Annotated in this window: 46 protein-coding genes and 1 tRNA gene (2 of these 47 cut by a window edge); 31 read left to right on the top strand and 16 right to left on the bottom strand. The window is 73.3% G+C overall.

Annotated elements, in window-relative coordinates:
- The 7 genes from tsaD to Srubr_RS27710 form a co-directional block, all read left to right on the top strand.
- Positions 1-154 carry the end of a tRNA (adenosine(37)-N6)-threonylcarbamoyltransferase complex transferase subunit TsaD gene (gene tsaD, locus Srubr_RS27740; RefSeq protein ID WP_189994073.1) on the top strand. 938 nt of this gene lie to the left of the window's left edge, so only the last 154 of its 1,092 coding nucleotides appear in the window; its start codon lies off the left edge, out of view; it ends in the stop codon at positions 152-154.
- Positions 151-408 carry a hypothetical protein gene (locus tag Srubr_RS27735; RefSeq protein ID WP_189994071.1) on the top strand — a complete coding sequence of 86 codons (258 nt, stop codon included), beginning with the start codon at positions 151-153 and terminating at the stop codon, positions 406-408. The genes tsaD and Srubr_RS27735 overlap by 4 nt, the downstream gene beginning before the upstream one ends.
- 125 nt (positions 409-533) lie before the next feature.
- Positions 534-606: transfer RNA gene (locus Srubr_RS27730), tRNA-Gly, on the top strand.
- 156 nt (positions 607-762) lie between these two features.
- Positions 763-1,800 carry a LacI family DNA-binding transcriptional regulator gene (locus Srubr_RS27725; RefSeq protein WP_189994069.1) on the top strand — a complete coding sequence of 346 codons (1,038 nt, stop codon included), beginning with the start codon at positions 763-765 and terminating at the stop codon, positions 1,798-1,800.
- Between the two features lie 152 nt (positions 1,801-1,952).
- Positions 1,953-3,008, top strand: a complete 1,056-nt coding sequence (locus tag Srubr_RS27720; protein WP_189994067.1) for an LCP family protein — start codon at positions 1,953-1,955, stop codon at positions 3,006-3,008.
- 155 nt (positions 3,009-3,163) lie between these two features.
- A complete protein-coding gene (locus Srubr_RS27715) occupies positions 3,164-3,520 on the top strand; it encodes a YciI family protein (protein ID WP_189994066.1) in 357 nt (118 codons plus the stop codon).
- A gap of 39 nt (positions 3,521-3,559) precedes the next feature.
- Positions 3,560-4,840: an RNA polymerase sigma factor gene (locus tag Srubr_RS27710; protein WP_189994063.1), complete on the top strand. Its 1,281-nt coding sequence runs from the start codon at positions 3,560-3,562 to the stop codon at positions 4,838-4,840.
- Here Srubr_RS27710 and Srubr_RS27705 read toward each other — a convergent pair.
- Entirely contained in the window at positions 4,825-5,991 is a 1,167-nt protein-coding gene (locus tag Srubr_RS27705) for a THUMP-like domain-containing protein (RefSeq protein WP_229926628.1), read from the bottom strand. The genes Srubr_RS27710 and Srubr_RS27705 overlap by 16 nt on opposite strands.
- Positions 5,992-6,081: 90 nt before the next feature.
- On the opposite strand from Srubr_RS27705, the gene Srubr_RS27700 reads away from it, so the two are divergent.
- The 3 genes from Srubr_RS27700 to groL all read left to right on the top strand — a co-directional run bounded on the left by Srubr_RS27700 (position 6,082) and on the right by groL (position 9,794).
- Positions 6,082-7,080: a polysaccharide deacetylase family protein gene (locus tag Srubr_RS27700; RefSeq protein WP_373313468.1), complete on the top strand. Its 999-nt coding sequence runs from the start codon at positions 6,082-6,084 to the stop codon at positions 7,078-7,080.
- A 662-nt stretch (positions 7,081-7,742) separates the two neighbouring features.
- Entirely contained in the window at positions 7,743-8,051 is a 309-nt protein-coding gene (gene groES / locus Srubr_RS27695) for a co-chaperone GroES (protein ID WP_004955293.1), read from the top strand.
- Positions 8,052-8,168: 117 nt separating this feature from the next.
- Positions 8,169-9,794: a chaperonin GroEL gene (gene groL, locus Srubr_RS27690; RefSeq protein WP_189994060.1), complete on the top strand. Its 1,626-nt coding sequence runs from the start codon at positions 8,169-8,171 to the stop codon at positions 9,792-9,794.
- Between the two features lie 63 nt (positions 9,795-9,857).
- Here groL and Srubr_RS27685 read toward each other — a convergent pair whose 3' ends face one another.
- The 3 genes from Srubr_RS27685 to Srubr_RS27675 form a co-directional block, all read right to left on the bottom strand.
- The gene (locus Srubr_RS27685) at positions 9,858-10,565 is read right to left on the bottom strand and encodes an ester cyclase (protein ID WP_189994058.1); all 708 of its coding nucleotides are present in this window, start codon (positions 10,563-10,565) and stop codon (positions 9,858-9,860) included.
- An 85-nt stretch (positions 10,566-10,650) separates the two neighbouring features.
- Positions 10,651-11,424 carry an SDR family NAD(P)-dependent oxidoreductase gene (locus tag Srubr_RS27680; protein WP_189994056.1) on the bottom strand — a complete coding sequence of 258 codons (774 nt, stop codon included), beginning with the start codon at positions 11,422-11,424 and terminating at the stop codon, positions 10,651-10,653.
- Between the two features lie 73 nt (positions 11,425-11,497).
- A complete protein-coding gene (locus tag Srubr_RS27675; protein WP_189994054.1) occupies positions 11,498-12,166 on the bottom strand; it encodes an MOSC domain-containing protein in 669 nt (222 codons plus the stop codon).
- Positions 12,167-12,248: 82 nt separating this feature from the next.
- On the opposite strand from Srubr_RS27675, the gene Srubr_RS27670 reads away from it, so the two are divergent.
- Positions 12,249-13,148: a LysR family transcriptional regulator gene (locus Srubr_RS27670; RefSeq protein WP_189994052.1), complete on the top strand. Its 900-nt coding sequence runs from the start codon at positions 12,249-12,251 to the stop codon at positions 13,146-13,148.
- A gap of 217 nt (positions 13,149-13,365) precedes the next feature.
- Here Srubr_RS27670 and Srubr_RS27665 read toward each other — a convergent pair whose 3' ends face one another.
- Complete coding sequence (locus Srubr_RS27665; protein WP_030794380.1) at positions 13,366-13,695, bottom strand: WhiB family transcriptional regulator; 330 nt, start codon at positions 13,693-13,695, stop codon at positions 13,366-13,368.
- Positions 13,696-14,076: 381 nt separating this feature from the next.
- Between Srubr_RS27665 and Srubr_RS27660 the strand changes: the two genes are divergently transcribed.
- From Srubr_RS27660 to Srubr_RS27645, 4 genes are all read left to right on the top strand, one after another.
- Complete coding sequence (locus Srubr_RS27660; RefSeq protein ID WP_003948568.1) at positions 14,077-14,688, top strand: response regulator transcription factor; 612 nt, start codon at positions 14,077-14,079, stop codon at positions 14,686-14,688.
- Positions 14,689-15,256: 568 nt separating this feature from the next.
- Positions 15,257-15,844 (top strand): sigma-70 family RNA polymerase sigma factor, encoded by a 588-nt coding sequence (locus tag Srubr_RS27655; RefSeq protein ID WP_030601058.1) that lies wholly within the window; start codon positions 15,257-15,259, stop codon positions 15,842-15,844.
- A 163-nt stretch (positions 15,845-16,007) separates the two neighbouring features.
- Positions 16,008-17,516 (top strand): IMP dehydrogenase, encoded by a 1,509-nt coding sequence (gene guaB, locus Srubr_RS27650; RefSeq protein ID WP_030601055.1) that lies wholly within the window; start codon positions 16,008-16,010, stop codon positions 17,514-17,516.
- Positions 17,517-17,653: 137 nt separating this feature from the next.
- A complete protein-coding gene (locus Srubr_RS27645; RefSeq protein ID WP_030601053.1) occupies positions 17,654-18,778 on the top strand; it encodes a GuaB3 family IMP dehydrogenase-related protein in 1,125 nt (374 codons plus the stop codon).
- 654 nt (positions 18,779-19,432) lie between these two features.
- Here the strand turns inward: Srubr_RS27645 and Srubr_RS27640 are convergent.
- Positions 19,433-20,641: a nucleotide sugar dehydrogenase gene (locus Srubr_RS27640; RefSeq protein ID WP_189994050.1), complete on the bottom strand. Its 1,209-nt coding sequence runs from the start codon at positions 20,639-20,641 to the stop codon at positions 19,433-19,435.
- A 279-nt stretch (positions 20,642-20,920) separates the two neighbouring features.
- Here Srubr_RS27640 and Srubr_RS27635 point away from each other — a divergent pair, with 279 nt between their 5' ends.
- From Srubr_RS27635 to Srubr_RS27605, 7 genes are all read left to right on the top strand, one after another.
- Positions 20,921-22,627, top strand: coding sequence for a glycerol-3-phosphate dehydrogenase/oxidase (locus tag Srubr_RS27635; RefSeq protein WP_189994041.1), 1,707 nt, complete (start codon positions 20,921-20,923; stop codon positions 22,625-22,627).
- Positions 22,628-22,931: 304 nt separating this feature from the next.
- Positions 22,932-25,016, top strand: coding sequence for a serine/threonine-protein kinase (locus Srubr_RS27630; RefSeq protein ID WP_189994039.1), 2,085 nt, complete (start codon positions 22,932-22,934; stop codon positions 25,014-25,016).
- A gap of 184 nt (positions 25,017-25,200) precedes the next feature.
- On the top strand, positions 25,201-28,311 hold the full coding sequence (locus tag Srubr_RS27625) for a protein kinase (protein ID WP_229926627.1): 3,111 nt from the start codon (positions 25,201-25,203) through the stop codon (positions 28,309-28,311).
- Positions 28,312-28,523: 212 nt separating this feature from the next.
- Positions 28,524-30,173 (top strand): serine/threonine-protein kinase, encoded by a 1,650-nt coding sequence (locus Srubr_RS27620; protein ID WP_229926649.1) that lies wholly within the window; start codon positions 28,524-28,526, stop codon positions 30,171-30,173.
- Between the two features lie 121 nt (positions 30,174-30,294).
- On the top strand, positions 30,295-32,010 hold the full coding sequence (locus Srubr_RS27615; protein ID WP_189994033.1) for a protein kinase domain-containing protein: 1,716 nt from the start codon (positions 30,295-30,297) through the stop codon (positions 32,008-32,010).
- A gap of 232 nt (positions 32,011-32,242) precedes the next feature.
- Positions 32,243-33,856 (top strand): succinic semialdehyde dehydrogenase, encoded by a 1,614-nt coding sequence (locus Srubr_RS27610; protein ID WP_189994031.1) that lies wholly within the window; start codon positions 32,243-32,245, stop codon positions 33,854-33,856.
- 71 nt (positions 33,857-33,927) lie between these two features.
- Positions 33,928-35,706, top strand: a complete 1,779-nt coding sequence (locus Srubr_RS27605; RefSeq protein WP_189994030.1) for a GMC family oxidoreductase N-terminal domain-containing protein — start codon at positions 33,928-33,930, stop codon at positions 35,704-35,706.
- 570 nt (positions 35,707-36,276) lie between these two features.
- Here the strand turns inward: Srubr_RS27605 and Srubr_RS27600 are convergent.
- Positions 36,277-36,534, bottom strand: coding sequence for a chorismate mutase (locus Srubr_RS27600; RefSeq protein ID WP_189994028.1), 258 nt, complete (start codon positions 36,532-36,534; stop codon positions 36,277-36,279).
- Between the two features lie 282 nt (positions 36,535-36,816).
- On the opposite strand from Srubr_RS27600, the gene guaA reads away from it, so the two are divergent.
- Positions 36,817-38,397: a glutamine-hydrolyzing GMP synthase gene (gene guaA / locus Srubr_RS27595; RefSeq protein ID WP_189994026.1), complete on the top strand. Its 1,581-nt coding sequence runs from the start codon at positions 36,817-36,819 to the stop codon at positions 38,395-38,397.
- 3 nt (positions 38,398-38,400) lie between these two features.
- On the opposite strand, the gene Srubr_RS27590 is transcribed toward guaA, so the two are convergent.
- Complete coding sequence (locus Srubr_RS27590; RefSeq protein ID WP_189994024.1) at positions 38,401-38,868, bottom strand: pyridoxamine 5'-phosphate oxidase family protein; 468 nt, start codon at positions 38,866-38,868, stop codon at positions 38,401-38,403.
- A 139-nt stretch (positions 38,869-39,007) separates the two neighbouring features.
- Here Srubr_RS27590 and Srubr_RS27585 point away from each other — a divergent pair, with 139 nt between their 5' ends.
- From Srubr_RS27585 to Srubr_RS27575, 3 genes are all read left to right on the top strand, one after another.
- Positions 39,008-39,802 carry a class II aldolase/adducin family protein gene (locus tag Srubr_RS27585; protein WP_189994023.1) on the top strand — a complete coding sequence of 265 codons (795 nt, stop codon included), beginning with the start codon at positions 39,008-39,010 and terminating at the stop codon, positions 39,800-39,802.
- A gap of 217 nt (positions 39,803-40,019) precedes the next feature.
- The gene (locus Srubr_RS27580) at positions 40,020-41,300 is read left to right on the top strand and encodes a hypothetical protein (RefSeq protein ID WP_189994021.1); all 1,281 of its coding nucleotides are present in this window, start codon (positions 40,020-40,022) and stop codon (positions 41,298-41,300) included.
- Between the two features lie 123 nt (positions 41,301-41,423).
- Positions 41,424-41,948, top strand: a complete 525-nt coding sequence (locus Srubr_RS27575; RefSeq protein WP_189994019.1) for a DoxX family membrane protein — start codon at positions 41,424-41,426, stop codon at positions 41,946-41,948.
- On the opposite strand, the gene Srubr_RS27570 is transcribed toward Srubr_RS27575, so the two are convergent.
- Positions 41,939-42,154 (bottom strand): hypothetical protein, encoded by a 216-nt coding sequence (locus Srubr_RS27570; protein WP_189994017.1) that lies wholly within the window; start codon positions 42,152-42,154, stop codon positions 41,939-41,941. The genes Srubr_RS27575 and Srubr_RS27570 overlap by 10 nt on opposite strands.
- Positions 42,141-43,637 carry a PspC domain-containing protein gene (locus Srubr_RS27565; RefSeq protein ID WP_189994015.1) on the bottom strand — a complete coding sequence of 499 codons (1,497 nt, stop codon included), beginning with the start codon at positions 43,635-43,637 and terminating at the stop codon, positions 42,141-42,143. Before Srubr_RS27565 ends, Srubr_RS27570 begins: the two co-directional genes overlap by 14 nt.
- 220 nt (positions 43,638-43,857) lie before the next feature.
- On the opposite strand from Srubr_RS27565, the gene Srubr_RS27560 reads away from it, so the two are divergent.
- A complete protein-coding gene (locus Srubr_RS27560) occupies positions 43,858-45,147 on the top strand; it encodes an ATP-binding protein (protein ID WP_189994013.1) in 1,290 nt (429 codons plus the stop codon).
- Positions 45,144-45,875: a LuxR C-terminal-related transcriptional regulator gene (locus Srubr_RS27555; protein ID WP_189994011.1), complete on the top strand. Its 732-nt coding sequence runs from the start codon at positions 45,144-45,146 to the stop codon at positions 45,873-45,875. The genes Srubr_RS27560 and Srubr_RS27555 overlap by 4 nt, the downstream gene beginning before the upstream one ends.
- 28 nt (positions 45,876-45,903) lie before the next feature.
- On the opposite strand, the gene Srubr_RS27550 is transcribed toward Srubr_RS27555, so the two are convergent.
- Complete coding sequence (locus Srubr_RS27550; RefSeq protein WP_189994009.1) at positions 45,904-46,968, bottom strand: C40 family peptidase; 1,065 nt, start codon at positions 46,966-46,968, stop codon at positions 45,904-45,906.
- Between the two features lie 442 nt (positions 46,969-47,410).
- On the opposite strand from Srubr_RS27550, the gene Srubr_RS27545 reads away from it, so the two are divergent.
- Positions 47,411-47,764, top strand: a complete 354-nt coding sequence (locus Srubr_RS27545) for a hypothetical protein (protein WP_189994007.1) — start codon at positions 47,411-47,413, stop codon at positions 47,762-47,764.
- 49 nt (positions 47,765-47,813) lie between these two features.
- On the opposite strand, the gene Srubr_RS41035 is transcribed toward Srubr_RS27545, so the two are convergent.
- Positions 47,814-48,782, bottom strand: coding sequence for a C40 family peptidase (locus Srubr_RS41035; RefSeq protein WP_229926626.1), 969 nt, complete (start codon positions 48,780-48,782; stop codon positions 47,814-47,816).
- A 1,089-nt stretch (positions 48,783-49,871) separates the two neighbouring features.
- On the opposite strand from Srubr_RS41035, the gene pcrA reads away from it, so the two are divergent.
- Positions 49,872-52,343 (top strand): DNA helicase PcrA, encoded by a 2,472-nt coding sequence (pcrA, locus tag Srubr_RS27535; protein WP_189994005.1) that lies wholly within the window; start codon positions 49,872-49,874, stop codon positions 52,341-52,343.
- A gap of 39 nt (positions 52,344-52,382) precedes the next feature.
- Here pcrA and Srubr_RS27530 read toward each other — a convergent pair whose 3' ends face one another.
- Together Srubr_RS27530 and Srubr_RS27525 are read right to left on the bottom strand one after the other, a co-directional pair.
- Positions 52,383-53,894, bottom strand: coding sequence for a M23 family metallopeptidase (locus tag Srubr_RS27530; RefSeq protein ID WP_229926625.1), 1,512 nt, complete (start codon positions 53,892-53,894; stop codon positions 52,383-52,385).
- Between the two features lie 266 nt (positions 53,895-54,160).
- The gene (locus Srubr_RS27525) at positions 54,161-55,015 is read right to left on the bottom strand and encodes an esterase/lipase family protein (RefSeq protein WP_189994002.1); all 855 of its coding nucleotides are present in this window, start codon (positions 55,013-55,015) and stop codon (positions 54,161-54,163) included.
- Positions 55,016-55,235: 220 nt separating this feature from the next.
- On the opposite strand from Srubr_RS27525, the gene Srubr_RS27520 reads away from it, so the two are divergent.
- Positions 55,236-55,658 (top strand): cobalamin B12-binding domain-containing protein, encoded by a 423-nt coding sequence (locus Srubr_RS27520; RefSeq protein WP_189994000.1) that lies wholly within the window; start codon positions 55,236-55,238, stop codon positions 55,656-55,658.
- On the opposite strand, the gene Srubr_RS27515 is transcribed toward Srubr_RS27520, so the two are convergent.
- Together Srubr_RS27515 and Srubr_RS27510 are read right to left on the bottom strand one after the other, a co-directional pair.
- Complete coding sequence (locus Srubr_RS27515; RefSeq protein ID WP_189993998.1) at positions 55,634-57,304, bottom strand: DUF5691 domain-containing protein; 1,671 nt, start codon at positions 57,302-57,304, stop codon at positions 55,634-55,636. The two genes, Srubr_RS27520 and Srubr_RS27515, sit on opposite strands and share 25 nt — an antisense overlap.
- Positions 57,305-57,353: 49 nt before the next feature.
- A protein-coding gene (locus Srubr_RS27510) for an SWIM zinc finger family protein (RefSeq protein ID WP_189993996.1) crosses the window boundary here: on the bottom strand, positions 57,354-57,671 show its end. It continues 1,038 nt past the right edge of the window; the window shows 318 of its 1,356 coding nt (coding positions 1,039-1,356); its start codon lies beyond the right edge, outside the window; it ends in the stop codon at positions 57,354-57,356.

Raw genomic sequence — 57,671 nt, 5'->3', positions numbered from 1 at the left:
GGCCGCGCTGGGCGCCGAGATGGTCGCCCGCAACCGGGCCGCCTCCAGCTGGGACCTGTCGGCCGACTCCTCCCTGCCGGTGACCGACCCGCACGTCCCCGGACACGGCCACGACCACGTGCACGAGGTCAGCAAGGAGAACCTGTACTCGTGACCGTCGCACTGATGTGGGAGGCGCGGGCCGCCGAGGGCCGGGGCGCCGACCTGCTCGCCTGGGTCCGCGCCCAGCGCCTGGCCGGGGAGCCGCTGCGCCGCGAGACCTTCCGCGCGCCGCAGGACCGGGTGCTGGTCGTCACCTGGTGGGACGCCCCGTACGACGCCCCGCTGCCGGAGCTGCCCGAGCCGGACCCGGAGCTGGTGACGCGGGCCGTGCACCGGTGGCGGTTCGAGTCGGTGGCGGACGGCTGACGCAGGGGAGCGCGGTGGGGCGCCTGAGGCCGGCGAGACTCCTGTGACTGGAGTTGCGGAGGGGCCCCCTTCCTGCGCTATGATCATCACACAGCGAACGGCCGGAACACCGGCCCGGAGCCAGTGCGTTGGTGGTCCAAGGAAAGACGCCCCGCTTCCTGCGGGGAGATGCAGGTGCAAGGCCTGCCCGGCGCTCCACTCGACACCCCGCCCCCGGGACACCGGAGGCGGGGTGTCGGCGTTGTGGCGGGCCCGAAAGTTTCGGCCAGATTTCGGACCCCAGTCCGAAAGTTTCGAGGGCTTTGCGGTGCACAGTTCTTCGTCGCACGCTTCCGCGCCGCTACGATCGCCGGTATGAAGCCGCCGAAGCCCGCAGCAACCCAGACGGCGACCCTCGCCGAGATCGCCCGGGAGGCCGGGGTCTCCGCCCCGACTGTTTCGAAGGTCCTCAACGGCCGCGCCGATGTCGCCCCGGCGACGCGCACCCGGGTCGAGGAGCTGCTGCGCGCCCACGGCTACCGGCGCCGGCGCGCCGAGGCGTCCCGCTCGCCGCTGATCGACCTCGTCTTCCACGAACTGGAGAGCGCCTGGGCGCTGGAGGTCATCCGGGGCGTGGAGAACGTGGCCAGGGACGCCGGGCTGAGCGTGGTGCTGTCCGAGTCGGCCGGCCGGCTCACCCCCGGCCGCACCTGGGCCGACCAGGTCGCCGCCCGCCGCCCGCACGGCGTGGTGCTGGTGCTGTCCGACCTCGACGAGTCCCAGCGGGCCCTGTTGACCAGCCGCTCCGTCCCGTTCGTGGTGATGGACCCGGCCGGCGACCCGGGCCCGGACGTGCCCTCCATCGGCGCCACCAACTGGCAGGGCGGGCTCGCCGCCACCCGGCACCTGGTGGAGCTCGGCCACACCCGGATCGGCGCCATCAGCGGCCCGTCCCGGATGATGGGCAGCCGCGCCCGGATGGACGGCTACCGGGCGGCGCTGGAGACGGCCGGGCTGCCCGTGGACCCCTCGCTGGTGCTGACCGGCGACTTCCACCACGACGCCGGGTACCGCCTGGGACTGGAGCTGCTGCGCCGCCCGGACCGGCCCACCGCCGTCTTCGCGGGCAACGACCTCCAGGCCCTCGGCCTGTACGAGGCCGCCCGGGAACTGGGCCTGCGCATCCCGGAGGACCTCAGCGTGGTCGGCTTCGACGACCTGCCGGTGGCCCGCTGGGTGGGCCCCCCGCTGACCACCGTACGGCAGCCGCTGACCGAGATGGCCGAGGCCGCGGCCCGGCTGGTGCTGGAGCTGGGGCGGGCCGAGGACGAGCGGGCGACGACCCGGGTCGAGCTGGCGACGAGCCTGGTGGTGCGCTCCAGCACCGCCGCTCCCGCGCCGGCCGGGAGCTGACGTGCCGAGAGTCCCGGCCCGCGCGGCCGTCTGTCGCGCCGGCGCCTCGTCCAACGGCCCGGCGTGGACCGCTGAATGAGAATTTCACAAGAAAACCGGATTGCGCCGAAAGCGCTAACAGCGCGTTCATCATTCGGACTTATGTTCCTCTCGTGACGCGACACGAGGAGCAAGGCGACACGGGCAGACGGACGGGCCGGCGGTCCACGGCGCTCCGGATCGCCGGCCTGACCCTGACGGGCACCCTGGCGCTGGCCGTGGCGGCGGCGGGCTGGGCGTACTGGCACCTGAACCACAACATCACCAGCGTCGACATCGACAGCGCGCTCGGCGACGACCGGCCCGCCCGCGCGATGCTCACCCCCGCCCCGGCCGCCTCCGCCGACGGCCCCCCGGTGCCCACCGGCTCGCTGAACGTCCTGGTCCTCGGCTCGGACTCGCGCAGCGGCGAGGCCAACCGGGAACTGGGCGGCGGGGACAGCGAGGGCGCCCGGTCCGACACGGCGATGGTCGTGCACCTCGACGCGGGCCGGACGACGGCGACCGTGGTCAGCATCCCGCGCGACACGCTCGTCACCCGCCCGTCCTGCCCGCTCGACTCGGGCGGCGCCTCGGCACCGGCGTACGGCGTGATGTTCAACAGCGCCTACGCGGTGGGCGGTCCGGTGTGCGCGGTGAAGACCGTGGAGACCCTCACCGGCGTCCGCATGGACCACTACCTCGAAATCGACTTCTCCGGCTTCGCCCGGCTGGTCGACGCGCTCGGCGGGGTGGACGTCACCACCGGCCAGGACATCGACGACGACCAGAGCCACCTGCACCTCGCGGCCGGCACCCACCACCTCGACGGCGCACAAGCCCTGGCCCTCGCCCGCACCCGGCACGGCATAGGCGACGGCAGCGACCTGGGCCGCATAGGGCTCCAGCAGACGCTGGTGAAGGCCCTGCTGGAGCAGGTCGCCGACGCCGGACTGCTCACCGACCCGGCCCGGCTGTACCGGGTCGCCGACGCCGCCACCGCCGGCCTGACCACCGACACCGGACTGGACTCCCTGGGCGAGCTGATGAGCCTCGGCCGGAGCCTGGAGGGCCTCACCGCCGACCGGGTGACCACGGTGACGATGCCGGTCGTCACGGCCCCCTCCGACCCCAACCGCGTGATCCCCGAGGAACCCCGGGCGAGCGAACTCTGGGCGTCCCTGCGCTGAACTTCGAGGTGTTTGGGGGCTTTTGGGGTGTGCGGAACGGGCGGCGGAAAAATCTCCCCGGATTTTTTCGGTGCCCGTGTCGATCCCTGCGTCTCCCGTTCGACGTACAGGCGAGCGGTGGGGAACGGCCCCACCGCCCGACCGAGGGAGACACCATGCCCCGCTACCTGTCGCTCGTGCGCATCGACGAGTCCACCGCGCCCGCCGGGGGCCCCAGCCCGGAGCTGATGCAGCGGATGGGTGAGCTGATCGAGGAGATGACCAAGGCCGGCGTCCTGCTCGACACCTCCGGGCTGACCCCGGCCGCGCAGGCCGTCCGGGTGGCCTGGGACGGCGAGCGGACCTCCGTGACCGACGGGCCGTTCGCCGAGTCCAAGGAGGTCGTCGGCGGCTACGCGTTCATGCAGTGCAAGGACCGCGCCGAGGCCCTGGAATGGACCCGGCGCTTCCTGAGCATCCACGGCCCGGAGTGGACCATCGCCTGCGAGCTGCGGGAAATCGTTGAGTACTGAGTACTGAGCCACTTGGCCGAAAGCCTCACTCGGTGTTGCATGTGGGCTGTGCGACCACAGCCCACGGCAGACCGGCCGACCCCCGCCCAGGCCATCGAGACCGTCTTCCGGCTCCAGGCGCCGCGGGTGATCGCCGGCGTCACGCGGATCGTGCGGGACGTCGGGATCGCCGAGGAACTGGCGCAGGACGCGCTGGTCGCCGCGCTGGAGCAGTGGCCCCGGGACGGGGTGCCCGACAACCCCGGTGCCTGGCTGACGGCCATCGCCCGGCGCCGGGCGGTCGACCTGGTCCGGCGCCGCGAGGTCTACGCCCGCAAACTGGCCGAGATCGGCCGGGACCTGGAGACCACCGCGCCGCCCGCGGAGCCCGCGGAGCCCGACGGCATCGACGACGACCTGCTCCGGCTGGTCTTCACCGCCTGCCACCCGGTGCTGACCCCGCAGGCCCGCACCGCGCTCACGCTGCGCCTGCTCGGCGGCCTGACCACGGCCGAGATCGCCCGCGCCTTCCTGGTGCCGGAGGCGACGGTCGCGCAGCGGATCGTCCGCGCCAAACGCACCCTCGCGGCGAAGAACGTCGCCTTCGAGGTGCCGTACGGGCCCGACCGCGCCGCCCGCCTCGGCTCCGTCCTGGACGTCGTCTACCTGATCTTCAACGAGGGGTACGCGGCCACCGCCGGCGACGACTGGCTGCGCCCCGGCCTGTGTGAGGACGCCTTGCGGCTGGCCCGGGTGCTGTCCGGGCTGATGCCGGGGGAGCCCGAGGTGCACGGCCTGAGCGCGCTGCTGGAGTTCCAGGCGTCCCGCACCCCCGCCCGTACCGCCCCCGACGGCACACCGGTGCTGCTGCGGGACCAGGACCGCCGCCGCTGGAACCGCATGCTCATCGCGCGCGGGGTGCACGCGCTGGAGCGCGCCGGGGCCACCGCGGCGGGACCGCCGGGACCGTACGCCCTCCAGGCGGCCATCGCCGCCTGCCACGCGCGCGCGTACACCTACGAGGAGACCGACTGGCGGGCCATCGCCGCCCTGTACGGACTGCTGGCCGCCCGCGCGCCGTCCCCGGTGGTCGAGCTGAACCGCGCGGTCGCCGTGTCGATGGCCGAGGGGCCGCAGCGGGGCCTGGAACTGGTGGACGCCCTGGCCGCCGAACCCGCGCTGCGCGGCTACCACCTGCTGCCCAGCGTCCGCGGCGACCTGCTGGCCCGGCTGGGACGCGTCCCCGAGGCCCGCGAGGAGTTCCTCCGGGCGGCCGGTCTGACCCGCAACGAACGCGAACGCGCGCTGCTGCTGCGCCGGGCGGATCAGCCCAGCGGCTGACCGATCAGCATCGTCGGCGCCCCCGCCACCCGGGTGAGGAAGACGGTGGCCGCGTTCGGCCCCTGCGGCCTCACCTTGCGGCGCAGCTCCTCCGGTTCGACGGCCGAGCCGCGCTTCTTCACGGTCAGCGTGCCGACCTCGCGCTCGCGCAGCAGGGCCTTGAGCCGCTTGACGTTGAAGGGCAGCCGGTCGGTGATCTCGTAGCCGGTGGCGTACGGAGTGGGCCGCGGCTCGTCGGCGGTGACGTAGGCGATGGTCGCGTCCAGCAGCCCGCCGCCGAGCTCCTCGGCCACCTCCGCGACCAGGTGGGCGCGGATGACCGCGCCGTCCGGCTCGTACAGGTACCGCCCCACCGGCCGCACCGCCGGGTCGGGCAGGCCGCGGCCGAGCAGCGTGCGCGGTCCCGGCAGCAGGGTGGCCCGTACGGCGCCCGGCGCCCCGGTGCCGAACCACAGCACGGCCTCCTTCACGTCCCCGCCGTCCGAGATCCACTCGGCCTCGGCCTCGGCCGGGACGATCTCGTGCGGGATGCCGGGCGCGATCTTCAGCGCCGCGCGGGGCGCCCGGCGGGCCGTCTCGACCGCCCAGGACAGCGGCGGCGAGTACGCCTCGGGGTCGAACACCCGGCCGCGCCCGCCGCGCCGGGCCGGGTCCGCGAACACCGCGTCGTACCCGGCGGTGTCCACCTCCGTCACATCGGCCTCGCGCACCTCGATCAGCTCCGCCAGGCCCAGCGCCTCGGCGTTGGCGCGGGCCGCCGCCGCGGTCAGCGGGTCGCGGTCCACGGCCAGTACCCGGATTCCGGCCCGCGCCAGCGCGATGGCGTCCCCGCCGATGCCGCAGCACAGGTCGGCCACGGAGGTCACGCCCAGCTCCGTCAGCCGCCGCGCCCGGTAGGCGGCCACGCTCGCCCGGGTGGACTGCTCGACCCCGTTCGGGGTGAAGAACATCCGGCCGGCGTCCTCCGCCCCGAACTTCGCCACCGCCCGCTGCCGCAGCCGGGCCTGGCCCAGCGCGGCCGAGACCAGTTCGGCGGGGTGGTCGCGGCGCAGCCGGGTGGCCACCGCGAGTTCCCGCGCGGGCTCGGTGTCGCGCACCTCGTCGAGGAGGGCGCGGCCTTCGGGGGTGAGGAGCAGAGCGAGGTCGTTCACCGGCTCATTGTGGGCCAGTCGGTGGATGGTGCGCCCGCGGCGGCGGTGTCGGCCCGGGGCGCGGGCCGGGGCCTGGGAGGATCCGGCACCATGCGAGCAGTAGTACAAAATGACAAAAGTCGGGCATGGGTCGCGAAGGCGGATGACAGAGGCCGGGCACGGGTCGCGAAGGCGGATGACAGAGGCCGGGCACGGGTCGCGAAGACGGACGACAGAAGCCGGGCGCGGATCGCGAAGACGGCCGCGGCCACCACCGCCCTCGCACTGGCCGCCCTCCTGACCGGCTGCGCCGGAGATCCCGCCCCGGCCCCGGCCCAGGGCGGCCCCGCCCGCCCCCTGGACCCCCGCGCCCGCCAGGCCGCCGAACACGCCCGGCTGGCCGCCGCCGCCCGGCGCTGGGGCCTGGAGCGGACCCCGCTCACCCCGCCGGCCCCGCCCGCCGAGAAACCCCGGATCACCCCCCGGGACGGCTTCGAGGTGGACGGCCAGGAGGAGGAGAACCTCCCCCCGGTCTTCACCACCGTGCCCACCCGGCAGAAGGTCGTCTTCCTCACCATCGACGACGGCGCCGAGAAGGACCCGGCGTTCCTGCGCATGATGAGCGAGCTGAAGGTGCCGTACACCGCGTTCCTCAGCAACTACGTCATCGAGGACGACTACGGCTACTTCCGCCGGATGCAGGCCCAGGGCGTCACCCTGAACAACCACACCCTCACCCACCCCTACCTGCCCGGGCTGTCCTACGAGGAGCAGCGCGACGAGATCTGCGGCATGCAGACCGTCATGAAGAAGCAGTTCGGCAAGGCGCCCACCGTCTTCCGGCCGCCGTACGGCAACTACAACGGCGACACCCTGCGCGCCGCCAAGGAGTGCGGCATCAAGTACGCGCCGATCTGGGACGAGGAGGTCTTCGTCGACCACTGGGAGTACCGCGACTGGGACCGCCGGCTGCACCCCGGCGACATCGTCCTCACCCACTTCCGCGGCCGGGACGACTGGAACGGCACGATGGTGGACGACATGCGGAACTTCCTGGACAAGGTCACCCGCGAGGGCTACGCCGTCGCCCGCCTGGAGGACTACCTGTGAGGCACCTGCGGGGCCCTGCCGCGCTCCTCGCCCCGGCCCTGCTCCTGACGGGCTGCGCCCAGTCCGTCGACCCCATCGAACGCCTCGGCAAGAAGGCCGTCGAAGGGGTGCGCCCGCACGCCGGAGCCCCCGGCCGGAATCACCGGCACCGGAGACCGCCCCGCCCGCTCGCCCGCCCCTCGGCCCACGCGCTCCCCCGCTCCCCGTTCCGCCCGGCCCGCCCGCTCGCCGGACACCCGGCGCCCCCCGCCCCGTCCCCGGCCACCGCCACTTCGCCCGCCTGCGCGCCCTCGGCGACATCGTCCTCGTGGACCTCGACGAGTCGGGCCACGTACCCCTGCGCGAGCGCGCGGCACGGGTCCTCAGGGCGGCCCGGGAGCGGGGCCTGACGACGGCCCGCCTGGGGGACTGTGTCCAGGAGAGCCGGCCCCTCGGGACCGTCGGTCAACGCCAAGACGGCCGATTCACCGCCGACGCGCCGCACGGGATTGGCACTCCGCTTGACCGAGTGCTAACCCCGGTCATAGTCTCAGGTCTGGCACTCCGCAGGTGAGAGTGCCAACAAACGCGACGGGCAGGTCCGGCACCCGCGACGACGGATCGACCTGGTCGCCACCTCAGACAGTTAACCCCGTGAGATCTCCGAAGGGGGAGGTCGGATCGTGACGACCGCCAGCTCCAAGGTTGCCATCAAGCCGCTCGAGGACCGCATCGTGGTCCAGCCGCTGGACGCCGAGCAGACCACGGCCTCTGGCCTGGTCATCCCGGACACCGCGAAGGAGAAGCCCCAGGAGGGCGCCGTCCTCGCCGTGGGCCCGGGCCGGTTCGAGAACGGTGAGCGCCTTCCGCTCGACGTCAAGGTCGGCGACGTCGTCCTCTACAGCAAGTACGGCGGCACCGAGGTGAAGTACAACGGCGACGAGTACCTCGTCCTCTCGGCTCGCGACGTGCTCGCGATCATCGAGAAGTAATCACCTCAAGCAACTCTCCGCTTGAGCTGCGCCCCTGGCCCCCGCGACCGATAAGAAGCCGGGCGCCCGGGGCGCGGCGTTTTTCACCCACAGATTTCCGAGAGGGCTCCCGCTGTCATGGCGAAGATCCTGAAGTTCGACGAGGACGCCCGTCGCGCCCTTGAGCGCGGCGTCAACAAGCTTGCCGACACCGTCAAGGTGACGATCGGCCCCCGCGGCCGCAACGTCGTCATCGACAAGAAGTTCGGCGCCCCCACCATCACCAACGACGGTGTCACGATCGCCCGCGAGGTCGAGATCGAGGACCCGTACGAGAACCTCGGCGCCCAGCTGGTGAAGGAGGTGGCGACCAAGACCAACGACATCGCTGGTGACGGCACCACCACCGCCACCGTGCTCGCCCAGGCGCTGGTCCGCGAGGGCCTGAAGAACGTCGCCGCCGGCGCCTCCCCGGCCGCCCTGAAGAAGGGCATCGACGCCGCCGTCAAGGCCGTCTCCGAGGACCTGCTCGCCACCGCGCGCCCGATCGACGAGAAGTCCGACATCGCCGCCGTGGCCGCGCTGTCCGCCCAGGACCAGCAGGTCGGCGAGCTGATCGCCGAGGCGATGGACAAGGTCGGCAAGGACGGTGTCATCACCGTCGAGGAGTCCAACACCTTCGGCCTGGAGCTGGACTTCACCGAGGGCATGGCCTTCGACAAGGGCTACCTGTCGCCGTACTTCGTGACGGACCAGGAGCGCATGGAGGCCGTCCTGGAGGACCCGTACATCCTCATCAACCAGGGCAAGATCTCCGCTATCGCCGACCTGCTGCCGCTGCTGGAGAAGGTCATCCAGGCCGGCTCCTCCAAGCCGCTGCTGATCATCGCCGAGGACATCGAGGGCGAGGCCCTGTCGACCCTGGTCGTCAACAAGATCCGCGGCACCTTCAACGCCGTCGCGGTGAAGGCCCCCGGCTTCGGCGACCGCCGCAAGGCGATGCTCCAGGACATGGCCGTCCTCACCGGCGCCACCGTCATCTCCGAGGAGGTCGGCCTCAAGCTCGACCAGGTCGGCATCGACGTGCTCGGCTCCGCCCGCCGCGTCACCGTCACCAAGGACGACACCACGATCGTCGACGGCGCCGGCAAGTCGGAGGACGTGCAGGGCCGCGTCGCCCAGATCAAGGCCGAGATCGAGAACACCGACTCCGACTGGGACCGCGAGAAGCTCCAGGAGCGCCTCGCGAAGCTGGCCGGCGGCGTGTGCGTGATCAAGGTCGGCGCCGCCACCGAGGTGGAGCTGAAGGAGAAGAAGCACCGTCTGGAGGACGCCATCTCCGCGACCCGCGCCGCGGTCGAGGAGGGCATCGTCTCCGGTGGTGGCTCCGCTCTGGTCCACGCCTCCAAGGTCCTCGAGGGCAACCTCGACAAGACCGGCGACGAGGCCACCGGTGTCGCCGTGGTCCGCAACGCCGTGGTCGAGCCGCTGCGCTGGATCGGCGAGAACGCCGGCCAGGAGGGCTACGTCATCGTGTCCAAGGTCAAGGACCTGGACAAGGGCCAGGGCTACAACGCCGCCACCGGCGAGTACGGCGACCTGATCAAGGCCGGCGTCATCGACCCGGTCAAGGTCACCCGCTCCGCCCTGGAGAACGCCGCCTCCATCGCCTCCCTGCTGCTCACGACCGAGACCCTGGTCGTCGAGAAGAAGGAAGAGGAAGAGCCGGCCGCCGCAGGCCACAGCCACGGCCACGCCCACTGAGGCCGACGCCCGTGAGGGAAGGCCCGGTACCCGCCGAGGGTGCCGGGCCTTCGCCCTGTCCGCCTACCGCTCCAGCTCGTCCAGCGCCCCCAACTGCTGCATCAGCCCCAGCTGGTCGTGCTGCCACCACAGCTCGGTGATCTTTCCGCCGGGGCCGAACCGGAACAGCGTCATCCCGGTCATGGCGACCTGCCGGCCGGTGGGCGCGATCCCCAGGAAGTCGCCCCGGTGCGTGCCGCGCCAGGACCAGCGGGCGCAGGCCCGGTCGCCCTCGCACAGCACGTCCTCGACCGTGAACGCGAAGTCGAAGGCGCCCCGCCACATCCGGAACTCGGCGCGCGCGTTGTCCAGCCCGATGGTGTCCTGCGGGTTCATCGGATCGCGGCTGTGGACGTCCTCGTCCAGCAGGTCGTTCAGCGGCGGCAGCTCATCCGCCGTGCCCAGCGCCCGGAAGAACCGGCGCACGGCACCCTCCGCCGGCCGCTCGTCCCGTACGACGTCCAGACCGGTGAACGTCGGCCGCTCCTCGCACAGCGCGGCCAGCTCCCGGAAGATCCGCTCCGCCTCCGGGAGGCCGGTGCTCCGCCGCGCCTCCTCGTACGAGGGGAACTCCACGACCTCCACCACGTGCGACGCGTCCGAGCGGTCCCGGCCCACCACCGCGTGCGTCGCCGTCCGTCTGCCGTGGGCCCGCCGGAGCCAGTCGTCCATCAGCCGGTTCATCTCGTCCAGCCGGCTCGTCCTGCACTCGATGAGCTGTACGAAGGTCATGGCGCCGCCTCCGGCCCCTGGTCCGGTAACCGTCCCGCCCATTTTCCCACCGGGGCGGCGGCGCCACCCGGCGCTCGTCAGCCCGTCACCGCGGCCCGTACTTGCGCCCCGTACGGGAGCTGATCCCGCCCAGCAGCCCGCGCGGCGTGACCTTCACCAGCCCCATCAGCGCCTTGTACCGCGGATCCGGGATGGACACCGTCCGGCCGCGGGCCAGGTCGGCAAGGGCCGCCGCCACCAGCTTGTCGGCGTCCAGCCACAGCCAGCCGGGGATGTTGTCCGTGCCCATCCCGGCCCGCTGGTGGAACTCGGTGCGCACGAACCCCGGGCACAGGGCCATCAGCCGGACCCCGCTGCCCGCCAGGTCCCGCGCCGCGCCCTGGGTGAACTGCACGACCCACGCCTTCGACGCGCCGTAGGTGCCGCGCGGCACGAAGGCGGCCACCGAGGCGACGTTCACCACCCCGCCCCGGCCGCGCTCGCGCATCGCCCCGGCCGCCGCCGAGGTCAGCCGCAGCACCGCCTCGCAGTGCACCTTCAGCATCCGCAGCTCGTCCGCCATCGAGACGTCCAGATAGCGGCCCTTGTTGCCGAAGCCGGCGTTGTTGATCAGCAGGTCGACCGGGTTCTTCCGGTCGCCGAGCCGGCCGGCCACCGCCTCGATGCCCTCGTCCAGGGAGAGGTCGGCGGGCAGCACCTCCACCTCGACGCCGTGCCGGTCGTGGAGTTCCGTCGCCTGCTCGCGCAGCCGCCCGGTGTCCCGGGCCACCAGCACCAGGTCCTGCCCGTCCGCCGCCAGCCGCCGCGCGAACGCGGCACCGATCCCCGCGGTCGATCCCGTAATCAGAGCCGTTGTCATGGCCCAAGCGTAGTGACCCGGACCGACAGCCTCCGCGGACCGCGCGAGGCCGCCCGCGTCGGCCGACGCCCGGTCAGTCCCGCTGCCGCGCCACGTAGTTGCGGGCCTGCGCCAGCGTCTCCGAATGCAGCGCCTCGCCCGCCGCGAGCAGCCGGGGCAGCAGCTCGCGCTCGGTGGTGACCGCGCGGAACTGCATCGCCGCCGTCACCCCGTGGTCCGGCCGGTACACGATCTCCACCGGGTCGCCCGCGTGGATCTCCCCCGGCTCGATCACCCGGAGGTAGGCACCCGTCGCGGCCTTTCGGGTGAACCTCTCGACCCAGCGGCGTTCGCCCATGTGGCCCTGGAACGTGGCGCACGGAATGCGGCCCGCGGTCACCTCCAGCACCACCTGCGGACCGATCCGCCAGCGCTCGCCGATCAGCGCCCCGGAGACGTCCAGGCCGTCCGTCGTCAGGTTCTCGCCGAAGCAGCCGTTGGCCAGGGGCCGGCCGAGCTCCCGCTCCCACGCGTCGAGGTCCTCGCGGGCGTACGCGTACACCGCCTGGTCGTTCCCGCCGTGATGGCGTGTGTCGCACACCGCGTCCCCGGCCAGCCCGCTCGCGCCGACCCCCTTCGGACCGGGCGCCGCCACCCGTACCGGCCCCTCGGCGGGCTGCTTGCCGATGCCGGTCACACCGTCCGGCTGGCTCGTGTAGGGCACCGGACGGGGACGGCCCACATTGACGGAAAGGAGCTTCATCCCAGCACGGTAAGCGATCGATGCCCAAAAGCGGCGAAGCATTATCGGGCGCACTGCCCAAAGGCTGCCTTATGCTCAAGAGGTGATCGAGGCTCGTCATCTCCGTGTCCTGCGCGCCGTCGCCACCACCGGCTCCTTCTCGGCGGCCGGGCGCGAACTGGGCTGCACCCAGCCCGCCGTCAGCCAGCAGATGAAGGCCCTGGAGGCCTCGGTCGGCACCCCGTTGCTGGTCCGCAACGGGCGGGAGATGCGCCTCACCCAGGCCGGCGAAGCCCTCGTCCGGCACGCCTCCGGCATCCTCGCCGGGCTCACCGCGGCCGAGGAGGAGGTCGCCGCGATCGCCGGCCTGCGCGCGGGCCGGGTCCGGCTGGTCTCGTTCCCCAGCGGCAGCTCCACGCTCGTACCGACGGCCCTGGCCGCCCTGCGTGCCGCCCACCCCGGCACCCGCGTCTCGCTGGAGGAGGCCGAGCCCCCGAAGTCCGTGCAACTGCTGCGGGAAGGCGACTGCGACCTCGCCCTGGCCTTCCGCTACGAGGGCGCCGCGGTCGCCGAGGACTGGGACGACCTCGTCGTGCGCCCCCTGCTCACGGACCGCCTGGTCGCCCTGGTGCCCGAACGGCACCGGCTCGCGCGCGCGGAGACCGTCGCCATCGGCGAGCTGGCCCAGGAACCGTGGATCGCGGGCTGCCCGCGCTGCCGCGGCCAGCTGGTCGAGGTGTGCGAGGGGGCCGGGTTCACCCCGCGCATCGACTTCGCCACCGACGACTACCCCGCCGTGGTCGGCCTGGTCGGCGCGGGTCTCGGGGTCGCCGTGCTGCCCCGGCTGGCCGTGGAGTCGGTACGGCCGCGAGGCGTGCGCGCGGTACGGCTGGAACCGGCGGTACGACGCGAGATCGTCGCCCTGACCCTGCCCGACCTGGCCCAGGTGCCGGCCGTGGCGGCGACGCTGGAGCAACTGGCCCGGGCGGCCGGGCGGATGTAGCGCGCCGGGCGCAGGTGGCGGCCGGGCGTGCGGGAGGTACGAGCAGCGTCGGCCCGTCCTCGGCGCAGGTGGTGGCCGGGCGCGCGCGGGAGCGCGGCGCGCCGTCGGCGCGGCCGGACACGTGCGGGGGTGCGGCACGCGTCGGCGCGGGCGCGTGCCCCTGCGGGGGACGGTGGGCCGCACCCGGTCGGCGGGCCCTGCCTGGAGAAACGTTCCTTCAGTGATCCTGAGCGGTGTCCCCGCTGGTGGTGGAGGCCGTCACCAGCCGGTTGCGCGCCCGCCCCATCAACTCCTCGCGCTCGTCCTCGGTCAGGCCGCCCCAGACGCCGTACGGCTCGCGCACCGCCAGCGCGTGCGCCGCGCACTCCGCGCGCACCGGGCATCTCATGCAGACCTCTTTGGCCGAGTTCTCGCGAGCGCTCCGAGCCGCCCCGCGCTCGCCCTCCGGGTGGAAGAAGAGCGAGCTGTCCACACCGCGGCAGGCAGCCAGCAACTGCCAGTCCCACAGGTCCGCGTTCGGCCCGGGAAGGCGGGAGAAATCTGCCATTACGTGACCCCTTGTCGCCGATCTGGGCGGGTACGGTGCCAACGACCGTACATCTCCGGTCTAAGGAGATGAAAATATGACTCATTGCGAATCTAGCCCCGGACACTGCGAAACGGGAAGAAAAGGGGCCAAATGGGGCATAGGTTGTGATGAAAAGTTGAGAGTCCGACGAGCATGTCTGCACCGTGTCCGTCCCCTCACATAGAGTGCCGAAGACGGCACGCGGGCCCGTAACTCTTTCGAGTGACCGTCGTTGAGAGTGCGGAGGCGGTTGAAAGAACAAGCGCTCGGGCAGGCGTCCGAGACGGTCGACCGCACAGGTGACGATTCCGTACCAGCCTGGAGGCTCAAGGTGACGCGCATCAGCTGCGGAGGGCGGTCATGACATCCGTCCTCGTCTGCGACGACTCCCCGCTTGCCCGAGAAGCGCTCCGCCGCGCGGTCGCGACCGTGCCCGGTGTCGAGCGTGTGACGACGGCGGCCAACGGCGAGGAAGTCCTCCGCCGCTGGGGCGCCGACCGCTCCGACCTCATCCTGATGGACGTGCGCATGCCCGGTCTGGGCGGCGTCGAGACCGTGCGCCGGCTGCTCTCCGCCGACCCGGGCGCGCGCATCATCATGCTCACCGTCGCCGAGGACCTGGACGGCGTGGCCCTCGCGGTCGCCGCCGGTGCCCGTGGCTACCTGCACAAGGACGCCTCGCGCGCGGAGTTGCGGGCCACCGTGACCCAGGCGCTCGCCGACCCGACCTGGCGGCTCGCCCCGCGCCGGCTGCGCTCGGCGGAGATGGGCGCGGCACCCACGCTCACCGCGCGCGAGATCCAGGTCCTGGAGGGCATGAGCCACGGCCGTTCCAACGCCGAGATCGGCCGCGAGCTGTTCCTCTCCGAGGACACGGTCAAGACGCACGCCCGCCGTCTGTTCAAGAAACTGGGCGCCTCCGACCGCGCCCACGCGGTGGCACTCGGGTTCCGCTGGGGCCTGGTCCGCTGACACGGGCCGCGGGTGCCTGGTCCGGTGACATGCCGGGGCAGGCGCTCCGGGCGACGGGCCGGGCCTGACGCTCGGGGTGATGGGCCGGGGCCCGGCCACCTCGGCCGAGGTGCCGGCCCGGGCTGCCCGCTGCCTGCTGTCGCTGTCGCCGCCGACGGTGGCCGTGTCTGAGCCCTCGTCGGCATACGGTCCCCGCCGTACGCATCGCCGCCGTACGCATCGCCGTCGTACGCATCGCCGTCGTACGCGCCGTCGTTCACGCCGGCGCGCGAGGCCCGGTGGTGGTGCTCCGGCGCAGGTGGGCGCCCCCGGCGCGGGGCGGGCGGCCGACCGGCGTACGCTCTGCCGGGCCCCCGGAAGGACGCGCGCGAGGCGGCCCGCCGGACGCGCGACGCTCGTTTCGGCGCGGATGCCGCATCCTTGAGATGTGGAGTCTCTCGGGGACGAGTCGGTCGAGCGGAAGGGGAGGGCGCAGGGGATGAGTGCCGGCGCACCTGCTCATAACGCTTCGGTGCACAACCACGAGCACGATGCGACGGACCGCGCGGCCACAGGGCACCATGGACCGATGCGCGACGACGAGGCGGGCACGGCCCCTGGGGCGATCGGTGCGCTCGTGCATCGCGCCGTCGACGGGGACGAGCAGGCCACGCACGACCTGCTCGCCCGGGTGCACCCGCTGGCGCTGCGCTACTGCCGCACGCGGCTGTCCCGGCTCCCCGGCGACGCCCGCCACTTCGTGGAGGACCTCGCCCAGGAGGTCTGCGTCGCGGTCCTGCTCGCGCTGCCGCGCTACCGGGACACCGGCAGGCCCTTCGAGGCGTTCGTCTTCGCCATCGCCTCCCACAAGGTCGCCGACCTCCAGCGCGCCGCCATGCGTCACCCGGGGTCGACGGCGGTGCCGTCCGACGAGATGCCCGAGCGGCCCGACGACTCCCTCGGCCCGGAGGAGCGCGCCCTGCTCAGCAGCGACGCCGAGTGGGCCAAGAAACTGCTGGCCAACCTCCCGGAGAACCAGCGCGAACTGCTGCTGCTGCGCATCGCCGTGGGCTTGACCGCGGAGGAGACCGGGCAGATGTTGGGAATGTCACCCGGCGCGGTCCGCGTGGCCCAGCACCGGGCGCTGAGTCGCCTCAGGGCGCTCGCCGAGCAGTAATCCCCCGGGACGGAGCCGCCGTAGCCCCGTCCCCGCACCCGCGCACCGACGGTTTCGTACGAAGATACGAAGCCTGAAGCGAGCCGTTACCGTGGAATTTGCTAGCGATGCTTCCCGTTAGCATGGACATCCGCACCGATCAAGGCCATTTGGGGAAGGTGTCATGACTGCCAACGTCGACGGAGTGCCCGGTAAATTCGCGACACTCGGGCTGACCTACGACGACGTGCTGTTGCTGCCGGGCCCGTCGGACATGGCGCCCGACGAGATCGACACCACCTCGTACGTCTCCCGCAACGTGCGGGTCAACATCCCGCTGCTGTCCGCCGCCATGGACAAGGTGACCGAGTCCCGCATGGCGATCGCGATGGCCCGCCAGGGCGGTGTCGGCGTCCTGCACCGCAACCTCTCCATCGAGGACCAGGCCAACCAGGTCGATCTGGTGAAGCGCTCCGAGTCCGGCATGGTGACCGACCCGATCACCATCCACCCGGAGGCCACGCTCGCCGAGGCCGACGCGCTGTGCGCCAAGTTCCGCATCAGCGGCGTCCCGGTGACCGACGGCGACAAGCGGCTCCTCGGCATCGTCACCAACCGTGACATGGCCTTCGAGAGCGACCGCAGCCGCCGCGTGCACGAGGTCATGACCCCGATGCCGCTGGTCACCGGCAAGGTCGGCATCTCCGGCCCGGAGGCCATGGAGCTGCTGCGCAAGCACAAGATCGAGAAGCTGCCGCTGGTCGACGACGAGGGCATCCTCAAGGGTCTGATCACCGTCAAGGACTTCGTCAAGGCGGAGCAGTACCCGAACGCGGCCAAGGACGCCGAGGGCCGGCTGCTGGTCGGCGCGGCGGTCGGTGTGGCCGGTGACGCCTTCGAGCGCGCCCAGGCCCTGATCGAGGCCGGTGTCGACTTCATCGTCGTGGACACCGCGCACGGCCACTCCCGGCTGGTCGGCGACATGATCGCCAAGATCAAGTCGAACTCCTCCGGCGTCGACGTCATCGGCGGCAACGTCGCCACCCGCGACGGCGCCCAGGCCCTGGTCGACGCGGGCGCCGACGGCATCAAGGTCGGCGTCGGCCCCGGCTCCATCTGCACCACCCGCGTCGTCGCCGGCGTCGGCGTGCCGCAGGTCACCGCGATCTACGAGGCCGCGCTCGCCGCCAAGGACGCCGGTGTCCCGGTGATCGGCGACGGCGGTCTGCAGTACTCCGGCGACATCGCCAAGGCCCTGGTCGCGGGCGCCGACACGGTGATGCTCGGCTCGCTGCTCGCGGGCTGCGAGGAGTCCCCGGGCGAGCTGCTGTTCATCAACGGCAAGCAGTTCAAGTCGTACCGCGGCATGGGCTCCCTCGGCGCCATGCAGTCCCGCGGCGACCGCCGGTCCTTCTCCAAGGACCGCTACTTCCAGGAGGGCGTCGCCTCCGACGAGCAGCTGATCCCCGAGGGCATCGAGGGCCAGGTGCCCTACCGCGGCCCGCTGTCCTCCGTCGTCCACCAGCTGGTCGGCGGCCTGCGCCAGTCGATGTTCTACGTCGGCGGCCGGACCGTGCCCGAGCTCCAGGCCAACGGCCGGTTCGTGCGGATCACCTCGGCGGGCCTGAAGGAGAGCCACCCGCACGACATCCAGATGACGGTCGAGGCACCGAACTACAGCGGCAAGAAGTGACGCGCGCGCACGCGTGAGGCTCTTCGAGGGCGGCTCCGGAGGAATCCGGGGCCGCCCTCGCCGCATGGGTGGGGGCCGCTGTCACAGCCGTCGGCGATACTGGAAGACGCTGAAACGCATCAGGGAAAGGCCAAGACGTGACTGAGATCGAGATCGGGCGCGGCAAGCGCGGCCGCCGGGCGTACGCCTTCGACGACATCGCCGTCGTCCCCAGCCGCCGTACGCGGGACCCGAAGGAGGTCTCGATCGCCTGGCAGATCGACGCCTACCGCTTCGAGCTGCCGTTCCTGGCCGCCCCCATGGACTCCGTGGTCTCCCCGGCCACCGCGATCCGCATCGGCGAGCTGGGCGGCCTCGGCGTGCTGAACCTCGAGGGCCTGTGGACCCGGTACGAGGACCCGCAGCCGCTGCTGGACGAGATCGCCGAGCTGCCCGCCGAGCAGGCGACCCGCCGCCTCCAGGAGATCTACGCGGCGCCGATCAAGGAGGAGCTGATCGGCGCCCGCATCAAGGAGGTGCGCGACGCCGGTGTGGTCACCGCCGCCGCGCTCTCCCCGCAGCGCACCGCCCAGTTCTCCAAGGCCGTGGTGGACGCGGGCGTGGACATCTTCGTGATCCGGGGCACCACGGTGTCGGCGGAGCACGTGTCGTCCTCGCACGAGCCGCTGAACCTCAAGCAGTTCATCTACGAGCTGGACGTGCCGGTGATCGTCGGCGGCTGTGCCACGTACACCGCCGCGCTGCACCTGATGCGCACCGGCGCGGCCGGCGTGCTGGTCGGCTTCGGCGGCGGCGCCGCGCACACCACGCGCAACGTCCTCGGCATCCAGGTCCCGATGGCGACGGCCGTCGCCGACGTGGCCGCCGCTCGCCGGGACTACATGGACGAGTCCGGCGGACGGTACGTGCACGTGATCGCCGACGGCGGTGTCGGCTGGTCCGGCGACCTGCCCAAGGCGATCGCCTGCGGCGCCGACGCCGTCATGATGGGCTCCCCGCTGGCCCGCGCGACGGACGCGCCCGGCAAGGGCCACCACTGGGGCATGGAAGCGGTCAACGAGGAGCTGCCCCGCGGCAAGAAGGTGGGTCTCGGCACGGTCGGCACGATCGAGGAGATCCTCACCGGTCCGTCGCACACCCCGGACGGCTCGATGAACTTCTTCGGCGCCCTGCGCCGCGCCATGGCCACCACCGGCTACAGCGAGCTGAAGGAGTTCCAGCGGGTCGAGGTGACGGTGGCGGACAGCCAGCACCGGCGGTAGTCGCCGGGCGGTCCCCGCGACGCCCCGAGGGCCGGTCGTCCCGAGCGGACGGCCGGCCCTTTCGCATGCCCGGGCGCTCGTGCCCGGGGGCGCACTGCGCGAAAGGGGGCGCACGGTTGTGTTCGGGGCGAATGTGGGCCGAACGGGCGTAGCGGGCCGGTAATGTCCGTGACCGGCGACCCGAGCTCTCTGGGCCGCCCCCTTCCAAGGATCTGGACCGGGCTCCCGCCCTCGGGGCCCGGCCCGAATTCCAGACGGACCGCCTACCGGGTCTCTGGGCGGCATCGTGGAAGGGGGCGCCCATGGGACGCCACCGCAAGCCCGACCGCTGGGACCGCACTCGCCTTTGGCTGGTGAAGTTCCGGAGGAGGTGGATCTTGCGGATCTTCGGATGGTGAGCGGCCACCCCTAAGAGGCATAGGGGTGGACACTCCGTGATCCATCCAGGAGCCTGCCGCAGTGGCCACTGCGGTGGGCTCCGCCCTTTCGGATGGTGAGTGTCCACCCCTAAGAAGCATAGGGGTGGACACTCCGTGATCCATCCAGGAGCCTGCCGCAGTGACCCCTGCGGTGGGCTCCGTCTGTCCTCAAGGTACCGGCGGGGAATTCCCGACGCCACCAGTCCCCGGCCCCCACACCCCCGCGCGCCCCCCTTCACAACCGGTGCGCCGCCCCCGTGGGTGTGGCGCCCCGGGTGTCGAGCAGGAGCTGGGCCTTCACCGACAGGCCCTGCAAGTCGTACGTGCGGTGGTGCTGGAGCAGGATCGTGAGGTCGGCGTCGGCGGCGGCCTCGTAGAGGGAGTCGGCGCGCGGGACCGGGCGGTCCAGGACGTTCCAGGCGGGCACGTACGGGTCGTGGTAGCTCACGGACGCGCCGAACTCCATCAGCCGGACGGCGATCTCGCGCGCGGGCGTGCCCTGGAGGTCGGCGAGGTCGGGCTTGTAGGTGACGCCGAGCAGCAGCACCCGGGCCCCGCGCGCGGACTTGCCGTGCTCGTTCAGGAGCGTGGCGGCGCGCTGGACGACGTACCGGGGCATCCGGCTGTTGACCTGCTGGGCCAGTTCGACCATGCGCAGGGTGCGGGTCGCGTGTCCGGTCAGGTCCTGTGCGGCGCCGTGCCCGCCGACGCCGGGGCCCGGCCGGAACGCCTGGAAGCCGAAGGGCTTGGTCTCCGCGCACCGGATGACGTCCCACAGGTCCACGCCCAGTTCGTGGCAGAGTACGGCCATCTCGTTGACCAGCGCGATGTTGACGTGCCGGTAGTTGGTCTCCAGCAACTGCACGGTCTCCGCCTCGCGCAGCCCGCGCGCGCGGACCACCTTGTCGGTGAGCCGGCCGTAGAACGCGGCGGCGGACTCGGTGCAGGCGGGGGTGAGGCCGCCGATCACCCTCGGGGTGCAGGCCGGCGTGTGGGCTCGGCTGCCGGGGTCGACGCGGCTGGGGGAGTAGGCGAGGTGGAAGTCACGGCCGGCCCGCAGGCCCGAGCCGTCCTCCAGCAGCGGGCGCAGGAAATCCTCCGTGGTCCCGGGCAGTACGGGGGACTCCAGGATGACCGTGGTGTGCGGGCGCAGGTGCGCGGCCAGGGTGCGGGCGGCGGCCTCGACCTGGCCGAGGTCGAGGCCGCCGTCGGCGCCGCGCGGGGTGGGCGCGCAGATCACCGCGGTGCGCACCCGGCCGAGCTGGGCCGGATCGGTGGCGAGCCGGAAGCCGGCCGAGTGCATCCGGCGCAGCTCGGCGGGGCTGAGCGGGCCCGCCTCGGGGCCGGTGGAGTAGCCGGCGGTGCGGACGCCGGCGGCGACGGCGGCCTGGGCGAGCGGCAGTCCGTAGGGGCCGAGTCCGATGACGGCGAGGTCTGCGGGCATGCGTGGGCCGTCCTTCCCAGTAGCCGAAGCGGGACAGGTGCGCAACCGCTGTGGACAGCGAGAACGAGCGCACTGACAGACTAGGTACACATATGACCGTTATGTGTGATTGTGTTTGTGTGTCTTGCCGTGGTTGTGCGCGAGTTATCCACAGGTGGGAAGTCCGTAGTGGCTGAAGCGGCGCATCGCGGTCATCATTTGGGCATGAGGAGGGCATGACGGGGCTACGCCCACCGGGTGCGGCCGACGCGAGCGGGTCAGCGACAGCGGGAGGCAGCGGTGAGGACAGCGACACTGGGGCCGGCGCAGCGCGCCGAGGCACTGGCGGCGATGGCGGAACGCGAGCTGGACGTGCTGGTGGTCGGCGGCGGCGTGGTCGGCGCCGGCACCGCGCTGGATGCGGTCACCCGCGGTCTGTCGACGGGCCTGGTCGAGGCCCGGGACTGGGCGTCCGGCACCTCCAGCCGGTCCAGCAAGCTGATCCACGGCGGCCTGCGCTATCTGGAGATGCTCGACTTCGCCCTGGTCCGCGAGGCACTCAAGGAGCGCGGCCTGCTGCTCGAACGCCTCGCCCCGCACCTGGTCAAACCGGTGCCGTTCCTCTACCCGCTCCAGCACAAGGGCTGGGAGCGGCTGTACGCGGGCTCGGGGGTCGCGCTGTACGACGCGATGTCGATGGCCCGCGGTCACGGCCGAGGGCTGCCCATGCACCGCCACCTGACCCGCCGTCACGCCCTGCGCGTGGCCCCCTGCCTGAAGAAGGACGCCCTCGTCGGAGCCCTGCAGTACTACGACGCCCAGATGGACGACGCCCGCTTCGTGGCCACCCTGGTGCGCACGGCGGCGTCCTACGGCGCGAAAGTGGCCAACCGCGCGCGCGTGACCGGGTTCCTGCGCGAGGGCGAGCGGGTCGTGGGCGCCCGGGTGCGGGACGTGGAGGGCGGCGGGGAGTACGAGATCCGCGCCCAGCAGGTCGTCAACGCCACCGGCGTGTGGACCGACGACACCCAGGCCATGGTGGGCGAGCGCGGGCAGTTCCACGTCCGCGCCTCCAAGGGCATCCACCTGGTCGCGCCCAAGGACCGCATCCACTCCACCACCGGCCTGATCCTGCGCACCGAGAAGTCCGTCCTGTTCGTCATCCCCTGGGGCCGGCACTGGATCATCGGCACCACCGACACCGACTGGGACCTGGACAAGGCCCACCCCGCCGCGTCCAGCGCCGACATCGACTACCTGCTGGAACACGTCAACTCGGTACTGGCCGTCCCGCTCGCCCGCGACGACGTGCAGGGGGTGTACGCCGGGCTGCGCCCGCTGCTGGCCGGCGAGTCCGACGCCACCAGCAAGCTGTCCCGCGAGCACACGGTCGCCCATCCGGCACCGGGGCTGGTGGTCGTGGCGGGCGGCAAGTACACGACCTACCGGGTGATGGCCAAGGACGCCGTCGACGAGGCGGTGCACGGCCTGGACATGCGCGTCGCCGACTGCGTGACCGAGGAGACCCCGCTGCTCGGCGCGGAGGGCTATCAGGCGCTGTGGAACGCGCGGGCGCGGATCGCCGCCCGCACCGGACTGCACGTGGTCCGCGTGGAACACCTGCTCAACCGCTACGGCTCGCTGGCCGAGGAACTCCTGGAACTCATCGCCGCCGATCCCGCGCTCGGCGAACCGCTGCACGCCGCCGACGACTATCTGCGCGCCGAGGTCGTGTACGCCGCCTCGCACGAGGGCGCCCGGCACCTGGACGACGTCCTCACCCGCCGTACCCGCATCTCCATCGAGACCTTCGACCGGGGCACCCGCAGCGCCCGGGAGGCGGCCGAGTTGATGGCGCCGGTCCTCGGCTGGGACGCGGACCAGATAGCGCGCGAGGTCGAGCACTACGAGAAGCGGGTGGAGGCCGAGCGCGAGTCCCAGCTCCAGCCGGACGACCAGACGGCGGACGCGGCCCGGCTGGGAGCACCGGACATCGTGCCGCTGTAGGACCGGCGGTCGCGGGGACGGAACCGTGCCCGAGCGCCGCTGCCGAAGGCCGCGACGAGCCGCGTCTGTGCATCCGTGCCCCGGGGGCGCGGTCCGGACGCCGGTATGGACAGGACTGTCCGAAGCGTCGGCAGACCGGTTCCTCCGCTCTTACGGACCCTCGTCCCGATAAGCGGAACGCCCGCTTCAAGGGGGCTTCCGCAGCGGGGAGGGCGGGGTCCGGCCAGGGGCACCCTGGGCGCCGGGCACTTGCCGGGTGAGAGACAATGGAGGCTCTGTCAGGGCGGGTTGTATGAGGGGACGCATGTCGGAGGCGGAGCGGGCGGGTACATCTCGTCAGGAGACTCGTCAGGACAAGAGCGAGCGGCGTCTCCTCGCCGGGCGGTACCGGCTGGGGGACGTGCTGGGCCGCGGCGGCATGGGCACGGTCTGGCGCGCCGAGGACGAGACCCTCGGCCGGACGGTCGCCGTCAAGGAGCTGCGGTTCCCGTCGAACATCGACGAGGAGGAGAAGCGGCGCCTGATCACGCGCACCCTGCGCGAGGCCAAGGCGATCGCCCGGATCCGCAACAACAGCGCGGTGACGGTCTTCGACGTGGTCGACGAGGACGACCGGCCCTGGATCGTCATGGAGTTGGTCGAGGGCAAGTCCCTGGCCGAGGTCATCCGCGAGGACGGGGTGCTGAAGCCGAGGCGCGCCGCCGAGGTGGGGCTCGCCATCCTGGACGTGCTGCGCTCCGCGCACCGCGAGGGCATCCTGCACCGGGACGTGAAGCCGTCCAACGTGCTCATCGCCGAGGACGGCCGGGTCGTGCTCACCGACTTCGGCATCGCGCAGGTCGAGGGTGACCCGTCCATCACCTCCACCGGCATGCTCGTCGGCGCCCCCTCCTACATCTCCCCGGAGCGCGCCCGCGGCCACAAGCCGGGACCGGCGGCCGACCTTTGGTCGCTCGGCGGTCTGCTGTACGCGGCGGTCGAGGGCACGCCGCCCTACGACAAGGGCTCGGCGATCGCCACGCTCACCGCGGTGATGACCGAGTCGCTGGAGGAGCCCAAGAACGCGGGCCCGCTACGGGACGTCATCTACGGCCTGCTGACCAAGGACCCGGCCAAGCGGCTCGACGACGCCGGGGCCCGGGCCATGCTCAACGCGGTGATCCACGCCCCCGAGCCGGAGCCCATGGACGCCACCCGGGTGGTTCCGCTGCCGGTCCAGCCCGGCGGGCCGGACGGCAAGCGGGGCGAGGAGGCCGGGGAGAAGCTGCGCGGCGCGCTGCGCTCGGTGCGCAAGGCGGCGGGGGCGGCCACCGGCGCCTCCACCACGCGGGCCAGGAGCGGGAGCGCGCCGTCCGCGCCGCCCGCTCCCGGCGTGCCACAGACTCACGGAGCGCTGCCGGGCGCCGGCGGAGCGCCCGGGGGCGCCGTCGCCGGCGGGGCGCGGCCCGGTGCCGGCGGTTCCCTCGGCGGGGCGCGGCCCGGTTCCCCCGGTGGAGCGCGGGCGGGTGCCATAGGGGCGCCCGGAGGCACCGCCGGGCCGAACTCCAGCGCGAACAAGCCGGCTTCCGGCTGGCCCGTGGTACCGCCACCGGACCTGGACCTGCCGCCGCGGCCGGTGCCGAAGGCTCCGCTGACCGATGTGGTGCCCAAGCGCACGCTGGTGGTCATCGTCGCCGTGGTCGTGCTCGCGGTGCTCGGGACCGTGCTGGCCCTCGTCCTGAGCGACAGCGGCGACGACGGCAAGAACAGCGGGGCCAAGCCCGCGGCCAGTACCGGCCCGTCCGCCGAGCAGAGCAAGGACGGCACCAAGGACCCGGGCGGCGGGGCGCGGCCGGACGGCGCGGCCTCGGCGGCCACGGCCACCGGTACCGCCGAGGACAGCGACGCGAGTGCGGCCGCCGGTGACCCGGACGACTCCGGCGACTCCGCGTCCGGGGACGAGGACGGCGGGAGCGCGCCGGTCGAGAGCACCCGCAAGGGCGGCCAGGGCTACTCGATCGGGCTGCCCGAGGGATGGAAGTACCAGACCACCGGCCGGTCCGGGGACCGCTACACCGGTCCCCGCGGGCAGAAGCTGCTCGTCGCCTGGACCGGTACGCCCAAGGACGACCCGGTGGCGGACTGGCGGAACCAGGAGCGGTACATGGTGCGTTCCCAGTACCACAAGGTCCGCATAGAGAAGGTGGATTACCGCGGCTGGAACACGGCCGACTGGGAGTTCACCTACGCCGACGACGGCACCAAGTTCCGCACGATCGACCGGGGCTTCGTGGTGAACGACCACCTCGGTTACGCGCTCATGTACACCGCGCGGGACGCCGACTGGCACGGTGACCTGCGCAAGGACACCTGGAAGACGCTGACGGAGTCGTTCCGGCCCAAGTCGTAGACGCCGCACTCCGGTTCGGTCCCTGAGAACACTCCGGTTCGGGGCCCGAGAATCCGTCAACCGCACCGTACGGGTTGCCTCTGGCACGTATCGTGAAGGGTCGCGGACCGTGCGCAGCCGCGGGCGTGTGCGAAACGGGTCGAGACGAACGGACATGACCAGCCGGGCGGCCGAGGGAGGCACAGTGGACGACTACGCGGGTCGGGTGCTCGCCGACCGCTACCGCCTGCCGTTGCCGCCGTCCGACGCGTACGAGTTCACCGAGAGCCGCGCCTTCGACACCTACAGCGGCCAGGAAGTCCTCGTCCGGCAGGTGCCGTTGCCGGAGGTCGTCGAGGCCGAGGTGCTCGACGCCGAGGGTCTGCCCGAGGGGTTCACCGCGCGTGAGCGCCCGTCCCGCCGGTCGGCGGAGGCGAGGGGCGCCACCCGGCAGCCCGCCGACCCGGCGGTGCGGCGCGCCGTCGAGGCCGCGCAGGCCGCGGCCCGCGTCCCCGACCATCCGCGCCTGGACCAGGTCTTCGACGTGTTCGCCGAGGGCGGGTCCCTGTGGATCGTCAGCGAACTGGTGGCCGCGCGTCCGCTGGCCGCCCTGCTCACCGAGCGGCCGCTGTCGCCGTACCGGGCGGCCGAGGTGGCCTCCGACGTGCTCATGGCCCTCCGGGTGCTGCACGCCCATGGCTGGGTGCACCGCAACATCACCGTCCGCACGGTTCTGGTCTGTGACGACGGCCGGGTGGTGCTGACCGGTCTCGCGGCGGGCGCGGCGGAGGAGGCGCTCTGCGGCTACGACCCGGTGCCGGCCAGCGAGGACCCGGCGGGCGGCGGGGGCACGGGGGATGCCCTCGGCACCGGCCCGGCCGGGCACACGGGCTGGGCGGGGGCGGAGGCGGACGCGGGCGGCCCAGGAGGTCTCGCCGGTTCCGGTGGTGACGACGGTTTCGGTGGCGCCGGCCGTTCGTCCGGTGCCGGTGGTTCCGGTGATCCTGGCAGTTTCGGCGGTGCCGGTGGTTCCGGTGATCCTGGCAGTTTCGGCGGTGCCGGCGGTTCCGTTGGGCCTGGCAGTTTCGGCGGTGCCGGCGGTTCCGTTGGGCCTGGCAGTTTCGGCGGTGCCGGTGGTGCCGCGGGTGGTGCGGCGGATGTCGATCCCGAGGCCGCACGGCGGGCCGCCATCCAGGCGCGGGCCGCCGGAGCGCTGTCGGCGCCCGGCGGGGACGGGCTCTCCGGCGCGGCGGGGCAGCCGGCTCTGGAGACCGGTTCCGATGTCCGGGCCGCGCGGGCGGGGGCCATCGCCGCCTACCGCGCGGGCGCCCGGGCCGCCGCCCGGGTGCACGAGGCGGAGCACAGCCGACGCCCCGCCCTGCCCGGCGCCCGCCCGCCGGCCGACGCCGCTGCCGACTCCGGCCCGGCCGACGACCAGGCAGAGCCGTCTTACCCCTCGGACCCGGGCAGCGCGGTGCCGCCCGGCCGCATAGCCGACCCGTACGGTGTGGGCGGCACCCCCTGGCACGGCGCCGCGCCGCGCCCCGGGCCCGGCGGCACATCCCAGGCCCTGGAGGGCGGTACTCCCCAGGCCCTGGACGGCGGTACCCGGCGACTGGGCCTGTCCCCGGCACAGCCGCAACCCGGCCGTGTCCCGCCCCAGGCACGCGACAGGCAGCACCCGCCGACCGACAGCCCCGGCGGACCGCAGGCGTCCGGCTCCGGCCGTACGACGTCGGCTCCCGCCCACCCCGGAGCGCTGCCGGCACCCGGCTCCGGCCGCACGCCTGCGGCCCCGGCCGGCCCTGGTGCGTCCGTGTCCGGCTCCGGCTCCGGTCGTGCTTTCGACCCCTTCGGTTCCTCGGAGCCCGGGTTCGGCCCCGGCCACCGCTCCGATTCCTACGGCTCCTCGGATTCCGGCGCCGGTCCCGACCACCCCGGAGGGCTGTCGGCGCCCGGCCGCCCCTCCGGGCCCGACGGTCCCTCGGAGTCCGGGCTCGCTGCCGTCCGTCGTTACGGCCCTGACACCCCAAGTCCAGCCCCCGCCCCCGTCGCCGGCTGGGACGCCCCCGGGGCCGTACGCCGAGGTCCCGGTGGTGCGCTTGCCGCCGAGCGGGCGCGGCAGGTGCGGATGGCCGTGGTGGGGCCGGTGACCGAGCGGTGGGCGCCGGAGCAGGCCGGGCCCGTGCACGAGAACTGGCAGCTGGCCGCGCCCATCGGCCCCGCCACCGACCTGTGGGCCCTCGGCGCGCTGCTGTTCCGCGCCGTACAGGGACACGCCCCGTACCCGGAGGAGTCCACGGCCGAGCTGGTGCAACTGGTGTGCGCCGAGCCGCCCGCGTTCGCCGAGGAGTGCGGACCGCTGCGCCCGGTCGTGGAGTCGCTGCTGCGTCAGGACCCCACCGAGCGGCCGGACGTGGAGGAGCTGAGCGGCTGGCTGCGCTCCCTGGTGCGGTCCGCGCCGGAGCCGGAGGCCGGTACCCGGGTCGTCCCCGTGCCGCCCGCCGACCCGAGCCGGCTGCCGATCGTGCGGCGCCGGGGCGAGCTGGTGCGCCGCCGCCGCGCGGGCGCGGTCGTGGCGGGTCCGCACGGCCGGCACAAGCGGGCCGCCGGGGGCGCCCGTTCGCCGCGCAGCCTGGGCCGGACCCTGCTCCTTCTGATACTGCTCCTGCTGGCGGGCGGGATCGCCTACGCGATGCTCTTCATGCCAAAGCAGGAATCCGGCGGGGACCGCACCGGCGACACCGGGCGGACCGGCCCGCTGCCCGCGCACACCCGGGAGCCATCCGCCGGGCGGAGCACCCCGGACGAGGGCACCTCCGCGCCCGCGACCGAGACCCAGACCGGCGGGGACCCTGCCGTGCCCGACGGGTTCACCCTGCGCAAGGACCCCGACGGCTTCAAGGTCGCCGTCGCCGAGGGCTGGGGCCGCAGCCCCAGGAACGGCAGCGGCCAGGTGGTCTACGCCCACGGGGACTTCGAGCTGATCGTCGTACCGGGCCGGGACGGCGCGTCCGCCTACGGCAGCGACCCGATGGCCTACCAGCGGGACAAGGAGCGGGAACTCCAGCCGTACCGAGACTCCAGCTGGTCCACGGCGAGCGGCCTGCGGACCACCGAGGTGGGCGGGCGGACCATGGCAGAGGGGCAGTTCACCTGGACCGACGGGCAGGGGCGGGACCGGTTCGTGCGGAACATGGCGCTGCTGCTGAACGGCCGCTACCACATCGTGCAGGTGCGCGGCCCGGAAGCCGAGCGGGACCAGGTGACCCGGCTGTACGAGCAGGCCGTGGCGACGTATCGCTACACGGGTTGAGCTGCGCGTACCCAGGGACCGCGGGGTTTCCTCTGTCGCGTGGAAACGACCATCGTCACAGTGCGGTCACCGGTGCCCCCCGCTGGTTCCCTGGGGGGAGGCCGGTCCTTAGTCTGGCCCTGTCAAGAGCATTGCGGGGCAACGTGAATCAGAAGCAGGGTCTGCTCGTAGCAGGCCGCTACCGGCTCGCCGATTCCATCGGCAGCGGCGGCATGGGCCGGGTGTGGCGCGCCCACGACGAGGTGCTGCACCGGATGGTCGCCGTCAAGGAGCTGACCGCCGCGCTCTACGCCTCCGACGGCGACCGGGCCGTGCTGCTCGCCCGGACCCGTGCCGAGGCGCGGGCCGCCGCGCGCATCAACCACTCCGCCGTCGTCACCGTGCACGACGTGCTCGAACACGACGGCCGGCCGTGGATCGTGATGGAGCTGGTCGAGGGCGCCTCGCTGGCCGACGTGGTCAAGGAACGCGGCCGCGTGGAGCCGGCGGAGGCCGCCTGGATAGGGCTGTGGGTGCTGCGGGCGCTGCGCGCCGCGCACGCCGCCGGTGTGCTGCACCGGGACGTCAAGCCCGGCAACGTCCTGCTCGGCAAGGACCGCCGGGTGCTGCTGACGGACTTCGGCATCGCCCAGATAGAGGGCGACTCCACCATCACCCGCACCGGGGAGGTCGTCGGCTCCGTCGACTACCTGGCCCCCGAGCGGGTGCGCGGTCACGACCCCGGCCCGGCCTCCGACCTGTGGGCGCTCGGCGCCACGCTGTACACGGCGGTCGAGGGCCGCTCGCCGTTCCGGCGGACCTCGCCGCTGAGCACCATGCAGGCGATCGTCGAGGAGGACACGGACGCGCCGCGGCACGCCGGTCCGCTCGCCCCCGTCATCGCCGCCCTGCTGTGCAAGGACCCGGCCGGGCGGCCCGGCGTCGAGGAGGCGGAGCGGATGCTCGCCGAGGCGGCGGAGGGGCGCACGCCGGGCACCGCGCGGGACCCGCGGGGGTTCCCGCAGGCCCGGGGCGCGGGCGGGCACATACCCGGGACGGCCGATCCGGGCCACGGCACGCTTCCCGGAGGGGGTTCGGCCGGCGGCGGTCTCCCCGGCGGCCCGGCGGGCGCGACCGGTGCCGTCACCGGCCCGACGGCCGTGGCCCCCGTACCGTCCGGTCCGGCAGGCATACCGGCGCCGGCTCCGTCACCGGTCCGGGCCCGGCCCCGCCGCAGGCTGCGCACCCTCGCGCTCGTCGTCGCCCTCGCGGCCGTGCTCGGCGCCGGCGCCGCGGTGGCCGTGCAGAAGTGGAGCGCCGGCACCCGGGACGGCGGTGGGCCGAACGGAGGCCCGGCCACGCCGTCCGCCTCCGCGAGCGGCAGCGCCACGCCCGGCACCGACGGCACGATCCCGGCCTCCTGGCGCCGGTACGACGACGAGTGGGGCTTCGGCCTCTACCTGCCCGAGGGCTGGTCGCGCAGGGTCGTCGGGGTGCCCGGCGACCTCCGGCAGGTCGACTACACGCCCGACGGCGGCGAGCACTTCGTCCGCATCGCCATCGACACCTCGCCCGACTTCAAGGACGCCTACTCCCACCAGCTCGACCTGGACGGCCAGCTCTCCCGGCGGCTGGCCGACTACCAGCGGGTCCGGCTGGAGAAGAACGTCTACCGCGACCTCGGCGGCTCCGTCTGGGAGTACACCTGGACCGCGCTGGCGAAGGACAGCGCCTTCCCGGGGCCGCGGCGCGCCGCGGAGGAGACGTACATCGCGCGCGACGGCACCGAGTACGTGATCTACATATCCTCGCCCGCCGCGGACTGGGGCCGCACCAGCAAGCAGTTCAAGGCGGTGCTCCAGGGCTGGCAGGAGCCGCGCTGAGCCCGGCGCCCCGGACTGCGCCGTCCGCGCCGGGAACTGCTGTCCGACCGGTGATCCGCGTGCCCCCGGGGCGCGACCGGATTTCGAGGACACGGGCGCCCGCTGCGGCATGATGGGGCGCATGGGGACCGAGGGAGCCGGCGGCTTCCGGCTGATCGCGGGCCGTTACCGCCTGGAGGAACGCGTCGGGCGCGGCGGCATGGGCGTCGTGTGGCGGGCGAGCGACGAGGTGCTGGGCCGTCGGGTGGCGGTCAAGGAGTTCCTTCCGGACGACTCGCTCCCGGACGACGACGCGCGCCGCCGCCGCGCCCGTACGTTCCGCGAGGCCCGCGCGGTCTGCCAGTTACGGCACCCGCACATCATCGTCGTGCACGACGTGGTGGAGCACGACGGCCGGCCGTATCTCGTGATGGAGCTGGTCGACGGCCCGTCGCTCGCCGAACGGATCGCCCGGGACGGCCCGGTCGGCGCCGAAGAGGCCGCGCGGATCGGCATCGCCCTGCTGAGCGCGGTGCACACCGCGCACGAGGCGGGCGTGCTGCACCGGGACATCAAGCCCGCGAACGTCCTGATCGAGTCCGGCACCGACCGGGTCGTGCTCACCGACTTCGGCATCGCCCAGGTCGAGGGCGCCACCACGCTCACCGAGACCGGTTCCTTCGTGGGCTCGCCCGAATACACCGCGCCGGAGCGGATGTCCGGGCTGCGCACCGGCCCGGAGTCCGACCTGTGGTCGCTGGGCGCGCTGCTGTGCACGGTGCTCAGCGGCGAATCGCCCTTCCGGCGCGACTCGCTGGGCGGCATCCTGCACGCCGTCGTCTCCGCCGACATCCGCCCGCCGGCGCAGGCCGAGCCGCTGCTGCCCGTCGTCCTGGGGCTGCTGGAGCGCGATCCCGACCGCCGGCTGAGCGCGGCGGCCGCGGAGTGGATGCTGCGGACGTACCTGGAGACCGGCCGGACCCCGGCCGCGCCGGGCGGCCGGCGCCCGGCGGGGGAGCACGGCGTCGGGCGCCTGCACCGGATCGGCGGCGGCCGGGCCCACAAGTCCCCGGTGGCCTACTCGCCGACCCGGCCGGACCTGCCCCAGGGCGGGCCGCCGCCGCTGGGCCCGGCCCACCCCCCGACGGCACAGCAGCCGCCGGCCCGCCCGGCTCCGCGCGGAGCGCTGGTGGCGGCGCTGCTCGTCGCCGCGCTGGCCGGGGCGGGCGTGTCGGCCGCCACGCTGCTGCTGCACCAGAGCGGGGACGGAGGCGGCGGCACCCCGGGCGGCACGGCCACCACCCCGGCGACCGGCACCGGTGCCACGGGTACGGCGCCCGCCCCGACGGCGCCCCGGACACCGGCCACTCCCTCACCCGGGCCCACCACCGCGCCCGGCACCGGCTCGCACACCGCGCCCTCCGGCTACCGCACCGCCCACGACCCGGCCGGGTTCTCCCTCGCCGTCCCGGAGGACTTCACCCGCAGCCCGCGCGGCGAACGCGTCTACTACCTCTCGCCGGGTCAGACCTTCCGCCTCGGCGTCAAGGTCACCGGCCCGCAGCCGGGCGGCCCCCTGGGCGTGCTGGAGCGCTCCGCCGCCGCCGGCCCGGAGAACAACCCCGGTTACCACGACGGCCGGGTCACCCCCACCACGCACGCCGGACACCGGGCCGCCTTCTGGGAGTTCACCTGGAACGGCTTCAGCCCGGCGGAGGGCCCGCGCCACACCTACGACCTGTGCTGGGAGGAGAACGGCAGGCTGTACGACGTGTGGGTGTCGGCGCCGGTCGGCAAGGTCCGCGAGGCGCGGGAGTACTTCGACGTGGCCGTGGACACGTTCTCGGCCGGCGGGTGAGGGCCCGCCCGCTCGGACGGCGGTGCGGTACGCGGTCGTCCTCTCTCGTCGCCGTACCTCCTGGGCCTCTTGTCCCGCCGCCGTGAAAAAACCCTGTGCCGGCTGATCGTCCCCCGCCAACGCCCTGATCAGCGCATTCCCTGCCAGTGATCACTGGCAGGGTGTGAGCGGTCGGTGAATCCGCGTTACCGACGGGTACACAAAGGCCGCGCCGCGGCATACCCTGCGCGTCATGACGGACACGCAGGCCCCGGACATCGCCGGCACCAACCCGCTCGCGCCCGCCCCCGACGGCGCCCGTACCGCCGCCGACGTGGTCACCCCGCAGCTGCTGGCCCGGCTCACCAAGGGCGTCACAGGCTCCGGCCGTACCGCCAGTCACGCCCCCTTCACCGGCGAGAAGCTGGCCGACCTGCCCGAGTCCACCCCGGACGACGTCCGGGACGCCTTCGCCGCGGCCCGCGCCGCGCAGACCGCGTGGGCGGCGACCCCGGTTCGGCAGCGCGCCGCCGTGCTGCTGCGCTTCCACGACCTGGTGCTGGAGCGGCAGGCCGAGGTCCTGGACCTGATCCAGCTGGAGACCGGCAAGGCCCGCCTGCACGCGCACGAGGAGGTGCAGGCCGTCGTCGTCGCCGCCCGGCACTACGGCCGCCGCGCCGCCGCCTATCTGCGGCCCAAGCGGCACACCGGCGCCGTCCCGGTCCTGACCAAGGTCACCGAACTGCGCCACCCGCGCGGGGTGGTGGGCCAGATAGCCCCCTGGAACTACCCGCTGGAGCTGTCCGTCGGCGACGCCCTGCCCGCCTTCGTCGCGGGCAACGCCGTGGTGATGAAGCCGGACACGGAGACCTGCCTCACCGCCCTGTGGGCGCGTGACCTGCTGATCGAGGCCGGGCTGCCCGACGGCGTCTTCCAGGTGGTCCTCGGCGAGGGCCCGGTCGTCGGCCCCGAGTTGGTCAAGCACGCCGACTACGTCTCCTTCACCGGCTCCACCCGCACCGGCCGCGAGGTCGCCGTCGGCGCCGCCTCCCGCCTGGTCGGCGTCTCCCTGGAACTCGGCGGCAAGAACGCCATGCTGGTGCTGGACGACGCCGACATCGAGAAGGCCGCCGCCGGTGCCGTCCGGGCCTGCTTCTCCTCCGCCGGCCAGCTGTGCATCTCCATCGAGCGGCTCTACGTCCACGAGTCCGTCGCCGACGCCTTCCTGGACCGGTTCGCCGCCCGCACCAGGGCCATGCGGCTCGGCAACTTCCTCGCCTACGGCGCCGACATGGGCTCGCTGGTCGGCGAGCGTCAGCTGAAGACCGTCCAGCGGCACGTAGAGGAGGCCGTCGCCAAGGGCGCCAAGGTGATCGCGGGCGGTGCGGCCCGCCCCGACATCGGCCCGTACTTCTTCGAGCCCACCATCCTCGACGGCGTCGAGCCCGCCATGGCCGTCTGCGAGGAGGAGACCTTCGGCCCGGTCGTCTCCGTCTACCGCTTCCGGACCGACGACGAGGCGGTGGAGCGCGCCAACGCCACGCCGTACGGCCTGAACGCGTCCGTGTGGACGACGAACGCCCGCCGCGGCCGGGACCTCGCCGCCCGCCTGCGCACCGGCACCGTCAACGTCAACGAGGGCTACGCGCCCGCCTACGGCAGCGCCCAGTCCCCGATGGGCGGCATGAAGGACTCCGGCCTGGGCCGCCGCCACGGCTCCGAGGGCATCCTCAAGTACACGGAGGCCCAGACCGTCGCCCAGCAGCGGCTGCTGCCGATGGCGCCCTCGCTGGGCATGGACGACGAGGCGTACGCCCGGTTCATGAGCACGAGCCTGCGCCTGATGAAGGCATTCCGTTTCAGGTGACCGGCCTCAGGGGCCCGGGGAACCGCGCGAACCACAGACCGCCCGCACGCACCACTCAACGAGGAGAACACGTGCCCCAGGACGCCTACGACTTCGATGTCATCATCGTCGGCTCCGGCTTCGGCGGCTCGGTGTCCGCCCTGCGCCTGACGGAAAAGGGCTACAAAGTCGGTGTACTGGAAGCGGGCCGCCGCTTCACCCGCGCCACCCTCCCGAAGAACTCCTGGGACCTGAAGAACTACCTCTGGGCGCCCCGGCTCGGCATGTACGGCATCCAGCGCATCCACCTGCTGGGCAACGTCATGGTGCTGGCCGGCGCGGGCGTCGGCGGCGGCTCGCTCAACTACGCCAACACCCTCTACGTACCGCCGAAGGCCTTCTTCGACGACCCCCAGTGGCGGCACATCACCGACTGGCAGGAGGAGTTGAAGCCGTACTACGACCAGGCCCGGCGCATGCTCGGGGTGCGGCTCAACCCCACCATGACCCCGTCCGACGTCCATCTGAAGGCGGCGGCCGGGCGGATGGGCGTCGGCGACACCTTTCATCTCGCCCCGGTGGGCGTGTTCTTCGGGGACGGCCAGGACGCCGACGGCAGGACGAGGGCCCGGCCCGGCGAGCGGGTGGCCGACCCGTACTTCGGCGGGGCCGGGCCCGACCGGCGGGCCTGCACCGAGTGCGGCGAGTGCATGACCGGCTGCCGGCACGGCGCGAAGAACACCCTCAACGAGAACTACCTCCACCTCGCCGAGAAGGCGGGCGCGGTCATCCACCCCATGACCACGGTGGTGTCCGTCACCGACGACTCGCGCGGCGGCTACGCGGTGGCGACCCTGCCGACGGACCGCAAGCGGAAGGCCGAGGGCAGGATCTTCACCGCCCGCAAGGTCGTCCTCGCGGCCGGCACCTACGGCACCCAGACCCTGCTGCACCGCATGAAGGCGGGCCGCCAGCTGCCGTACCTGTCCCCCCGGCTCGGCGACCTGACCCGCACCAACTCCGAGGCGCTGGTGGGCGCGCAGACCCACGACCGCCGCTACCGGCGGGCGACCGGCGCGCCGAGGGCCGACTTCACCCGGGGCGTCGCCATCACCTCCTCGATCCACCCCGACGAGAACACCCACATCGAGCCGGTCCGCTACGGCAAGGGCTCCAACGCGATGGGCGGCCTGTCCATCCTCCAGGTGCCGTACACGGAAGGGTCCTCGCGCGTGCTGGCCTGGCTGGCGAACGCGGCCCGGCACCCGGTCCAGGTCGCCCGCTCGCTGTCCAACCGGCGCTGGTCGGAGCGGACCATCATCGGCCTGGTCATGCAGTCCCTGGACAACTCGCTGACCACGTACCTGAAACCCGCCGGGCCCGGCAGGGGCCTGCTCACCGCCCGGCAGGGGCACGGCGCGCCCAATCCCAAGCAGATCAGGGCCGCGACCGAGGCCGCCTCCGCGCTCGCCGCCGAGATCAACGGCTTCGCCGGCAGCAACATCGGCGAGCTGATGGGCACCCCGCTCACCGCGCACTTCCTCGGCGGCTGTCCCATCGGTGACTCCCCGGAGACCGGCGTGATCGACCCCTACCACCGGCTCTACGGCCATCCCGGGATCTCGGTCGTGGACGGCGCCGCGGTCTCGGCGAACCTGGGCGTCAACCCGTCGCTCACGATCACCGCGCAGGCGGAGCGGGCGATGTCGTTCTGGCCGAACAAGGGCGAGGAGGATCCGCGTCCGGCGCAGGGAGCGGCGTACGAGCGGCTGGCGCCGGTGGAGCCCAAGGCGCCGGTGGTCCCGGCGGACGCGTTCGGCGCGCTGCGGCTGCCGTTCCTGGGGATGCCGGCGGTGCCGCCGAAGAAGTGACCGGCACGGGGGACGGGACCTGCATCCCCCTCCGAATGCAGGTCCCGCCCACCGCTTCTTGATCCGGCAGGTTTGATCAGCCAAGAGCTGGAAGGGTTGCTCGACGAGGCCGCATTCGGTGTGTGATGTCGGTCACAGTCTGGGGGGCGGACGGGGTCCGGGCAGGGCGAAGGGCCCCGCGGGACGGAGGGGCCGCGGGGCCCTTGCTCGCATCGGCGCCGATGCCCGGGACCGGCGCCGCGTCACGTACTGTCCGGGGTTTTCCCGCGGCTGCCCGCTTGCTGTCCGCGGTTCGCCTGCGGCTGCCCGCTTGCTGTCCGCGGATTTCCGCCGGCCGGCCCCGGGCGTCCCCGGAGCCGGCCGTTCTCTTGGATGACCGGGCTGCTGTCCCCTGCCGTCCGGTCACGTCCCGGAGCGAGGTCCCACGGCGTACGGCACGACCCGTACGCCACACGCTCCGGTGAGCCACGCGTGGTTCGGTCGCCCGCCCCTGGCTGGCACGGACACACCCCTCAACGAAGCGGCGCGCGGGCCGGTCACGGCACCGTACGGGTGAGAGCGGGACAGAACTCAGATGCGACCCCGGCACAGCTCCAGCAGGGTCATGGCGAGGCCGGTGCCGGGCTTGCCGAGGGCGTCCCGGTAGCGGGCGAGGATCTCCATCTCGCGCGACAGGTGCACCCGCCGCCCGCCGGAGGCGATCCGGGTCTGCTGGACGACGGCGGAGACGGCCATCCGCTCCTGGATCAGGCCGATGATCCGGTCGTCGAGCGCGTCGATGCGCTCGCGGGCGTCGGCGATGGCCGCTTCCGGGCTGGTGGTGGTCATGTGGGGCTCCTCGGTCGGGATGGCGGAAGCCCTGGGACGACACAACCCGGTATACGACAGGCGCCCCGGGCCTTGTCGGCCCGGGGCGCCTGGGAAGTCGCTTGGCGGTTGGCTCAAGCAGCACGACCATGGCAGCCGGCGGGCCGGATGCCATAGGTAAAGACGAAGGTCGAGTGCTTGCGCATGCGGTCAGTATGCCACGGCGGCTCGTCTCGGAGGTCCGGTGGCCACCCCGTTAGAATCGGAAGCACAGACCCCCGCCCGACCACCAGAAGGCACCCCGTGTCATCAGCGACCCAGTCTGCCGCCACCCCCGACACCGTCCTGGTCGTCGACTTCGGCGCGCAGTACGCCCAGCTCATCGCCCGTCGCGTCCGCGAGGCGCGGGTCTACAGCGAGATCGTGCCGAGCACCATGCCGGTCAGCGAGATGCTCGCCAAGAAGCCCGCGGCGATCATCCTCTCCGGCGGCCCCTCGTCGGTGTACGAGGAGGGCGCTCCCCGCCTCGACCGCGAGATCTTCGAGTCCGGCGTCCCCGTCTTCGGCATGTGCTACGGCTTCCAGCTGATGGCGCAGGCCCTCGGCGGCACCGTCGACAACACCGGCGCCCGCGAGTACGGCCGTACCGACCTGCACGTCTCCAGGGCGTCCTCCACCCTCTTCGAGGGCACGCCGGAGGAGCAGCACGTGTGGATGTCCCACGGTGACGCCTGCTCCGCCGCCCCCGACGGCTTCACGGTCACCGCGTCCACGGACGTCGTCCCGGTCGCCGCGTTCGAGAACGACGACAAGAAGCTCTACGGCGTCCAGTACCACCCCGAGGTCATGCACTCCACGCACGGCCAGCAGGTGCTGGAGCACTTCCTCTACCGCGGTGCCGGGCTGAAGCCGGACTGGACCACCGGCAACGTCATCGAGGAGCAGGTCCAGGCCATCCGCGAGCTGGTCGGCGACAAGCGCGCGATCTGCGGCCTGTCCGGCGGGGTGGACTCCGCCGTCGCCGCCGCCCTCGTGCAGAAGGCCATCGGCTCCCAGCTGACCTGCGTCTACGTCGACCACGGCCTGATGCGCAAGGGCGAGACCGAGCAGGTCGAGAAGGATTTCGTCGCGGCCACCGGCGTGCAGCTGAAGGTCGTCGACGCCGAGGAGCGCTTCCTGAAGGCGCTCGCCGGGGTGACCGACCCCGAGGAGAAGCGCAAGATCATCGGCCGGGAGTTCATCCGCGTCTTCGAGCAGGCGCAGGCCGAGATCATCGCCGACGAGGGCCCGGCCGTGGAGTTCCTGGTCCAGGGCACCCTCTACCCGGACGTGGTGGAGTCCGGCGGCGGCACCGGCACCGCGAACATCAAGTCGCACCACAACGTGGGCGGCCTGCCCGAGGACCTCGAGTTCAAGCTGATCGAGCCGCTGCGCAAGCTGTTCAAGGACGAGGTCCGCATGGTCGGCAAGGAGCTGGGCCTGCCGGAGGAGATCGTCCAGCGCCAGCCCTTCCCCGGCCCCGGCCTCGGCATCCGGATCGTCGGCGAGGTCACCAAGGAGCGGCTGGACCTGCTGCGCGAGGCCGACGCCATCGCCCGCGAGGAGCTGACGGCCGCCGGCCTGGACCGCGACATCTGGCAGTGCCCGGTGGTCCTGCTCGCCGACGTCCGCAGCGTGGGCGTCCAGGGCGACGGCCGCACCTACGGCCACCCGGTCGTGCTGCGCCCGGTCTCCTCCGAGGACGCCATGACCGCCGACTGGTCCCGGCTGCCCTACGACGTCCTGGCCCGCATCTCGACCCGGATCACCAACGAGGTCCGGGACGTCAACCGGGTCGTCCTCGACGTGACGAGCAAGCCGCCGGGGACGATCGAGTGGGAGTAGGCCCTAGGCGCGCTTGAACGTGCGCAGGGGCTCACCGGGCCGCCAGACCTGGACGACCAGATACCTGTCGTCCTCGACATAGGTGCGGACGACCTCCGTCAGCTCGGTGCGGAAGAGGTGGAACGGCTGCGGCGGTTCCACCTCTTTCACATAGGCGGCCTTGGCCGTGCCCTCCCCGACCTCGTACGCCCGCCCACTGATCCGGATGTCGCCGCCGCCCAGGTCCGTGCCGTCGCCGGGGTTGGCCTGGAGGGTGAAGCGCGGGTCGCGGAGCAGGTCCAGGGCCTTCAGGGAACGAGGCATCATGCCGAGCCACAGCTCCCCGCCCAGGAACCTGACCTCCAGACCGGAGGTGCGGGGCGAGCCGTCCCTGCGGAGGGTCGCGAGCACGTGGTGCCGGTAGGCGCCGAAGCGCTCCTCGGTGATCGCCGCCAGGTCGGGTGCGGCGGTACGGAAGGCTGTCCAGTTCATACGCGCCAGCCTGCCGCCCAATCCCGACATCTCCTGTCGGGTATTCATCGCGCACGTCATCTTTACCGGCCGCCTCTGCCCTTTTGCGCCGGTCGGCGGTACCTTCCGGCCGTACCGCAATCCCCCCGCTGGAGGATCCATGCACGGGCCCACCCCGCCCCTGCCGCTGCCCACCGACCAGTTGCACTTCGCCATGCCGCCGCTGCACGAGTCCGCCGAGGACGAACGCAGACACCGCAAGGAGCGGCTCGCGGGTGCCCTGCGGATCTTCGGACGGGCGGGGTTCGAGGACGGGGTGTCGGGACACATAACGGCTCGCGACCCGGAGTACACCGACTGCTTCTGGGTCAACCCGTTCGGCGTGCCCTTCAAGCACGTCACCGTCGGCGACCTGGTCCTCGCCAACCAGGACGGGCAGGTGATCGAGGGCCGCTACCACGTCAACCAGGCCGCGTTCACCGTGCACGCCCAGGTGCACGCCGCCCGCCCCGACGTGGTCGCCGTCGCCCACTGCCACTCCGTGCACGGCCGCGCCCTCGCCGCCCTCGGCGACCTGATCGACCCCATCACCCAGGAGAGCTGCGCCTTCTACGAGGACCTCGCCCTCTACGACGCCTACACCGGCGTCACCGTCGACGCCGAGGAGGGCCGCCGGATCGCCGCCGCGCTGGGCTCCCGCAAGGCACTGGTGCTGCGCAACCACGGGCTGCTCACTGTCGGCGACTCGGTGGACGCCGCCGCCTGGTGGTTCCTGTCCCTGGAACGGTGCTGTCAGGTGCAGCTGACGGCCAAGGCGGCGGGCCGGCCGGTGCTCATCGACCACAAGGCGGCCGTCGCCACCCGCGAACAGCTCGGCGGCGACCTGGTGGCCTGGATCAACTACCAGCCACTGTGGCAGGACGTCAGCCGCGCCGAACCGGATCTGCTCAGCTGAGCCGTCCGCGGAGCGGGATTCCCGGGGCCGGGTCAACACGGCGGCCCCGGGTTCACCCGCGCTTACCCGGACCGGCCGCCTCGCAGGCCCCCTTGTGCGGCACAATTCGCTCTCGTCACAAGGGAGTTGCCGGAACGCCGTAAGTGCCATGTGTGCCGCGTGTGACGTCGGTGGGGCAGGCGGGGCCGGCGGGTCGTGGGGAAGGCGGGCGTCGGACGTGACGGTGCGGGACGCGGGAGCGGACACGGGTGCCGGAGGCGCCCACGAGGGAGGCTGCACCTGCGGGGACTGCCCGCACGGCGCCCGGGAGGGACACCGGCGCGCCGTCGCCGCGTTCCTGCGCCGGTGCGACGAACTCGCCGCCGGCCGGGGGCTGCCGCCGGCCGTGGCGCACTCGGCCTCGGCGTCCCGCCAGTGGGTGTCCGAGGAACTCACCCAACGGGCCGAGGCCGTCGCCGAACAGAGCCGCGCCGAGGGCGCGGTACGGCTCGCCGGGCTGTGGCTGCGCACGGTGTACGCGGTGTGGGGCGCCGTCACCGCGCTGCTGCTCGCCGAGGCGCTCACCGCGACCGGCGCGGGCTGGACCGGCGCCCGCACCGCGGCCCTGCTCGCCGCGCTCGCCGTCGCCGGCGCGCTGACCGCCGCCTGCCTCCTCCACCGGGCGCGCGGCGGAGCGCTCGCCCCGCTGATCGGCGAGGACAACCGCATCTCCACCTCCCGTACCGTCGCCGCCTGCTGGGTGCTGTTCCTCGGCTATGCCGTCCTGCTGCTTTCCCTCCGCCTGGCCGCCGCCTCCGGCCACGCCGAACGCGACGCGCTGATCGACGGCCTCGCCCTGGCGCACGGCGCGGGCGCGGTGACCGTCCTCGCCGTCGTATGCGCCGTCGCCGTCCTCGTCCGCCGGGTGGTGGCCACGCGCGTCCACGCCCAGCGGCTGCAGAAGGTGCCGGCCCACCGGCCGCGCGCCGCCGACCTGCTCACCGACGACTCCGGCCGGGGCGCCTTCACCGACATCCAGTACATCGCCGTCACCGCCGTCGCCCTGCTGTTCGCCGCCGTACGGCTGGCCCGCCGCCCCGACCGGCTGCCCGACCTGCCCTGGGGCCTGGGCATGGTCGTCCTGATCTCGGCGGCGACCTACCTGGCCGGCAAGTACGCCGAGGGCGGCCGTCCGGTGATCCACTCGGTGGTCCGCGCCCGGGAGCCCGGCGACCTCGACGGTCCGGTCCGCACCGGCGACGACATCGAGATCCGGGGCAGCGGCTTCGTCCCGCCCGGCGCACAGAGCGCCGACCGGCTCTCCCGGACGGTCGTCCGCATCGGCGCGGTCGACGTCCACGTCCCCCTGATCCCCGTCACCGGCGGCTTCCGCAATCCCACGGACACCACCCTGACCGTGCCCGTACCCGCGGACGTGGAGCCCGGAGCGGTGGACGTCCAAGTGGTGACGGCGGCCGGCGTGACGACGAACCGGTACCCGCTCCAGGTGACGGAGTGAGGGGCGGGCTCGCCGCTGAGGGCCGAAATCCGGAAAATCATCCAGGACAGGATTGAACGCGCTCCCTTCGTCATACGTATCGTCACATCAGGGGGCACAGCGGGTGAAAGGCGGCTTGTAGCGATGACTCACGGCATGCGGACGGACACGCGCATTCCCCGGCTGAGCGAGCCCCGCAGCCTCCGGGACACCGCCACCTACTACGCTCTGCTGCCCCTGCGCCTCTTCCTGGGTGCCACCTTCGTCTACGCCGGCCTGGACAAGCTCACCGACAGCGCCTTCATGCACTCCGCCGGTGTCGGCTCGATCGGCGACACCATGCGCGCCGCCCGCGGCTCCGCCGCGATCCCGGCCCTGATCGACCTGGCCCTGAAGAGCCCGGTCGGCTTCGGCTACGCCATCGCGCTCGGTGAGCTGGCCGTCGGCATCGCCACCCTGCTCGGCCTTCTCGGCCGTCTCGCCGCGCTCGGCGGCGCGCTGATCTCGCTCAGCCTCTGGCTGACGGTGAGCTGGGCCACCACCCCCTACTACTACGGAAACGACCTCGCCTACCTCATGGCCTGGCTCCCCCTGATCCTCGCCGGCGCGCCCTACTTCTCCGTGGACGCCGCCTGGCGGGCCCGGCGGTGGCCCGGCGGCTACCGCTGACCCTCCTCGGCACCGCCCCGGCCACGTATCGCGCGGGCCAGCACGGCCGTGGCGCCGGCCAGGCACAGGCCGCCCACCACCAGCGGAATCACCGCGAACCACGGGGTGTCCCACAGGCCGCCCGCGTCCCCCGCGTAGGCCACGCCGGTGGCGGTCAGGAAGAGCCCGGCGACCAGCTTCCCGGGCTGGAACTCATGACGCGGCACGGCTGACCTCCACCTGTCCCACTCCCACGCCGAGCGTGAGATCCAGCGTGCCCGGCTTCCCGGACACTCCGGCCGTGTCCTTGGCCGGTGCCAGCGTCACGTTCCGATGCCTGCCGGGCCGCACGTCCACGTCGTCTCCACGGTCTCCGGGCAACCGGATGTCGCCCACCCCCACATCCAGGTCCATCCGCACGGTCACATCCGCCGGCACGATCACCTTCAGGTGTCCCGCACCCACCCGGGCGTCCGTGGCGACCGTCTGCCCGGGGGACGGACGCACCCGGGTCAGGTCCAGCGTGCCCCGCCCTGTGCCGAGGTCGTACTCGGGCCGCACCTGAGTTGCCGCGGCCGGCTTCCAGGTCGCCTCCCTCCAGTCGGTGGTGATGTCCCGGGGCAGCGCCGTCGCCCCGGCGAGCAGGGCCGCCGTGACCACCGCCCAGAACACCGTCCCGGCTCCCGTCCGGCCCAGGAACGCGCTGAGCGCTATGCCCAGTCCGAACACCGCCAGGGCGCAGGCCAGGCCGGTCTGGAGGCTGGTGCCGAGCGGGTGCGTGTGCCAGCCGGACCAGGTGCCCAGGCCGCCCGCCAGCAGGGCGAGCAGGAACACCCAGCCGCCGATCCAGCGCGGGCCGCGCGGTCTCGGGGGCTCGGCCGCCGGCGGGGGTATCGCCCCGGGGTGTGTCCAGGGGGTGGCGATGCGGACGTCCAGGACCGAGGTGAGGTCCCGTCCGCGGGCGTCGCCGGGCCCCCACAGATATCCGGTGCCGCCGACATGGGTGCCGTCCTTGACGATCGGGTCCCGCCACCAGGAGGGGTAGGAGGTGACGACCGGCGGCGCCTGCGCCTCCGGCGGCGCGTCGGCGGCGGCCTGCGCCGCCAGCGGATCGTGGCCGGCGGCGTCACGGCGTCTCGACCAGTACCCGGCGCCCGCGAGCAGCAGCGAGAGCACCGCTCCGAACGCCAGCACCCCGCCGTTCCCCAGCATCGTCAGGAAGATCCCGCAGCCGACCAGCGCGAACAGGACCGCGGCCAGCGCCTGGCCGTCGACCCGGGCCGTGAACAGCTTGCGGACCTCGTTCTCCTCCTCGTCCTCGTACGGCACCAGCAGCCAGGCGAAGCCGTAGAAGATGAGCCCCAGGCCGCCCGCCGCGGACAGCACGGCCAGCGTGATCCGGTAGATCACCGGGTCCATGTCGGTCTGCCGTCCCAGACCCGCGCACACGCCCGCGATCATCTTGTGCCCGCGGTCGCGCCGGAACCGCTCGGGAAGCCGGGGGCTCTCCTGCCGCTCCGACTCCTGCGCGGGGGAAGGGCCGCCGCTCCGGGAACGGGGGCGGAAGCCGGGGTGGGCGGGGGAGCCGGGGTCGGCCGCTCCGCTCTCTCCCGTCGCGGCGGGCGCGGCATCCGTCGGCCCGGTGCCCGGGGCCGGGCGTGGGCCGGGGCCGGGTCCCGGACCCGTCGCGGCGTGCTCGTGATCGGTCATGCGTCCATGGTGACCGCCCGGCCGCCCCGGCGGCAGTCGGGACGACCCTGGGCCAACCCTGAAATCGCCCCTGAGGCGGGGCGGGGAAGTGTTCGAGCGGCACGGACCGCCGGACAACCATGCACCAGCCGCCCACCCGGACCGTCCCCGGCGGAAAATCAGGGGCGTCTCCGGGCCGACCCTGATGCTCCGCCCCGCCGCCCGTGTGACCATCGATGGCATGCCGGAAGCCGCAAGCCTGTCACTCGACGACCCGCGGCCCCCGCGCAAGCTCTACCGCAGCAGCGACGGACGCTGGCTCGGCGGAGTGGCGCGAGGGCTCGCCGGGCATCTCGGGCTGCCCGTCATCTGGGTGCGGCTCGTCTTCGCCGGCCTGCTCATGGCCGACGGGCTCGGAGCGCTGCTCTACGCCGCGTTCTGGTTCTTCGTCCCGCTCGGCGTCGGCGGCGTCGGCGACCAGAAGCCCTCGCTGGTGGCAGCGGAGACCACACCGGACGGCCGGCGCCGACTGATGGCCCGCAGACCGGACCGGGGGCAGATCGCCGCCCTGCTGCTCATGGTCATCGTCTCCATGATCTTCGTGCGCAGCGTCAACCTCGGCAGCACGACCAAGGCGTACCTGGTGCCCGCCGTGCTCGTCGCGGCCGGTGTCGCCCTCGTCTGGCGCCAGGCGGACAACGCCCGCCGGGCCCGCTGGGTCGAGGCCGGCCGGCGACGCCGCCCCCTCACCCTGCTGCGCGCGGCCGGTGGCGTCCTGCTCGTCACGGCCGGGGTCACGGCCGTCTTCGTCCTCCAGGGAACGACCGCGCACCTGGGCGCGGTCCTGCAAGCCGCGCTCGCCGTCCTCGTCGGCATCACCCTCCTCGCCGGTCCCTACCTGGTCCGCATGACCCAGGACCTCTCCGAGGAGCGCCTGATGCGCATCCGCGCCCAGGAGCGCGCCGAGGTGGCCGCCCACGTCCACGACTCCGTGCTGCACACCCTCACCCTGATCCAGCGCAACGCCGAGAACGCGAGCGAGGTCCGCCGCCTCGCCCGCGCCCAGGAACGCGACCTGCGCACCTGGCTGTACAAGCCGGAGGGCACCGGCAAGGACGAGGACGACGAGCCGGACACGGTCGCCGAGGCGGTCCGGCGCAACGCCGCCGAGGTGGAGGACAAGCACGGCGTGCCCATCGAGGTCGTCATCGTCGGCGACTGCCCGCTGGACGAGAGGACCGGAGCACAGATGCAGGCCGCGCGCGAAGCCATGGTGAACGCCGCCAAGTACGGTGGCGAGGGCGGTGCCGTACAGGTCTACGCCGAAGTCGAGGGGAAATCGGTCTTCGTGTCCGTGCGGGACCGTGGTCCCGGCTTCGACCTCGACGCGATACCCGCCGACCGCATGGGTGTCAGAGAATCGATCATCGGCCGCATGGAGCGCCACGGCGGCACGGCCCGGTTGCGGGCGGTGCCCGACGGCGGCACCGAGGTCGAGCTGGAGATGGAGAGGGCGGAGAAGACGTCATGAGCGACGCGACCGAGGCGAACGGCACGGTGGGGGCGGCGGAGGACCGGCCCGGTGCCGGCGCGGACGGGCGGCACGTGCGGGTGGTACTCGTGGACGACCACCGGATGTTCCGCACCGGCGTCCAGGCCGAGATCGGCCAGACCGCCGAGACCGGCGTCGAGGTGGTCGGCGAGGCAGCCGATGTCGACCAGGCGGTCGCGGTCATCACCGCCACCCGGCCCGAGGTGGTCCTCCTCGACGTGCACCTCCCGGGCGGCGGCGGGGTCGAGGTGCTGCGCCGCTGCGCGGCCCTGACGGCCGACGCCGAGCGGCCCGTCCGCTTCCTCGCGTTGTCCGTGTCGGACGCCGCCGAGGACGTGATCGGGGTGATCCGCGGCGGCGCCCGCGGCTATGTCACCAAGACCATCACCGGCGCCGACCTGATCGACTCGATCTTCCGCGTCCAGGAGGGGGACGCCGTCTTCTCCCCGCGGCTGGCCGGGTTCGTTCTGGACGCCTTCGCCTCCACCGACGCCCCGCCCGTGGACGAGGACCTGGACCGCCTCACCCAGCGCGAACGCGAGGTGCTGCGCCTGATCGCCCGGGGCTACGCCTACAAGGAGATCGCCAAGCAGCTGTACATCTCGGTGAAGACGGTCGAGTCCCATGTCTCGGCGGTCCTGCGCAAGCTCCAGCTGTCCAACCGGCACGAGCTGACCCGCTGGGCGACCGCGCGCCGGCTGGTCTGACCCCCACGGGCCCGCCCGCACCCGTCCCTCACGCCACCCTGGTCGCCCCCGCGAAGGGCATCTGGTCGATCGGGTCCAGGCGGACCGGAGCCGACGGGTTCGGGGCGTGGATCATCCGGCCGCCGCCCACGTAGATGCCGACGTGGCTGATGCCCGGGTAGAAGAACACCAGGTCGCCCGGGCGCAGCTCCGAGCGGGAGACCCGCCGGCCCGCGTCGATCTGGGCGTAGGAGGTGCGCGGCAGGGAGAGACCGGCGGCGCGGTAGGCGGCCTGGACCAGGCCCGAGCAGTCGAAGGCGTTCGGACCGGTGGCACCCCACACATAGGGGCTGCCGAGCTTGCCGTAGGCGTAGGCGACGGCCACCGCCGCGCGCCCGCCGGGGGCCGGGACGGATCCGGCCCGCTCCAGCGGCTCCCGCGGATCGGCGGCCGACCGGGAGGCGCGCTCCGCCGGGCCGTCGGCGCCGGTGATCTCGTCGCGTTGGCGCGGCGACAGTCGGGCGAGCAGCCGCCGGGCCTCGTCCAGCTTGCCGGTGACGGTCTTCTTGTGCCGGCGCAGCTCGGCCTGCCGGGACCGCAGCGACTTCACCTCGACGCGGGCTGCGCCGCGCAGCCGCTCGATCTCCCGCAACTGCCGGCGGACCCGCGACACCACGGCGGCCTGCCGGTCGTCGGCCCGCTCGGCGAGGGCGGCACCGTCCAGGTACCGGTCGGGGTCGCTGGAGAGGGCCAGTTGCCAGGCCGGGGCGATCGCGCCGTCCCGGTACCGCGCCGCCGCGATCGAGCCCAGGGCGTTCCGGGCCGCATTCAGCCTCTGCTGCCTGCGGGCGGTCTCGTCCTGCAGCGCGCTCAGCCGCCGCTGGGCCGCGTCCGCCTCCTCCTTCGTCCCGTTGTACTTCTCGGTCGCGGCCTCGGCCTCCCGGTACAACGCCGCCACCCTGGCCTTGACCTGTGACGGAGTCGGCTGGGGCGCGGCGTGTCCCGTCCCGTCGAAGCAGGTCGCGGCGGCCGCGCCCGCCAGGGCGAGAGCGGCGGCCGTCCGGACCGTATGGCCGGTGAGCGGGTGCTGTGGGGGCTTGCGGTGGGCTGCCACCTGGAACCGTCACGTCCTTCCTGCGACTCGTACGACCGGGCGGTCGATACGTGCCCCGCGGCGGCCCGTACAGGGGGATCGGCCGCCGCCGGGCCCTTCTCGGCGGTGGTGGCCGGTTGCCGTGGGCGGCAATGGGGAGCCGGTCACCTGGGGGAGGACGCTAAAACGGTGGTGACGGGTCGGTAACGCGGTGTGCGGAACTGGCTTCCATCGACCGCTGTGTGTCCGTATGCGATCACATGGCTGCTCCGGAGCCGTCGTCTTCACGGAGCGTGGTGATCAAAGCGGGGAAACGGTTACTGGCGGGAGTGGTGGGGTGCTATGGGGCGCATTTATGCATGATCCGATGCGGGGTTCGGGAAGTGGGGGAGGCGGTGGTGGCGGGCCGTCGGCAGGGGTCGGTGGCGGGGCGGTGGGCGGAGGCTCGTTAGGCTCCGGCTCCATGGACGTACTCATCCATCTCTTCGTCGGCCTGCACATCATCGGAATCGCCGCGCTGCTCGGCGGTTTCCTCACCCAGGTGAAGGCGATGGGCCAGGGCACGGCCCGGTTCGTGCCCGGGATGCTGCACGGCGCGCTCACCATGCTGGTCACCGGTGTGGTTCTGATCGGCCTCAACCAGGCAGACGACCACCACCTCGACAACATCAAGCTCGGGGTGAAGCTGGCCCTGCTGATCGTGATCCTGGGCCTGGTCTACGTGAAGCGCGACGAAGAGCGGATCGACAAGGGTGTCTTCGGACTGGTCGGCCTGCTGACCATGGCCAACATCTTCATCGCCGTCCTCTGGACCTGATCTCCGGCACGCCCTGGTCACGGCGTCCGATGCCGAACCCGCGTCGGCGTCAGCCCGGCCGCACCACGCTGTGGACGGCCGCCTCGCCGAGGGCGGAGACCGGTTCCTCGCGGACGTACGCACCCGGCCTCGGCGCGTGGATCATCATGCCGTTGCCCGTGCAGAGTCCTACGTGGCCGGCGTCGTCGCGGAAGAAGACCAGGTCACCTGGTCGCGCCTCGGCCGGCGGTACCGGGATGCCGACGCCGGCCTGCTGGGGTGCCGTGCGCGGGAGGGTGACACCGGCGGACTTCCAGGCGGCCTGGGTGAGCCCGGCGCCGTCGTAGGAGCCGGGGCCGGCGGCGCCCCACACACATGGTTTCCCGAGCTGGGCACGGGCGAAGGCGACGGCCTTGCCGGCCTTGGTCGCGTACGTCTCCCGGGGTGTGCCGGGGGCCCGGGCGATCCGTTGGGACAGCAGCACGCGCGCGTGGGTGAGCTTTTCCCTGCTGACGCCCTTGGCGGCCTTCGGCCCGCCGACGGTGGTGTCCGGCCGACGGGCGGGGGTGGCTGGCCGCCGGCCGACGGGCTTCGGCCGGCTGCCCGTCGGTGCTGCCACGCCGACCGCTTCCTGGACGGGCGGCGGGGCCTGCATGGCTTGAGGGGGCGCCGTGGTGCGGTGAGGTGGAGCGAGGGCCGCCGGGCTTCCGGCGGGGATGGTGGCGTGCCCGACTACGCCGGTACTGCGGCTGACCTTGCCGGTCCCGCGCGTGGCGTGGTCGGCCCCGCGTGTGGTGTGGCCGGTGTCACCCGTGGTGTGGCCGATGCCGTGTGCGGCGGGGCCGCTGGTCCCGGGCCCGGTGAGGCCGGTACCGCCCTGGGACTCATCGACGCACGGCTCGGCTGGGTTCCTGTTGTGCCCGGTGTGGTGGACACGGCGCTCGCTCTGCTCCACGCGCCGCCCTGCCTGCCCTGTGCCGGGCCCGGCCTGGCTGATGCCCGGCTCGGTCTGCGTGGTGCCGGGCCCGGCCTGGCTCATGCCCGGCCCGGACTGCCCGGTGCCGCGCTGAGCCGGGACCATGCCTCGCGCGCCGGGCAGAGTGCGCTGCCGGGCCCGCCGCGCGACCTCGTCACGGAGCCGCTGAAGACTGCTCTCCGCGGCACGCGGGATCCCGGCCCGCTCGGCCGGCTCGGACCACCCGGCCGGTTCCGGACGCCCCCTCCATCCGGCACCCCCGCCCAGCCCGGCGCCTCCGGCTCGTGGCCCGCCCCCGGCAGCGTCGGCGCGCCGGGCCCGCTCACCCTCAGTCCCCCCGTACCGTCCCCCGCCCCCGGATCGCTCCCCACGCCCATCTCGGGCCGCGGGCACCTCCTGCTGCCCACGCCCGTCTCGCGCCGCGGGTACCCCCCGCACGCGCCCATCCGGCGCCGTAGGCACCCCTCGCGCCCCTCGCGCCCTCCGCCCCCACCACTCCCCGGCGCCGCTGCCCTCGCCCGATGCCGCCAGTGCCGACTGCGCCTGGCGGTAGAAAGCGTCGATCTTGCGGGCGACCTCCTCCGGAGTCGGGATGTCCTGGCCGGCCGTGAGGGCGGATTCGGCGGGCTGGGAGGACACCGCGGCCGTGGAGGTCGGGGCGGCGGCCGGGGTGGGGGTGTGGACGACTGCCGGCCGGCTGCCGCCGGGGCGCGGCTTGCGGTGCGACGCCAAGGGAGGCGACTCCTTCCGTGCTGCCGCCTGCCGGTGGGCTCGGGCGGGTGCCGGCACGGGGTGCCCCACGGCTTCGTCCCGGGCGGGAGCGGGCCGATTCGGCCCAGGACCGGTGGGTCCCCGGCTCCGGGCACCGCGCGGGGCGTGCCGGACTCGGCGGAGGCCGTACGGCCCGGCGACGTTCGCCGGAGGGCGGTCGTGCGGCCTGACGGCAACCTAGCCAACTCGTGAGTCTTCTGTGAAGGTTGGCGCACGCTCTGTCCGATACGTTTCCGTGACCCGGGTGGCGGGCCGCGCGTTGGTGGCCAAGTGTTTCCGCTGGGTGACGCGGTGCGCGGGGAAGATCAACCGGCCCGGAAACGGGCCATGTTCCGGGGACGGCGACCGGTTGTCGGTGGGGCGCCCTAGACTCGGAGAGCGATGAGCAGCCTCTTTGACGACAGCTTCCTGGCGGACCTCCAGGCCCCTCGCGGGCACGAGGAGGAACCCCCGCCGCCCGAGGACGATCACGCTCCGGAGTCGATTCCGGACGATCTGTTCGGCGGGAAGTTCGACGTGCCGCCGGACCGGGACACCCACTACCGCGACGGCGCCCCGCGTCCCGCGCTGGACCCGGCGGCCCTCCTGGAGGGGCTGAACGAGAACCAGCGCGCCGCTGTCGTGCACGCCGGCTCCCCGCTGCTCATCGTCGCCGGCGCCGGCTCCGGCAAGACCCGCGTGCTCACCCACCGCATCGCCCACCTGCTGGCCGAGCGGAACGTCCACCCGGGCCAGATCCTCGCGATCACCTTCACCAACAAGGCCGCGGGCGAGATGAAGGAGCGCGTCGAGCAGCTCGTCGGCCCGCGCGCGAACGCCATGTGGGTGATGACTTTCCACAGCGCGTGCGTGCGCATCCTGCGCCGGGAGAGCAAGAAGCTCGGCTTCACCTCGTCGTTCTCGATCTACGACGCAGCCGACAGCAAGCGCCTGATGGCCCTGGTCTGCCGCGACCTGGACCTCGACCCCAAGCGCTTCCCGCCCAAGTCCTTCAGCGCCAAGATCAGCAACCTGAAGAACGAGCTGATCGACGAGGAGGACTTCGCCGCCCAGGCCGCCGACGGCTTCGAGAAGACCCTCGCGCAGGCGTACGCGCTCTACCAGTCGCGGCTGCGCGAGGCCAACGCGCTGGACTTCGACGACCTGATCATGACGACGGTCAACCTGCTGCGCGCCTTCCCGGACGTCGCCGAGCACTACCGCCGCCGCTTCCGGCACGTCCTGGTCGACGAGTACCAGGACACCAACCACGCCCAGTACGCCCTCGTCCGGGAACTCGTGGGCACGGGGGAGCACACCGCCGGCGAGGGGGACGCCCCGCCGGGCGAGTACGACGTCCCGCCGGCCGAGCTGTGCGTCGTGGGTGACGCGGACCAGTCGATCTACGCCTTCCGGGGCGCGACGATCCGCAACATCCTCCAGTTCGAGGAGGACTACCCGGACGCGACGACGATCCTGCTGGAGCAGAACTACCGCTCCACGCAGACCATCCTGTCCGCCGCCAACGCGGTCATCGAGCGCAACGAGTCCCGCCGTCCGAAGAACCTGTGGACCAACGCCGGCCAGGGCTCCCGGATCGTCGGGTACGTCGCCGACACCGAGCACGACGAGGCCCAGTTCGTCGCCGACGAGATAGACCGCCTGGTCGACGCGGGCGAGGCGCGTGCCTCGGACGTCGCCGTCTTCTACCGCACCAACGCCCAGTCCCGTGTCTTCGAAGAGGTCTTCATCCGCGTCGGCCTGCCCTACAAGGTCGTCGGCGGGGTCCGCTTCTACGAGCGCAAGGAGGTCCGGGACGTCCTCGCCTACCTGCGCGTCCTCGCCAACCCCGAGGACTCGGTGCCGCTGCGCCGCATCCTCAACGTGCCCAAGCGGGGCATCGGCGAGCGCGCGGAGGCGATGATCGACGCCCTTTCCCAGCGCGAGAAGATCAGCTTCCCGCAGGCCCTGAAGCGGGTGGACGAGGCGTACGGCATGGCCGCGCGTTCCACCAACGCGGTCAAGCGGTTCAACGCGCTGATGGAGGAGCTGCGCACGATCGTCGAGTCCGGCGCCGGCCCGGCCACCGTCCTGGAGGCGGTCCTGGAACGTACCGGATATCTGGCCGAACTCCAGTCCTCCACCGACCCGCAGGACGAGACCCGGATCGAGAACCTCCAGGAACTCGCGGCCGTGGCCCTGGAGTTCGAGCAGGAGCGCGGGGAGGGCGAGCAGGGGACGCTGGCCGACTTCCTGGAGCAGGTCGCCCTGGTCGCCGACTCCGACCAGATCCCCGACGAGGAGGACGGCGGCGGCGTCATCACGCTGATGACCCTGCACACCGCCAAGGGCCTGGAGTTCCCGGTGGTGTTCCTGACCGGCATGGAGGACGGGGTCTTCCCGCACATGCGGGCCCTCGGCCAGACCAAGGAGCTGGAGGAGGAGCGGCGCCTGGCGTACGTCGGCATCACGCGCGCGCGGGAGCGGCTGTATCTCACGCGCGCGGCGCTGCGCAGCGCCTGGGGCCAGCCGTCGTACAACCCGCCCTCCCGCTTCCTGGAGGAGATCCCGCCCGCCCATGTGGAGTGGAAGCGGACCGGGGCCACGGCGCCGGCGTCCGGGGTCGCGGCCTCGCTGTCCTCGTCCCGTTCGCGTTCCTCGGCTTCGGGGGCGTCCGGCTTCGCCACCCGGCGCACGGCGGAGAAGCCGGTGGTCGCGCTGGCCGTCGGGGACCGGGTCACGCACGACCAGTTCGGGCTCGGCACGGTCGTCGCGGTGAAGGGCACGGGCGCCAACGCGGAGGCGACGATCGACTTCGGCGACGCCAAGCCGAAGCGGCTGCTGCTGCGGTACGCGCCGGTGGAGAAGCTGTAGCCCGCGAAAAGGGCCCCGCCGGAAGCGGGGCCCTGTCGGCTAGGTGGGGTCCAGGCCGTGGCTGCGCAGCCACGACAGCGGGTCGATGGCCGATCCGCCCGCCGGCCGTACCTCGAAGTGCAGGTGCGGGCCGGTGGAGTTGCCGGAGTTGCCGGAGTAGGCGATGGGCTCGCCGGCCTTGACGGTCGTGCCGGGGGCGACGCGGTAGCCGGACAGGTGGCAGTACCAGGTCTCCGTGCCGTCCTTCGCCGTCACGATCATCATGTTGCCGTAGGCGCTGTTCAGCTTGGTGGTGACGGTGCCGTCGGTGGCGGCCAGTACCGGGGTGCCGTAGGCGACCGGGAAGTCGATGCCGGTGTGCACCGACATCCAGTTGATGCCGGCCTGGCCGTAGTAGGCGCTCAGTCCGTGCTGCGCGACCGGCAGCGCGAACTTGGGGCGCAGCCGCTCCTTGAGCGCGGCCGCTGCCGCCGCCTTCTTCTTCTCCAGTTCCTGCTGCGCCTTGAGGTCGATCCGCTCCTGGGTGCGGCTCGCCCGGTCGGCGAAGTCGTCGGCACCGGCGGAGAGGGTCTGGAGCTGGGAGTCCAGCTTGCTGTTGGCGACCGCGGGTTTGACCGGCTGCGCGTCCGCGGCGGTGGTGGAGGTGTCCTTGGAGTCGTCGCCGAGCGCTCCGACCGAGGCGGCGGCGATCCCCGCGACCCCCATCACGCAGGCCGAGGGCACGGCGACGGTCAGCAGCGCCGAGCGCTTGGCGGGCGTGCGGCGCCGGGAGCGGGCCGCACCGCGTGAGCCCGTGCGGGCCGCCGGCACCGGGGTGATCTCCTCCTGGCCGTCCAGCAGGCCGCCCATGGCGGGCAGTTCGCCGGTGGCGTCCGCTTCGCCGGAGGCGGACGGCGGCTCGGTGAGCCCGGTGTCGCCGTACGGCTCCCGCGCGAAGGCCGTGGGCGTGGCCGGTCCGCCCGGAGGGGCGCCGACCGCCTCGAACGTCGCGGTGGCCTGCTGGTCGAACGGTTCCCCGTCCTGCTCGGGTTCGGCCGGCGCCGTCTGTCCGGCGGAGTTCCACTGCGTGGCGTCGTACGCGCCCGTGTCGCAGGACTGGGTGCCCCACGTCCACTGCTGGGTGGTGTCGGCGGAGCCCGAGGGGCCGGTCTGCTGCCAGGTGCTCGTGTCCCACTGGCCGCTGACATCGTTTCCGGTGGCCTGCGCGGGGACGGTCCAGGCGGTGCTGTCGTAGACACCGGAGTCGTAGGCGCCGGCATGTCCGGCCGCGTACGCGTCGTAGGCCGGGAACTGGCCGGTGCCGGTCTGCCACTGGCCGGTGCCGTACGCGCCGGTGGTCGGCTCGCTGCCCGGGAGGCTGCCGAAGAGCGGGTCCGCGTGGAAGGCCGTGCTGCCGGAACCGTCGGTAAAACCGGTGGCGTCGTAGCCGCCGTACGTGGTGAGGTCGTCGTAGGAGGCTTCCTGTGCTCCGTACGGCGCGTAGTGCCCGGTGGAGGCGTCGGAAGCCGGGGCCGGGGTGGTCATCGTCCCCGACGGGTGACGGTCGTTCACCAACTTCTCTTTCGCCTCGACAACAGGGGCTGCCAGAGCAGTGCGGCGACTGTACCCGGCGGTACCTGGGCGCGACAATCTTCGGACGGTTTCGCGTGGGCCGTAAACGGGCATTCGGCCGTGTTTCGGGGGCTCCCAACGCGACTTTGGCCTTGCGTTCGAAGAATGTTCGATGTCGAGCGGCGATTTGTGCCGGCTGTGTACGTCCCGTGAGGCGCCTGTGCGCTCCTTGGCGCGGCCTGCCGCAGGTCGGCGTCAGGTGATCGTCAGGCCACCGTCAGGCCGCCGGTGATCCGGTCCCCGGGGTGCGGGGCGTCGAGGGCCTCGCGTATGACGGCGGCCACGGCCGGGTGCACGGGCAGGGCGAGATGGCCGATGCCGCTCACCCGGACGTTGTGCGCGTCCAGGTCGGGATGGTCCAAGCAGGCCGACTCCAGCGGGTCCATGAGGGAGTCCAGGTCGCTCCAGAAGCTCACGAACCGGGTCCGGCAGCCGGGTGCGGGCCGGGTCAGCTCCTCGATCACCGCCGAGCCCGGCCGCATCTGCCGCACGATCGGATGCGCGTCCGCCAGCGGCGCCACCCGGGTCCCGGAGTGCGGGGTGCCCAGCGTGACCAGCGTGCGCACCCGCAGGTCACCGCCCAGGCACTGGACGTAATAGCGCGCGATCAGGCCGCCGAGGCTGTGCCCCACGATGTCGACGCGCGCGCTGCCGGTGCGCGCGCAGATCTCCTCGATGTGCCGGCCGAGCAGCTCCGCGGCGGTGCGTATGTCACAGGTGAGCGGAGAGTAGTTCAGCGACTCCACGCGTTGCCGGCCGTGCTGTGCGAGGGCGCGGCGCAGCAGGACGAACACCGAGCGGTTGTCGATGAAGCCGTGCAGCAGCACGACCGGCGGGGCCGGCCGGAGCGGCAGCCGGGCGGTGCCGTCGTCGGGGGCGGGCAGGGCGGCGGGATGGCGTTCCCGGATCAGGCCGGTCGGATAGAGCAGGAGGTGGCCCGCCAGGATCGCGGCCTCCAGGGCCGTCGCCCGGAGCAGCGTCAGGGAGAGTCCGGCCAGTCTGCCCGGCCACAGGCGGCGGCAGGACGGGAAAAAGAGCGGCAGTACCCCGGTGACCTTCATTGGCCGACCTCCTGTCGGCACGCGAGGGTCGTCCTCGACCCCCGTGTGCCTCATGTCCCACCATGTGATTTCCCCCTCGCCGCGCACCGTAAAACCGCCCGGTGCGGGATGCTGGGGATAACGTTCGTTCACTTCGACGATGGCGGGACGCGCCGAAAGTGCGGTACTTGTCGGTACGGACGGAAGCGATCGCTTCCGTGGTCGCTTGATGGAGGCAGTGATGGGTGTGGCAGCCGGTCCGATCCGCGTGGTGGTCGCCAAGCCGGGGCTCGACGGTCATGATCGCGGGGCCAAGGTCATCGCGCGTGCACTGCGTGACGCCGGTATGGAGGTCATCTACACCGGACTCCACCAGACGCCGGAGCAGATCGTCGACACCGCCATCCAGGAGGACGCCGACGCGATCGGCCTGTCCATCCTCTCCGGCGCCCACAACACGCTGTTCGCCGCGGTCATCGACCTGCTCAAGGAGCGCGACGCCGCGGACATCCTCGTCTTCGGCGGCGGCATCATCCCGGAGGAGGACATCGCGCCGCTGAAGGAGAAGGGCGTCGCGGAGATCTTCACCCCCGGCGCGACGACCTCGGCCATCGTGGAGTGGGTCCGGGAGAACGTCCGTCAGCCGGCCGCGTCCGGCGGCTGAGCGCCCTCCTCCCGCGGCCCGGCGGGCGGCACGAGTTCCCGCGTCATCTCCGCCCGCAGCCGCAGCGTGGTGACCAGCCGCTGGAACGCCTCCGCCCAGTACCCGCCGGCGCCCGGCGCGGCGTCCTCCGGCTCGTCGGGCACCGCCAGCAGCGTCTCCAGCCGCGTGGCCTCGGCCGGGTCCAGGCAGCGCTCCGCCAGCCCCATCACCCCGCTGAAGCTCCACGGGTAACTGCCCGCCTCCCGGGCGATGTCGAGCGCGTCCACCACCGCCCGGCCCAGCGGTGGCGCCCACGGCACCGCGCACACCCCGAGCAGCTGGAACGCCTCCGACAGGCCGTGCGTGGCGATGAACCCGGCCACCCACGCGGCCCGTTCGCCCGGTTCCAGCGCGGCCAGCAGCTTCGCCCGCTCCGCCAGGGACACCGCCCCCGGACCGCCCGCCTCCGGTGCCGACGGTGAGCCGAGCAGCGCCCGCGACCACGCGGCGTCCCGCTGCCGGACCGCCGCCCGGCACCAGGCCGCGTGCAGTTCGCCCTGCCAGCCGTCCGTCACCGGCAGCGCCACGATCTCCTCGGGCGTCCGCCCGCCCAGCCGCCGCGGCCAGGTGCCGAGCGGAGCGGACTCCACCAACTGTCCCAGCCACCACGACCGTTCCCCCCGGCCCGCCGGAGGCGTGGCCACCACGCCGTCGCGTTCCATGTCCGCGTCGCACTCCAGCGGTGCCTCCACCACGATCGCCGGCGCGTCCCCGGTACGGTCCAGGGCCACGCACGCCGTGGCGCGTACGGCCATCCGCGCGGCGAGCGCCGAGCCCGGCAGCGCCGACAGCAGATCCGCCGCGGTGGCCCGGACATTGCGGCTGCGGTCGCCCAACGCCTGCTCCAGGAACGGCTCGTCCGCGTCCGACAGGCCCGTGCGCAGCGAGTCCAGGAACATCAGCCGGTCCTCCGCCCGCTCCGTCCCCCATGTCGACGCCAGCAGCTCCCGCCCCCGCGCGGGCGTACGGGCGCGCAGCGCGCCGAGCAGCGCCGCCCGCTCCGCGAACAGCCCCTCCTGCCACAGCCGGCGCACCCCCTCCGCGTCCTCGGTGTCCGGCAGCGCCGCCCCGCCGCCGGGGGCCGCGCGCAGGGCGAACCGCCAGTCCGGGTTCAGCCGGGCCAGCCACAGGGCGCGCGGGCCGGCGAACGCCAGCGCCGCCGGGCGCAGGTCGGTGCGGCCACGGGCCGCGTCCAGCAGGGCGGGCAGCGACTGCGGGGGCGCCGCGTACCCGTGCGCGTTGGCCGCCGCCAGCCACTGCGGAAGCAGCTCGATCAGGTCCGGGGCGCTGCCCCGCCGTCCGCCGCCCGCGCCGCCGGACCGGTCCGCCAGCAGGGTGGTGAGCCGGCGTGCCGCCGGGGCGGGCAGCGGCGGGCGCGGGTCGGCGGGCGCGCGCTCGGGCCGGCGTGCCGCCCGTCCGGGGCGCAGCCCGGCCCGTCGCCGCACGGTGGCCACGGCTGCCGCGTCGAGCAGCGCCGCCGGTGCCGTGCGGCCGGGCGGGACGTGCGCCGGGGCGCGCCGGTCGGTGCCGAGCAGCGCGGTGGTGACCAGTTCCTCCCAGGTGCCCTCCGGTATCGCCGTGTCCCCGCCGCTCGTTGCCCTGTTCATCGCGCTCCCTCCCCTTCGCCCGCCTGCCCTCGTGTCCCGGTACCGCCGGTCAGCACAGCGGCACCGCCTCGCCCGCCCCCTCCGGCCAGGCCGTGAGCGGGGTGAACCCGCGGTGGCCGCACTCCCCGAACACGGTGACGGGGGCGCCGCCGGACAGCGCGACCAGCCGCCACAGGCCGGGCCGGGAGCGGGCCGGCCCGGTCAGCGGCAGCGCCGTGTCCGTGTCCGCGTCGGCCAGCTGCCACCGGTCGCCGTCCGGGACCGGTATCACCCGGTCCAAGGTCACCGGGACCGACTCCAGCCAGGGGTCGTCGCGCAGCGCCTCGCCGTAGCGGGCCGCCGCCTCGGCGGTGGTCGTCCCCGGCGG

The sequence above is a fragment of the Streptomyces rubradiris genome, assembly GCF_016860525.1.
Lineage (GTDB): Bacteria > Actinomycetota > Actinomycetes > Streptomycetales > Streptomycetaceae > Streptomyces > Streptomyces rubradiris.
Note: the sequence above shows the minus strand (reverse complement) of the source record. Positions and strands in the feature narration are given on the sequence as shown.

Excerpts from the sequence above, each read along its gene's own strand:
- Srubr_RS27685 (WP_189994058.1), bottom strand. The coding sequence starts at position 10,565 with ATGACCTTCGTACAGCTCATCGAGTGCAGGACGAGCCGGCTGGACGAG.
- Srubr_RS27545 (WP_189994007.1), top strand. The coding sequence starts at position 47,411 with ATGGACGTACTCATCCATCTCTTCGTCGGCCTGCACATCATCGGAATC.
- Srubr_RS27525 (WP_189994002.1), bottom strand. The coding sequence starts at position 55,015 with ATGAAGGTCACCGGGGTACTGCCGCTCTTTTTCCCGTCCTGCCGCCGC.
- Srubr_RS27620 (WP_229926649.1), top strand. The coding sequence starts at position 28,524 with ATGGGCCGGGTGTGGCGCGCCCACGACGAGGTGCTGCACCGGATGGTC.
- groL (WP_189994060.1), top strand. The coding sequence starts at position 8,169 with ATGGCGAAGATCCTGAAGTTCGACGAGGACGCCCGTCGCGCCCTTGAG.
- Srubr_RS27700 (WP_373313468.1), top strand. The coding sequence starts at position 6,082 with ATGCGAGCAGTAGTACAAAATGACAAAAGTCGGGCATGGGTCGCGAAG.
- Srubr_RS27680 (WP_189994056.1), bottom strand. The coding sequence starts at position 11,424 with ATGACAACGGCTCTGATTACGGGATCGACCGCGGGGATCGGTGCCGCG.
- Srubr_RS27715 (WP_189994066.1), top strand. The coding sequence starts at position 3,164 with ATGCCCCGCTACCTGTCGCTCGTGCGCATCGACGAGTCCACCGCGCCC.
- guaB (WP_030601055.1), top strand. The coding sequence starts at position 16,008 with ATGACTGCCAACGTCGACGGAGTGCCCGGTAAATTCGCGACACTCGGG.
- Srubr_RS27555 (WP_189994011.1), top strand. The coding sequence starts at position 45,144 with ATGAGCGACGCGACCGAGGCGAACGGCACGGTGGGGGCGGCGGAGGAC.
- Srubr_RS27585 (WP_189994023.1), top strand. The coding sequence starts at position 39,008 with ATGCACGGGCCCACCCCGCCCCTGCCGCTGCCCACCGACCAGTTGCAC.
- Srubr_RS27675 (WP_189994054.1), bottom strand. The coding sequence starts at position 12,166 with ATGAAGCTCCTTTCCGTCAATGTGGGCCGTCCCCGTCCGGTGCCCTAC.
- Srubr_RS27630 (WP_189994039.1), top strand. The coding sequence starts at position 22,932 with ATGTCGGAGGCGGAGCGGGCGGGTACATCTCGTCAGGAGACTCGTCAG.
- Srubr_RS41035 (WP_229926626.1), bottom strand. The coding sequence starts at position 48,782 with ATGAGCCAGGCCGGGCCCGGCACCACGCAGACCGAGCCGGGCATCAGC.
- pcrA (WP_189994005.1), top strand. The coding sequence starts at position 49,872 with ATGAGCAGCCTCTTTGACGACAGCTTCCTGGCGGACCTCCAGGCCCCT.
- Srubr_RS27655 (WP_030601058.1), top strand. The coding sequence starts at position 15,257 with ATGCGCGACGACGAGGCGGGCACGGCCCCTGGGGCGATCGGTGCGCTC.
- Srubr_RS27710 (WP_189994063.1), top strand. The coding sequence starts at position 3,560 with ATGTGGGCTGTGCGACCACAGCCCACGGCAGACCGGCCGACCCCCGCC.
- Srubr_RS27600 (WP_189994028.1), bottom strand. The coding sequence starts at position 36,534 with ATGACCACCACCAGCCCGGAAGCGGCCATCGCCGACGCCCGCGAGCGC.
- Srubr_RS27515 (WP_189993998.1), bottom strand. The coding sequence starts at position 57,304 with ATGAACAGGGCAACGAGCGGCGGGGACACGGCGATACCGGAGGGCACC.
- Srubr_RS27590 (WP_189994024.1), bottom strand. The coding sequence starts at position 38,868 with ATGAACTGGACAGCCTTCCGTACCGCCGCACCCGACCTGGCGGCGATC.
- Srubr_RS27565 (WP_189994015.1), bottom strand. The coding sequence starts at position 43,637 with ATGACCGATCACGAGCACGCCGCGACGGGTCCGGGACCCGGCCCCGGC.
- Srubr_RS27640 (WP_189994050.1), bottom strand. The coding sequence starts at position 20,641 with ATGCCCGCAGACCTCGCCGTCATCGGACTCGGCCCCTACGGACTGCCG.
- Srubr_RS27665 (WP_030794380.1), bottom strand. The coding sequence starts at position 13,695 with ATGGCAGATTTCTCCCGCCTTCCCGGGCCGAACGCGGACCTGTGGGAC.
- Srubr_RS27575 (WP_189994019.1), top strand. The coding sequence starts at position 41,424 with ATGACTCACGGCATGCGGACGGACACGCGCATTCCCCGGCTGAGCGAG.
- Srubr_RS27560 (WP_189994013.1), top strand. The coding sequence starts at position 43,858 with ATGCCGGAAGCCGCAAGCCTGTCACTCGACGACCCGCGGCCCCCGCGC.
- Srubr_RS27615 (WP_189994033.1), top strand. The coding sequence starts at position 30,295 with ATGGGGACCGAGGGAGCCGGCGGCTTCCGGCTGATCGCGGGCCGTTAC.
- Srubr_RS27610 (WP_189994031.1), top strand. The coding sequence starts at position 32,243 with ATGACGGACACGCAGGCCCCGGACATCGCCGGCACCAACCCGCTCGCG.
- Srubr_RS27725 (WP_189994069.1), top strand. The coding sequence starts at position 763 with ATGAAGCCGCCGAAGCCCGCAGCAACCCAGACGGCGACCCTCGCCGAG.
- Srubr_RS27660 (WP_003948568.1), top strand. The coding sequence starts at position 14,077 with ATGACATCCGTCCTCGTCTGCGACGACTCCCCGCTTGCCCGAGAAGCG.
- Srubr_RS27520 (WP_189994000.1), top strand. The coding sequence starts at position 55,236 with ATGGGTGTGGCAGCCGGTCCGATCCGCGTGGTGGTCGCCAAGCCGGGG.